At 70.5% G+C, this 55,733-nt stretch carries 54 protein-coding genes and 1 tRNA gene (2 of these 55 only partly in view); 25 read left to right on the top strand and 30 right to left on the bottom strand.

Going from position 1 to position 55,733, the window contains the following annotated elements; translation table 11 throughout:
* Positions 1–1,172 carry the 5' portion of a nitrate/nitrite transporter gene (locus OHU89_RS25670; protein WP_405646134.1) on the bottom strand. Its footprint begins 121 nt before the window's first position, so 1,172 of the gene's 1,293 nt are visible here — the first part of the coding sequence; its start codon is at positions 1,170–1,172; the stop codon falls past the left edge of the window.
* Positions 1,169–1,843 carry a GntR family transcriptional regulator gene (locus tag OHU89_RS25665; protein WP_405646132.1) on the bottom strand — a complete coding sequence of 225 codons (675 nt, stop codon included), beginning with the start codon at positions 1,841–1,843 and terminating at the stop codon, positions 1,169–1,171. Before OHU89_RS25665 ends, OHU89_RS25670 begins: the two co-directional genes overlap by 4 nt.
* Positions 1,844–2,063: 220 nt before the next feature.
* On the opposite strand from OHU89_RS25665, the gene OHU89_RS25660 reads away from it, so the two are divergent.
* A complete protein-coding gene (locus tag OHU89_RS25660) occupies positions 2,064–2,963 on the top strand; it encodes a D-alanyl-D-alanine carboxypeptidase family protein (protein WP_405646130.1) in 900 nt (299 codons plus the stop codon).
* A 64-nt stretch (positions 2,964–3,027) separates the two neighbouring features.
* On the opposite strand, the gene OHU89_RS25655 is transcribed toward OHU89_RS25660, so the two are convergent.
* Positions 3,028–3,489 carry a GNAT family N-acetyltransferase gene (locus tag OHU89_RS25655; RefSeq protein WP_405646129.1) on the bottom strand — a complete coding sequence of 154 codons (462 nt, stop codon included), beginning with the start codon at positions 3,487–3,489 and terminating at the stop codon, positions 3,028–3,030.
* Positions 3,486–4,007 (bottom strand): hypothetical protein, encoded by a 522-nt coding sequence (locus OHU89_RS25650; protein ID WP_405646127.1) that lies wholly within the window; start codon positions 4,005–4,007, stop codon positions 3,486–3,488. The genes OHU89_RS25655 and OHU89_RS25650 overlap by 4 nt, the downstream gene beginning before the upstream one ends.
* Positions 4,008–4,060: 53 nt before the next feature.
* Here OHU89_RS25650 and OHU89_RS25645 point away from each other — a divergent pair, with 53 nt between their 5' ends.
* Both OHU89_RS25645 and OHU89_RS25640 read left to right on the top strand, forming a co-directional pair.
* Positions 4,061–6,277, top strand: a complete 2,217-nt coding sequence (locus tag OHU89_RS25645) for an RNase A-like domain-containing protein (RefSeq protein ID WP_405646126.1) — start codon at positions 4,061–4,063, stop codon at positions 6,275–6,277.
* 212 nt (positions 6,278–6,489) lie between these two features.
* Positions 6,490–6,987 (top strand): contact-dependent growth inhibition system immunity protein, encoded by a 498-nt coding sequence (locus OHU89_RS25640; RefSeq protein ID WP_405646124.1) that lies wholly within the window; start codon positions 6,490–6,492, stop codon positions 6,985–6,987.
* A 51-nt stretch (positions 6,988–7,038) separates the two neighbouring features.
* Here the strand turns inward: OHU89_RS25640 and OHU89_RS25635 are convergent, their stop codons facing one another.
* Together OHU89_RS25635 and OHU89_RS25630 are read right to left on the bottom strand one after the other, a co-directional pair.
* The gene (locus OHU89_RS25635; protein ID WP_405646122.1) at positions 7,039–7,458 is read right to left on the bottom strand and encodes a hypothetical protein; all 420 of its coding nucleotides are present in this window, start codon (positions 7,456–7,458) and stop codon (positions 7,039–7,041) included.
* Between the two features lie 111 nt (positions 7,459–7,569).
* Positions 7,570–9,192, bottom strand: a complete 1,623-nt coding sequence (locus OHU89_RS25630; RefSeq protein ID WP_266889955.1) for a protein kinase domain-containing protein — start codon at positions 9,190–9,192, stop codon at positions 7,570–7,572.
* 336 nt (positions 9,193–9,528) lie between these two features.
* On the opposite strand from OHU89_RS25630, the gene OHU89_RS25625 reads away from it, so the two are divergent.
* On the top strand, positions 9,529–11,094 hold the full coding sequence (locus tag OHU89_RS25625; RefSeq protein ID WP_405646120.1) for a protein kinase domain-containing protein: 1,566 nt from the start codon (positions 9,529–9,531) through the stop codon (positions 11,092–11,094).
* 76 nt (positions 11,095–11,170) lie between these two features.
* Here OHU89_RS25625 and OHU89_RS25620 read toward each other — a convergent pair whose 3' ends face one another.
* The 3 genes from OHU89_RS25620 to OHU89_RS25610 all read right to left on the bottom strand — a co-directional run bounded on the left by OHU89_RS25620 (position 11,171) and on the right by OHU89_RS25610 (position 13,494).
* The gene (locus tag OHU89_RS25620) at positions 11,171–12,232 is read right to left on the bottom strand and encodes a phosphotransferase (protein ID WP_405646118.1); all 1,062 of its coding nucleotides are present in this window, start codon (positions 12,230–12,232) and stop codon (positions 11,171–11,173) included.
* Positions 12,233–12,324: 92 nt separating this feature from the next.
* Positions 12,325–12,747, bottom strand: a complete 423-nt coding sequence (locus OHU89_RS25615) for a pyridoxamine 5'-phosphate oxidase family protein (RefSeq protein ID WP_405646116.1) — start codon at positions 12,745–12,747, stop codon at positions 12,325–12,327.
* A gap of 81 nt (positions 12,748–12,828) precedes the next feature.
* Positions 12,829–13,494, bottom strand: coding sequence for a response regulator (locus OHU89_RS25610; protein ID WP_405646114.1), 666 nt, complete (start codon positions 13,492–13,494; stop codon positions 12,829–12,831).
* A 345-nt stretch (positions 13,495–13,839) separates the two neighbouring features.
* Here OHU89_RS25610 and pdhA (OHU89_RS25605) point away from each other — a divergent pair, with 345 nt between their 5' ends.
* The 3 genes from pdhA (OHU89_RS25605) to OHU89_RS25595 are packed head-to-tail and all read left to right on the top strand — an operon-like array spanning position 13,840 to position 17,417.
* Positions 13,840–15,018, top strand: coding sequence for a pyruvate dehydrogenase (acetyl-transferring) E1 component subunit alpha (gene pdhA / locus OHU89_RS25605; protein ID WP_266889965.1), 1,179 nt, complete (start codon positions 13,840–13,842; stop codon positions 15,016–15,018).
* Position 15,019: 1 nt separating this feature from the next.
* A complete protein-coding gene (locus tag OHU89_RS25600; RefSeq protein ID WP_266889966.1) occupies positions 15,020–16,000 on the top strand; it encodes an alpha-ketoacid dehydrogenase subunit beta in 981 nt (326 codons plus the stop codon).
* A 10-nt stretch (positions 16,001–16,010) separates the two neighbouring features.
* Entirely contained in the window at positions 16,011–17,417 is a 1,407-nt protein-coding gene (locus OHU89_RS25595) for a dihydrolipoamide acetyltransferase family protein (protein WP_405646112.1), read from the top strand.
* Between the two features lie 67 nt (positions 17,418–17,484).
* Here the strand turns inward: OHU89_RS25595 and OHU89_RS25590 are convergent, their stop codons facing one another.
* Together OHU89_RS25590 and OHU89_RS25585 are read right to left on the bottom strand one after the other, a co-directional pair.
* On the bottom strand, positions 17,485–18,021 hold the full coding sequence (locus tag OHU89_RS25590) for a bacterial proteasome activator family protein (RefSeq protein ID WP_405646110.1): 537 nt from the start codon (positions 18,019–18,021) through the stop codon (positions 17,485–17,487).
* Positions 18,022–18,107: 86 nt separating this feature from the next.
* Complete coding sequence (locus OHU89_RS25585; protein WP_266889971.1) at positions 18,108–18,659, bottom strand: PadR family transcriptional regulator; 552 nt, start codon at positions 18,657–18,659, stop codon at positions 18,108–18,110.
* Positions 18,660–18,737: 78 nt separating this feature from the next.
* On the opposite strand from OHU89_RS25585, the gene OHU89_RS25580 reads away from it, so the two are divergent.
* Complete coding sequence (locus tag OHU89_RS25580; protein ID WP_405646108.1) at positions 18,738–19,496, top strand: hypothetical protein; 759 nt, start codon at positions 18,738–18,740, stop codon at positions 19,494–19,496.
* Between the two features lie 32 nt (positions 19,497–19,528).
* Here the strand turns inward: OHU89_RS25580 and OHU89_RS25575 are convergent, their stop codons facing one another.
* Positions 19,529–20,509 carry an NAD(P)H-quinone oxidoreductase gene (locus OHU89_RS25575; RefSeq protein ID WP_405646106.1) on the bottom strand — a complete coding sequence of 327 codons (981 nt, stop codon included), beginning with the start codon at positions 20,507–20,509 and terminating at the stop codon, positions 19,529–19,531.
* Positions 20,510–20,696: 187 nt separating this feature from the next.
* Between OHU89_RS25575 and OHU89_RS25570 the strand changes: the two genes are divergently transcribed.
* The gene (locus OHU89_RS25570; RefSeq protein WP_405646104.1) at positions 20,697–21,719 is read left to right on the top strand and encodes an ATP-binding cassette domain-containing protein; all 1,023 of its coding nucleotides are present in this window, start codon (positions 20,697–20,699) and stop codon (positions 21,717–21,719) included.
* The gene (locus OHU89_RS25565; RefSeq protein ID WP_266889977.1) at positions 21,716–22,564 is read left to right on the top strand and encodes an ABC transporter permease; all 849 of its coding nucleotides are present in this window, start codon (positions 21,716–21,718) and stop codon (positions 22,562–22,564) included. The genes OHU89_RS25570 and OHU89_RS25565 overlap by 4 nt, the downstream gene beginning before the upstream one ends.
* Before the next feature lie 3 nt (positions 22,565–22,567).
* Here OHU89_RS25565 and OHU89_RS25560 read toward each other — a convergent pair whose 3' ends face one another.
* The 6 genes from OHU89_RS25560 to pdhA (OHU89_RS25535) form a co-directional block, all read right to left on the bottom strand.
* Entirely contained in the window at positions 22,568–23,665 is a 1,098-nt protein-coding gene (locus tag OHU89_RS25560) for a potassium channel family protein (RefSeq protein WP_405646102.1), read from the bottom strand.
* Positions 23,662–25,041: a molybdopterin molybdotransferase MoeA gene (locus OHU89_RS25555; protein ID WP_405646100.1), complete on the bottom strand. Its 1,380-nt coding sequence runs from the start codon at positions 25,039–25,041 to the stop codon at positions 23,662–23,664. The genes OHU89_RS25560 and OHU89_RS25555 overlap by 4 nt, the downstream gene beginning before the upstream one ends.
* Complete coding sequence (locus OHU89_RS25550; protein WP_405646099.1) at positions 25,038–25,904, bottom strand: NTP transferase domain-containing protein; 867 nt, start codon at positions 25,902–25,904, stop codon at positions 25,038–25,040. The genes OHU89_RS25555 and OHU89_RS25550 overlap by 4 nt, the downstream gene beginning before the upstream one ends.
* A gap of 78 nt (positions 25,905–25,982) precedes the next feature.
* A complete protein-coding gene (locus tag OHU89_RS25545) occupies positions 25,983–27,299 on the bottom strand; it encodes a dihydrolipoamide acetyltransferase family protein (RefSeq protein ID WP_405646097.1) in 1,317 nt (438 codons plus the stop codon).
* Positions 27,299–28,303, bottom strand: a complete 1,005-nt coding sequence (locus OHU89_RS25540; protein WP_046256571.1) for an alpha-ketoacid dehydrogenase subunit beta — start codon at positions 28,301–28,303, stop codon at positions 27,299–27,301. The genes OHU89_RS25545 and OHU89_RS25540 overlap by 1 nt, the downstream gene beginning before the upstream one ends.
* The gene (gene pdhA / locus OHU89_RS25535; RefSeq protein ID WP_405646095.1) at positions 28,303–29,436 is read right to left on the bottom strand and encodes a pyruvate dehydrogenase (acetyl-transferring) E1 component subunit alpha; all 1,134 of its coding nucleotides are present in this window, start codon (positions 29,434–29,436) and stop codon (positions 28,303–28,305) included. The genes OHU89_RS25540 and pdhA (OHU89_RS25535) overlap by 1 nt, the downstream gene beginning before the upstream one ends.
* Positions 29,437–29,626: 190 nt before the next feature.
* Between pdhA (OHU89_RS25535) and OHU89_RS25530 the strand changes: the two genes are divergently transcribed.
* Positions 29,627–30,112, top strand: coding sequence for an Lrp/AsnC family transcriptional regulator (locus OHU89_RS25530; protein ID WP_405654652.1), 486 nt, complete (start codon positions 29,627–29,629; stop codon positions 30,110–30,112).
* 73 nt (positions 30,113–30,185) lie between these two features.
* On the opposite strand, the gene OHU89_RS25525 is transcribed toward OHU89_RS25530, so the two are convergent.
* Together OHU89_RS25525 and OHU89_RS25520 are read right to left on the bottom strand one after the other, a co-directional pair.
* On the bottom strand, positions 30,186–30,776 hold the full coding sequence (locus tag OHU89_RS25525; protein WP_405646094.1) for a TetR/AcrR family transcriptional regulator: 591 nt from the start codon (positions 30,774–30,776) through the stop codon (positions 30,186–30,188).
* Positions 30,773–32,290, bottom strand: coding sequence for a 3-hydroxyacyl-CoA dehydrogenase (locus tag OHU89_RS25520; RefSeq protein ID WP_266889994.1), 1,518 nt, complete (start codon positions 32,288–32,290; stop codon positions 30,773–30,775). The genes OHU89_RS25525 and OHU89_RS25520 overlap by 4 nt, the downstream gene beginning before the upstream one ends.
* A gap of 159 nt (positions 32,291–32,449) precedes the next feature.
* Between OHU89_RS25520 and paaN the strand changes: the two genes are divergently transcribed.
* The gene (gene paaN / locus OHU89_RS25515) at positions 32,450–34,141 is read left to right on the top strand and encodes a phenylacetic acid degradation protein PaaN (RefSeq protein ID WP_405646093.1); all 1,692 of its coding nucleotides are present in this window, start codon (positions 32,450–32,452) and stop codon (positions 34,139–34,141) included.
* Positions 34,142–34,145: 4 nt separating this feature from the next.
* On the opposite strand, the gene OHU89_RS25510 is transcribed toward paaN, so the two are convergent.
* Genes OHU89_RS25510 through OHU89_RS25500 form a run of 3 tightly spaced genes read right to left on the bottom strand, consistent with a single transcriptional unit; the run spans position 34,146 to position 36,915 of the window.
* Positions 34,146–34,886 (bottom strand): TrmH family RNA methyltransferase, encoded by a 741-nt coding sequence (locus OHU89_RS25510; RefSeq protein ID WP_405646091.1) that lies wholly within the window; start codon positions 34,884–34,886, stop codon positions 34,146–34,148.
* Positions 34,883–36,100, bottom strand: coding sequence for an HTTM domain-containing protein (locus OHU89_RS25505; protein WP_405646089.1), 1,218 nt, complete (start codon positions 36,098–36,100; stop codon positions 34,883–34,885). The genes OHU89_RS25510 and OHU89_RS25505 overlap by 4 nt, the downstream gene beginning before the upstream one ends.
* A complete protein-coding gene (locus OHU89_RS25500; protein ID WP_405646087.1) occupies positions 36,097–36,915 on the bottom strand; it encodes a DUF5819 family protein in 819 nt (272 codons plus the stop codon). Before OHU89_RS25500 ends, OHU89_RS25505 begins: the two co-directional genes overlap by 4 nt.
* Before the next feature lie 247 nt (positions 36,916–37,162).
* Here OHU89_RS25500 and paaA point away from each other — a divergent pair, with 247 nt between their 5' ends.
* From paaA to OHU89_RS25470, 6 genes are all read left to right on the top strand, one after another.
* Positions 37,163–38,146, top strand: coding sequence for a 1,2-phenylacetyl-CoA epoxidase subunit PaaA (paaA, locus tag OHU89_RS25495; protein WP_046256562.1), 984 nt, complete (start codon positions 37,163–37,165; stop codon positions 38,144–38,146).
* Positions 38,143–38,430 (top strand): 1,2-phenylacetyl-CoA epoxidase subunit PaaB, encoded by a 288-nt coding sequence (paaB, locus tag OHU89_RS25490; RefSeq protein WP_046256561.1) that lies wholly within the window; start codon positions 38,143–38,145, stop codon positions 38,428–38,430. Before paaA ends, paaB begins: the two co-directional genes overlap by 4 nt.
* 8 nt (positions 38,431–38,438) lie before the next feature.
* On the top strand, positions 38,439–39,149 hold the full coding sequence (paaC, locus tag OHU89_RS25485) for a 1,2-phenylacetyl-CoA epoxidase subunit PaaC (RefSeq protein WP_405654650.1): 711 nt from the start codon (positions 38,439–38,441) through the stop codon (positions 39,147–39,149).
* Positions 39,143–39,667, top strand: coding sequence for a 1,2-phenylacetyl-CoA epoxidase subunit PaaD (gene paaD / locus OHU89_RS25480; protein ID WP_405646084.1), 525 nt, complete (start codon positions 39,143–39,145; stop codon positions 39,665–39,667). The genes paaC and paaD overlap by 7 nt, the downstream gene beginning before the upstream one ends.
* On the top strand, positions 39,667–40,725 hold the full coding sequence (locus OHU89_RS25475; RefSeq protein WP_266890012.1) for a 2Fe-2S iron-sulfur cluster-binding protein: 1,059 nt from the start codon (positions 39,667–39,669) through the stop codon (positions 40,723–40,725). The genes paaD and OHU89_RS25475 overlap by 1 nt, the downstream gene beginning before the upstream one ends.
* A gap of 112 nt (positions 40,726–40,837) precedes the next feature.
* On the top strand, positions 40,838–41,971 hold the full coding sequence (locus OHU89_RS25470; protein WP_405646083.1) for an acyl-CoA dehydrogenase family protein: 1,134 nt from the start codon (positions 40,838–40,840) through the stop codon (positions 41,969–41,971).
* A gap of 20 nt (positions 41,972–41,991) precedes the next feature.
* Here OHU89_RS25470 and OHU89_RS25465 read toward each other — a convergent pair whose 3' ends face one another.
* From OHU89_RS25465 to OHU89_RS25445, 5 genes are all read right to left on the bottom strand, one after another.
* Complete coding sequence (locus tag OHU89_RS25465) at positions 41,992–42,339, bottom strand: rhodanese-like domain-containing protein (RefSeq protein WP_266890017.1); 348 nt, start codon at positions 42,337–42,339, stop codon at positions 41,992–41,994.
* 102 nt (positions 42,340–42,441) lie between these two features.
* Positions 42,442–43,287 (bottom strand): J domain-containing protein, encoded by an 846-nt coding sequence (locus OHU89_RS25460; RefSeq protein ID WP_266890019.1) that lies wholly within the window; start codon positions 43,285–43,287, stop codon positions 42,442–42,444.
* Positions 43,288–43,333: 46 nt separating this feature from the next.
* Positions 43,334–43,807, bottom strand: a complete 474-nt coding sequence (locus OHU89_RS25455; RefSeq protein ID WP_405646081.1) for a hypothetical protein — start codon at positions 43,805–43,807, stop codon at positions 43,334–43,336.
* A 28-nt stretch (positions 43,808–43,835) separates the two neighbouring features.
* A complete protein-coding gene (locus OHU89_RS25450) occupies positions 43,836–45,269 on the bottom strand; it encodes a DUF2252 domain-containing protein (RefSeq protein WP_405646079.1) in 1,434 nt (477 codons plus the stop codon).
* Positions 45,270–45,426: 157 nt separating this feature from the next.
* Complete coding sequence (locus tag OHU89_RS25445; RefSeq protein WP_266890025.1) at positions 45,427–45,786, bottom strand: helix-turn-helix domain-containing protein; 360 nt, start codon at positions 45,784–45,786, stop codon at positions 45,427–45,429.
* Positions 45,787–45,895: 109 nt separating this feature from the next.
* On the opposite strand from OHU89_RS25445, the gene OHU89_RS25440 reads away from it, so the two are divergent.
* Positions 45,896–46,549: an FMN-dependent NADH-azoreductase gene (locus tag OHU89_RS25440; RefSeq protein WP_405646077.1), complete on the top strand. Its 654-nt coding sequence runs from the start codon at positions 45,896–45,898 to the stop codon at positions 46,547–46,549.
* A 103-nt stretch (positions 46,550–46,652) separates the two neighbouring features.
* Here OHU89_RS25440 and OHU89_RS25435 read toward each other — a convergent pair.
* Positions 46,653–46,736: transfer RNA gene (locus OHU89_RS25435), tRNA-Leu, on the bottom strand.
* A gap of 474 nt (positions 46,737–47,210) precedes the next feature.
* On the opposite strand from OHU89_RS25435, the gene OHU89_RS25430 reads away from it, so the two are divergent.
* The 6 genes from OHU89_RS25430 (at position 47,211) to pknB (ending at position 55,415) form a co-directional block, all read left to right on the top strand.
* Positions 47,211–48,080, top strand: coding sequence for an FhaA domain-containing protein (locus OHU89_RS25430; RefSeq protein WP_405646075.1), 870 nt, complete (start codon positions 47,211–47,213; stop codon positions 48,078–48,080).
* A gap of 10 nt (positions 48,081–48,090) precedes the next feature.
* A complete protein-coding gene (locus tag OHU89_RS25425; RefSeq protein WP_266824712.1) occupies positions 48,091–48,603 on the top strand; it encodes an FHA domain-containing protein in 513 nt (170 codons plus the stop codon).
* A 98-nt stretch (positions 48,604–48,701) separates the two neighbouring features.
* Positions 48,702–50,273: a Stp1/IreP family PP2C-type Ser/Thr phosphatase gene (locus OHU89_RS25420; protein WP_266899478.1), complete on the top strand. Its 1,572-nt coding sequence runs from the start codon at positions 48,702–48,704 to the stop codon at positions 50,271–50,273.
* A 27-nt stretch (positions 50,274–50,300) separates the two neighbouring features.
* Positions 50,301–51,743, top strand: a complete 1,443-nt coding sequence (locus OHU89_RS25415; protein WP_405646073.1) for an FtsW/RodA/SpoVE family cell cycle protein — start codon at positions 50,301–50,303, stop codon at positions 51,741–51,743.
* Positions 51,740–53,215: a peptidoglycan D,D-transpeptidase FtsI family protein gene (locus tag OHU89_RS25410; protein ID WP_405646071.1), complete on the top strand. Its 1,476-nt coding sequence runs from the start codon at positions 51,740–51,742 to the stop codon at positions 53,213–53,215. The genes OHU89_RS25415 and OHU89_RS25410 overlap by 4 nt, the downstream gene beginning before the upstream one ends.
* Before the next feature lie 169 nt (positions 53,216–53,384).
* Entirely contained in the window at positions 53,385–55,415 is a 2,031-nt protein-coding gene (pknB, locus tag OHU89_RS25405; RefSeq protein WP_405646069.1) for a Stk1 family PASTA domain-containing Ser/Thr kinase, read from the top strand.
* A gap of 104 nt (positions 55,416–55,519) precedes the next feature.
* On the opposite strand, the gene OHU89_RS25400 is transcribed toward pknB, so the two are convergent.
* A protein-coding gene (locus tag OHU89_RS25400) for a hypothetical protein (protein WP_405646067.1) crosses the window boundary here: on the bottom strand, positions 55,520–55,733 show its 3' portion. Its footprint extends 80 nt past the window's final position; 214 of the gene's 294 nt are visible here — the last part of the coding sequence; the start codon falls outside the window, past its right edge; it ends in the stop codon at positions 55,520–55,522.

Below are 55,733 nucleotides of genomic sequence, written 5' to 3'. Positions count from 1 at the left end.
GCGGAGAAGGCGATCCGGTAGTTGTCCCCGGTCGCGTCCAGCAGCACCCCGATCGCGAACAGGGTCGTCATCGAGGCGACGAAGCCGCCCATGTTGGTGATGCCGGACGCGGTGCCCTGCCGCTCCGGCGGGTTCGCCGGACGCGCGAAGTCGAAGCCGATCATCGAGGCCGGCCCGCACGCGCCCAGCACCGTGCAGAGCACCACGAGCAGCCACATCGGCGCATGCTCACCCGGGTACGCCAGCGTCACCGCCCACATCAGCCCCGTCGCCCCCACGGTCCCCAGCGCCAGCGGCAGCCGCGCCTCGTGGTGCCGGGCGACGACCTGGCCGTAGACCAGCCCGATCACCATGTTCGACAGCACGACGAGGGTCAGCAGCTCACCGGCGACCGCCCGGGACAGCCCCTGCGCCTCGACCAGGAACGGCATGCCCCACAGCAGCAGGAACACCATCGCCGGGAACTGGGTCGTGAAGTGCACCCACAGGCCGAGCCGCGTGCCCGGCTCCCGCCAGGAGGCGGCGATCTGCCGTCGTACGTAGGCCGCGCCCTGGTGCGGGAAGGGCTCCGGCTCGTGTCCCTCGGGGTGGTCCTTGAGGAAGAGCAGCAGCAGGACCAGCACGACCACACCCGCGACCGCGCTGCCCGCGAAGGCCGCCGTCCAGCCGATGCCGTGCAGCAGCCGGGCCAGCACAAGGGTGGAGACCAGGTTGCCCGCCATGCCGACCAGCCCCGCGAACTGCGCGACCATCGGCCCGCGCCGGGCCGGGAACCAGCGGGTGCCGAGCCGCAGCACGCTGATGAACGTCATCGCGTCACCGCAGCCCAGCAGCGCGCGCGAGGCGAGGGCCATGCCGTACGAGGGGGAGAAGGCGAAGCCGAGCTGTCCGGCCGTGAACAGCACCACCCCGATGGCCAGCACCTTCTTGGTGCCGAGCCGGTCGACGAGCAGGCCGACGGGTATCTGCATGCCCGCGTACACGAGCAGTTGGAGGATGGAGAAGGTCGACAGCGCGGAGGCGTTGACGTGGAAGCGGTCGGCGGCGTCGAGGCCGGCAACCCCCAGCGACGTACGGAAGATGACGGCGACGAAGTAGACGGAGACGCCGATGCCCCAGACGGCCATCGCGCGGCGGCCACCCGGGGGGTCACCCGGCAGAGTGGCGCTCATCGGACCTCGCCCCGCGCCAGGTGGGAGAACCACTCGACGTGCCCGTGGATGAGCCCGACGACCGCCTCCGCGTCGCCGGAGCGCAGCGCGTCGAGGATCTGCTCGTGCTCGGCGAGGGTCTTGGTGATGCGGTCGGGGTGGGCGTGCATCACGGCGACGCCCATCCTCAGCTGCCGGTCGCGGAGCTGGTCGTAGAGCCGGGACAGGATCTCGTTGCCCCCGCTGCGGACGATCTCGGCGTGGAAGCAGCGGTCGGTGACGGCGGCGCCGGCCAGGTCCCCGGCGGCGGCCTGCTCCTTCTGCTGGGCGAGGAGTTCCTCGAGCCGTGCGATGAGCCGCGGCGACGCCGGTAGGGCCTTGCGCGCGGCGTGTTCCTCGACGAGCTGGCGGGTCTCCACCACGTCCGCGATCTCCTGTGCGGAGACGGGCAGGACCAGCGCGCCCTTCTTCGGGTAGAGCTTGATCAGCCCCTCCACCTGGAGCCGCAGCAGCGCCTCGCGCACCGGTGTCCGCGAGACCCCCACGGCCTCGGCGAGCTCGCCCTCGGTCAGCAGGGTGCCGCCCTCGTAGCGACGGTCCAGGACGCCCTGCTTCACGTGGTCGTAGACGCGGTCGGCGGCGGGCGGCTGCTTGGTGTGAGCGGCGGACGGGGCGGGTGGGGCTGAAGGCATGCGCACATCATAGATACAACACGTACGCATGCCAGGGAGTCGTCCATCATGCGGACCCCAAAAGACTCAGAGGCCCCCCCTGGCAGAGAAAGTCGAATCCGCCCCAGCAGCCGCACAACCTTCTGCGCTACTTACGAGTCAGACACGTGCGGCCCCAACAACTTTCAGGACTCAACTCGGCCGCACGCCAGGGGCATTCAACGTATTCGGGGTACCTCACTTGATTACCGGCATTCAGGGCATTCGTATCCGCAGAGCTGTAGCCGTGGCCGTGACCACCGGCTCGCTCTTCGCCACCGGAGCCCTCACCGCGGCGCCGGCGCAGGCCGTCACCGCGCCCACCATCACCGCCAAGAGCGGGTTCATGATGAACAGCGCCACCGGCACGACGCTCTTCAGCAAGTACGGGAGCACGCACCGGCTCACTGCCTCCACCACAAAGATCATGACCGCGAAGGTCGTGCTCGCCCAGTCGAATCTGAACCTGGACGCCAAGGTCACGATCAAGAAGGCGTACAGCGACTACATCGTCTCCAAGGGCGCCTCGTCGGCCCGTCTGATCGTCGGCGACAAGGTCACCGTCCGTCAGCTGCTCTACGGGATGATGCTGCCGTCCGGCTGCGACGCCGCGATGGCGCTGGCCGACAAGTTCGGTACCGGTACGACGGTCGCGGCCCGCACCAAGAACTTCATCGCCAAGATGAACAACAAAGCCGGGCAGCTCGGCATGACGAACACGCACTTCGACTCGTTCGACGGCATCAGCAACGGCTCGAACTACTCATCGGCGAAGGACCTGACGCTCCTCGCCCGCAGCGCGATGAAGAGCTCCACCTTCAAGTCCGTCGTGAAGACCAAGTCGTACACCGCGAAGACGATCACCAGCTCCGGTACGACGCGCACGATGTCGGCTTGGAAGAACACCAATGCCCTGCTCGGCTGGAACGGCACGCTCGGCATCAAGACCGGTTCCGGCACCGAGGCCAAGTACTGCCTCGTCTTCGCCGCCACGTACAACGGCGAGTCGGTGATGGGCGCCGTCCTGACGTCCTCCTCGGCGGACAATCGCACGGCGGACGTGAAGAAGCTGATCAACTATGGCTACGCGAAGATCGCCTGACGCGAAGGCGTGATGGCGTGAAGACGTGAAGGAAGGGGCCTGCGGCGGCGGGCCCCTTCGCCATTCAGCCGACCGGCAGAAAGAACCGCAGCTTCTCCTTCGAGACGGCGCCGATCCGGTCGTAGAACCGAATGGCCCCCTCGTTCCACGCAGGCGTCTGCCACTGCACCTGTCCGAGCCCGAGGGCCCGCGCCTCGTCCCGTACGGCAGTCATGAGCGACTCCCCGATGCCGAGCCCGCGGTGCCCGTCGCGCAGGAACAGACAGTCCATGTGGAGGTACTCGGCGCCGTCCCAGGTGGACACCTCGGCGGAACAGGTGGCGTATCCGACGACGGTCCCGTCCAACTCCGCGACGAGACACCGCAACCGCGGCTCGGGGCTCCCGAACAGCAGGGACCGCAACCGCTCTTCGAGCCCGGGGGCGGGCGGCTCGGCCTTCTCGTACACGGCGTGCTCGGTGATCAGCGCGACGACGTCCGCCAGCTCCTCGGACCGCACCCGCCGCACGACGGGACCGCCGCTCACCGGACCTCCCCCTCCAGCACATCCGCGGACCAGGCGGCGAGCCGTGCACCGATCTCCCCGTCCCCGTCCAGCACATGGCGCACCCAGACATCCCGCTCGTACGCGAACACGGCCGCCTCCCACACACAGGGAGCCAGCCCCTGCCGCCCCGGCCGCAGCCCCTCCGGCTCACCGACGGGCCCGACGAAGACGGCGAGGTCGGACATGTCCCCCTCGATCCACGTGTGCACGAGCACGTAGTCCCCGTCCCCACCGGCGTGCACCAGCAGCACGGCGGCCCCGAGAGAGCCACGCAGACCGGCGGTGGCGAGGTGCGCCCCGGCGATCGCCAGCCCGGCGTCCGCGCCCTTGACCTCCCGTCCGGGCGCCTCGATCGCATACGCCTTCACCAGGTGCCCGGCGACCTCGTGCGTCCCCAACGGCCGCACGGCACGGGCGTGATGAGTGTCGGCGAGCTCCAGCAGCCCGGAGACGTCCACGGCTGCCGGTATGTGCGCGTCTGTTCGAAGATCGGCCATACGGCAATGATCACCTTCACCGTTCCCCCGCGCCACCCCCCGGCCATGCACTGATGCCGCTGAAAGCATGGGTCCGCAAGCAGGCGATGGTTCGGGGGCTCCGCGTGGTGTTCGTCATGGCCGCTGCGGCTGTCTACGGCGTTCTGCAGCTGACTCTGCTGGCTTCGCCGACCAGGTCGCTGAAACTGTCGACCGTGCTGCTGACCGTGGCGGTCGGCGTGTACGGCAGTGGAGTCGTCGCCGCACTCATCGAGTACGCCTACGCGCATGCCCTGGTCTCCCAGCCCGGTCAGTCCCTGCGGGACGCCATGGGCGACGGCACGTACACCGTCGTACCGATCGTCGAGGAACTCGCCAAGCTGGCACCGCTGCTGCTCGCCGGGATCAACCTGAAGATCCGCTCCCAGCTGGGGCTCGCCGACTTCGTCGTGCTCGGTGCGGCGACCGGTGCCGGTCTCGGACTGTTCGAGGTGCTGCTCGGGCACATGCTGGACGCTCAGCGGGCGTTCCCCCTGCCCAGCGGCGACGGCTGGATGCTGTCGGGCGGGTTCAGCCTGACGTCCACCTACATACCCGGTCCGGGGACGGTGCTGGGCACTTGGCTGCCGGCTTCGCTCGGCGTTCTCGACATGAGCTTCACCCAGCCGAGTCTGAGCACGAACCTGCATCTCGCCTGGGGGGCGACGGGCGCGTTCGGCGTCGGCCTGCTGCTGCGCGGACGCGGTCCGCGCCGTGCGCTCGGACTGCTGCCCGTGGCGTACGCGATCGGCCACCACGCCCTGGTCAACTACGGCGGGCAGCGCGGTACTCACACGCAGGACTGGGCCGATTCGCTGCTCAAGGGTGCCGATGGCGCGGTGGGGTGGGCGCCCCTGGTCTGTCTCGTCATCGCCATGGCGGTCGACTGCGCGCACGTACGCCGCGGCAAGCGGGCCATGCCCGCAGTCCTTCTCGAGGCGGAGCGAGCCGGTCGTACGGGGCTGACGGCACTGACCGGGTTCGGCATGTGGTGCGTTCCCTGGACCGCCCTGATCGCCCTGCGGTTCGCCCGGCTGCGCAGGGCCCTTCTGTACGCCGCCGGGCGGGTGCCTCCGGAGCGGATCGACGTGCTGTACAAGGCAGTCACGGACACCGTGAGCCGTATGGACGCGGTCGAGCGGGAGGGAACCCGGGACGCCGCCCGCATCCGGGCCTGGCTCAAGTCGGCCCGGCCACCGCACCCTTGGCGCCGGCGTTGGCCGCTGCTCGTGATCCCGCTGATCCTGATGCTGCCGTCACTGGTCTTTCTCGGGGTCGGCTCCTTCACGGCCACCAAAGACCTGCAGAGGCACTTCACCACCGGCAACGGGCCGCGCGTTCTGCTGTGGTTCGGCGTCGCGGCTGTCGTCTGGACGCTGATCCAGCTGGCATTGCTGCTCCGAGCCTGGCATACGACCAGGAAGCAGTCCCTCGGAGAAGCTCTCGCTCTGGTGCGGTTGCGCCTGTGGGCCGCGACCGGAGCCGCGCTCTTCGGCGGGCTGCTGCTCATCTCCCACTTCCACGGCGATGTCCCGCTCGACGGCCGTCCCACCGACGCCCTCGCGATGCTGCTGGCAGCCCTGGAAAACCTCGAACTGTACGCGGGCATCGCCCTGACGATGCTCTCGCTCGCCGCCCTGATCATGCTGTTCCCGCCGGGGGGCCTCGCCCTTGTCACAGGTGGGGTCCTGGTCGGAGAAGCCGCTTCGGTGGCCGCCGTTCAGGCGGGTGCCCTGGGGGTGGCGGGCCTCGCGCTGATGGGGCAGGGCGCCACCGGGGGACCGCACGGCTCGGGTCAGGACTCGAACGCATGGCCCAGGAGCAAGCGGAAGGGACGGACGAAACCGCAGCATCGTGCCGACGTCAAGGGGGACGAGGGGAAGAACGGATCGCACACCATCGATCGGCACGTGGACAAGACGATCGACGGGATGCGCAATCGCCTGCGGGAGAATCCGCGCCTCAAAGCGGACTCCCGCTACGTCGACGAAGGCGCGGCACAGCATTTCACGGACGAGACCCTGGCTGTCCCCCGGAATCAGCGAAAGATCTCTGACTGGCTGGCCAAGGGAGCGAAGGGAAGGCTGGAACTGGATGCCGAGTTCAGCGATCCGACCGGCCTCCATCTGACGCGGTACAACTTCACTCACGGAGAACCGACAAGCTGGGTGCACAGGACGCAGGTCGTTCTCAAGGGTGATCCGTCATCCCCCTCTGGGTACCGTGTTCTGACCTCTTATCCTCAGCCTTGATGCCTTGATGCCTTGATGCCTTGATGCCTTGATGGGAGCCACTTGTGAATGAATCCTCGCCGCCGGGGCAGCGGTTCTACGAAATCGGCGAACTCCTGGAAGCCTACGCAGACACCGGTTTCGCGTTCACCGACACTCCCGAAGCCCCCGGCCCCGGTCTGGCGTCCTATCTGAGGATCGTGGCCCGCCGTCCCGGGCGCGGTGCGGTGGCCGTGCAGCAGCTTGACGACCTGCTGTCCGTCGGGCTGTTCTCGGAGGAGGTCGCCGAGGACATCGATGGGATGCCGGAGATCCAGCCGCCGACGGGAATGAGCGTGGAGGACTGTCTTCGCATTTCGAGGAATCATATCCACCGGGCTCTTCAGAACCCTTCCCTGGTTCCACGGATGAACCCGCAGAACCGGTGGGAATGGAATGAGCGATTTCCTGCCCTGAGTCAGTTCTTCGGGGCCTATCTCAATCAACGCTGCCTCGATTTCCACGCCTCTCCGGAAGAGGCCGTCGACGACTACCGCGACGAGTCCGATCCGGATGACGTCCGGCAGTCCGTCGGCGAGATCACCGAGCTCCTGACCGTCGTCGCCTCCGACCAGGAACTCGAGCGGGCGACGGATGCCCTGGGTATCGAGGTTCTCCCTCCGCAGGACCTGACACTGCGCCGGTGGCTCGAAGCCGTCCGGACCAGGCTCGGTTCGGGATCCGGCCGGTGAGGAGAACGCGGATCGGGCCGACCCCACGTCAGGGCCGGCCCGCCGGCCGGCTCAGTAGTAGGTGTTGCCGTCCCAGTCCGACTCGTCGCAGCCCAGCTGGTCGTCCTTCTCGTAGACGCAGACCTGGATGCGCATCGCCCAGATGCCACGGGTGTCCGTCAGGGACGTCACCCAGGTGTCGGAGTGCCCGTAGCCGGCGGTGACCGAGCGCCAGGCGTAGCTGGTCACCACGCGCTCCGGGGTGAGGGACTGCGCCCGGATACGGACGTGGTGTCCGTCGGGGGCGGTGTCGGTCACCGTGAGGTAGATCTTGTTGGCGACGGTCTTGCTCGAGTAGTAGAAGTCCCCGGTGCCCTGGGCCCCGGAGATCGACTCGGCGACGCCGCCGGCGGCCGCCGGACTCACGGAGAAGGCGAACGCGCCCAGGGCCGCGGCGCCCACCGCGAGGATTCTGTTGAGGTTCTTCTTCAAGGGTTCCCCCTGTGTCCAAGATCGACTGTCTTGCAGGCGGGATCCTACGAGGGACATGGCCATGCCACCCCCGTGATCGACGTTCCTGTGACGGGGGTAACAGGCCGTCGGCTAGCCGGCCGAGACGCCCGTCGAGACGTCGAACTGCATGTCCGGCGCGTTCTTCGGATCGAAGTCGGTCCCGGCCTTGGGGAACTGGTTCATGATCGTGCCCTGGCCGTACGTGTTCTCGGCGTAGTCGTTGTCGTCGTAGGACCAACCCGCCGCCTGCAGGCAGAGCTTGACCGAGTCCCAGTTCTTGAACGCGAAGTCCGGCATCTGCACCTGGTCGGGGTCGTTGTTCGACTCCTGCGGCTCGGTGCACTCGGTCGTCTCGACCGTCCGGTTCGCGTCGCCGGTCCGGTATCCCGACGGCGTCGACGAGGTGGTCGGCGTGGTGTCGCCGCCGGCGTCGTCATCCGTCCCGCCCCCGTTCAGCGTCAGCGCCGCGATCAGGCCGCCGACCGCCACGACGGACACGATGATCGAGCCGAGGATGACCGGCTTGTTGCTCCTGCGGCCGCCGCCCGAGGGCGGTGCCTGCTGCGGGGTGATGTTGTACGGCGGCGGAGTCGAGGCGTACGCGTTCGGCGCCGGCGTGGGGGTCTGGTACCCGCCCTGCTGCGGATATCCGTACGCCGGGGAAGGAGTCGAGGGCGGCGGGGTGCCGTAGGGGTTCGGCGTCGGCTGGTACGGCGTCTGGACCGGCCCCGTCGGCGCCGGAGTCCCCTGGTCCACCGGCGGGAACACCGCCGAGCCCACGCCCGCCCCGCTCGACGTCTGCGCGCCGGGGACGATGCTCGGCGCGGCCGCCTGGAAGGACGCCGCCACCCGCAGGCACTCGGTGCGCATGGCCTCGGCGCTCGGGAAGCGCTCGTTCGGGTTCTTCTTCAGGGCGCGGGCGATCAGCGCGTCCACCGCGGGCGGCAGCGAGCGGTTGATCTGCGACGCGGCCACCGGCTCTTCCTGCACATGCGCGTACGCGATCGCCAGCGGCGAGTCCGCGTCGAACGGCAGCCGCCCGGTGACCAGTTGGAACAGCATGATGCCGACCGAGTAGAGGTCGGAGCGCGCGTCCACGCCGCGGCCCAGCGCCTGCTCGGGGGAGAGGTACTGGGGGGTGCCAACCACCATGCCGGTCTGCGTCATCGACGTGACACCCGACTGCATGGCGCGCGCGATGCCGAAGTCCATGACCTTGACGACGCCGCGCTTGGTCATCATCACGTTGCCGGGCTTGATGTCGCGGTGGACCAGGCCCATCTCGTGGCTGATCTCCAGCGCCGCCAGCACATCCGCGGTGATCTTGAGCGCCTTGTCGGCGGGCATCGCGCCGTGGTGCCGTACGTCCTCGTCGAGCACCGAGCCGAGCGGCCGGCCCTCGACGTACTCCATGACGATGTACGGCATCGTCATCCCGTCGAGGTTGTCCTCGCCGGTGTCGAAGACCGAGACGATATTGGTGTGCGTGAGCTTGGCCACGGCCTGGGCCTCGCGGCGGAAGCGCTCGCGGAAGGCCTGTTCCCGGCCCAGTTCGGTATGGAGGGTCTTGATGGCGACGGGGCGGTCGAGCACGGTGTCGTGCGCGAGGTGCACCGAGGCCATGCCACCCTCACCGAGCAAGTCGCGCAGCTGATAGCGGTTGTTGGCGATCGCCCGCCCCGCATACCGGCCGTGTGCGCCGTCCTGGCTCATGTTCCGCGTCCCCCATCGGCCATCAGGCGCCGGCCCGACTGTCGTTGATCGAATGGCTCATTCCCGGCCAAGTCTGCCCCACGGCACTGACAGGTCAAGCCGGGTGCCCGTTCCGTGACCGTACGCGAAAGAAGCGTCGCGGAAGCGTTACAGGTGGCGTACCGCCGGTACACAGAATTTGCACGACAGCGCGTGCTACCGCTTTGATGGCCGGTCCGTCTCGGACCGGCCCCCGGGCTCATCCCGGACCGGAGGCTTGCGCGGAGGCTGTAGCGTGGCCGACGGAGACCGTAACAACACCGCGCGCACCGCGGGCAGAAACGACGGCGAGGACCGATGGCACAGCAGCAGCGCGCTCAGGGCCCGTCCGACCCCGAGGCGACTGGCGGCGGGATGTCAGACGCGCCGGAGATGTGGGGCAACGGCGGACTGGTCGGCGACGGCCGATATCGACTGACACACAGACTCGGCCGGGGCGGCATGGCCGAGGTGTTCGCCGCCGAGGACGTACGTCTCGGCCGCACCGTGGCGGTCAAACTGCTGCGCTCCGACCTCGCCGAGGACCCGGTCTCCAAGGCCCGCTTCACCCGCGAGGCCCAGTCGGTGGCCGGCCTCAACCACCACGCGATCGTCGCGGTGTACGACTCCGGCGAGGACTTCGTGAACGGCCATGCCGTTCCGTACATCGTCATGGAGATCGTCGAGGGCCGGACGATCCGGGACCTGTTGATCAACGCCGAGGCCCCGGGGCCCGAGCAGGCGCTGATCATCGTCTCCGGTGTCCTGGAGGCGCTCGCCTACTCGCACCAGCACGGCATCGTGCACCGGGACATCAAGCCGGCCAACGTCATCATCACCCACGGCGGCGCCGTGAAGGTGATGGACTTCGGCATCGCCCGCGCGCTGCACGGCGCCCAGTCGACGATGACGCAGACCGGCATGGTCATGGGCACCCCTCAGTACCTGTCGCCCGAGCAGGCGCTCGGCAAGGCGGTGGACCACCGCTCCGACCTGTACGCGACGGGCTGCCTCCTCTACGAACTCCTCGCGCTGCGGCCGCCGTTCACCGGTGAGACCCCGCTGTCCGTCGTCTACCAGCACGTCCAGGACATCCCGACGCCTCCGTCCGAGGTCTCCGACGCCACGCCTCCGGAGCTCGACGGCCTGGTCATGCGCTCGCTCGCCAAGGAGCCGGACGACCGGTTCCAGACGGCCGAGGAGATGCGCGGACTCATCCAGTACGGGCTGCAGATGCTGTACGAGCAGGGCGGTCACACCGGCACCTGGAACACCGGGCCGGTCGCGATGCACGACGGCCGGCACACCCCCTCGGGCGGCTTCGCCGGCACCACCGTCATGCAGCATCAGGGCGACGCCTCCGGCACCACGCAGATCCCGCAGCCGATCCTGCCCGGCGGCTACGGCGGCGGGGACGACGGTGGCTTCGAGGGACACGGCAACCGGGGCAGCGGACGCGGCAAGCTGTGGATCCTCGCCGTCCTCGCGGTGGTCGCCATAGCGGCAGGTGTCGCGCTGGCGCTGAACGGCGGCGGCGGGAACGGCAGCGGGGACGACACCACCCAGAAGCCGACCACCTCCACGACGCCCTCGGAGACGACCAGCGAGTCCCCGAGCGACGAGCCGACGGACGAGGCGACCGACACACAGACCGACGACGGCTCCGTGAGCACCGGTTCGTCCTGGTCTCCGACTTCGACCCCGTCGTACACGCCCTCGCCGACCCCCACGGAGACGGCCACGGAGCCGACGGGCGAGCCGACGACCGCGGAGCCGACGGACGAGCCGACCGACACCGCACAGCCCACGGACACCGCACAGCCGACCGACACGAGCGGCGGCGACACCGGCGGCGACACCGGTGGCGAAGAGGACGGCACCTGACGGAGCACACCGCCACGCGCGCGTACGGACCGGAAACGGACCGCACGCGCGCGTGGCGTTTTTCCGGACGGGCGACTCAGTCGGCGAAGGCCTCGCACACCGCCTCGTACTCCCGCGTCCACCACACGACCAGCGCCGAAGCCGCCGGGAACTGGGGGTCCGCGCGGGTGTCGCCGCGTTCGTAGTGCCAGCGCAGCATCCAGAAGTCGTTGAGGCGCTCCCACCAGACCCGGTGGACGGCCGCCGTCAGCTCCGAGGGCCTGGCGCCCGCCGTACGCCGGTACGCGCGCGCGTACGCCCGCACCTTCGGCAGGTCGAGCGCCCCCGCGGGCCGTACGAAGAAGATCGCGGCGGCGCGTACGGCCTCCTCCGCGCGGGGCTGCACGCCCAGCCGGTCCCAGTCGACGATCGCGGCCGGGGCGTCCCCCTTGTAGAGCAGGTTGAAGGGGTGGAAGTCCCCGTGCACCCACCCCACGCACCCGCCCCGCGGCGGCCGCCGATCCGCGTGCCGCTCCAGCAGTGCCCGCCGCTCCAGGAGCCGGTGCCGGGCCAGCTCGTCGAAGGAGTCGGCGGGACGGTGCCGGCGTACGCGGGTGAGGAGGTCGTCGATGAGGGCGCAGGTGTCGGCGGGGTCGGCGCTCCCGGCGCGGGGGTCTGCGTCAGGCGCGGGCGTGCGGTCCTGAGGCCCGGCGCACGCCTCACTGCGCACGCCCGGCACTCGCCCCTGCACCGGCATCACCCGCTCCAGACTCGCGTGCACCACCCCGAGCAGCGCCCCCAGCCGTCCGCACTGCTCCGGCGTCAGCTGGCCCCCGTGGCGGTGGCGACCCTCGATCCATGGGTGGAGGGCGTAGGAGTGGCCGCCGACGACCGCGACCGTGCGGCCGTCGCGGTCGGGCAGGGGCGGGGCGACCGGGACGCCCAGAACCGCCAGCCGCTCGGTGGCGCGGTGCTGGCGGGCGATGGCGGCCGGGTCGGCGGTCTCGGGGTCGAAGTGGTGCTTGAGGAAGTAGTGGCCGCGGGTCGTGCGCAGCCGGTAGCCGCGGTTCAGCAGCCCCTGGTCGACGGGTTCGCAGGTGACGGCGGAACCGGCGGCGTACTGGCTGAGGAGGGCCCGCAACGGGGGCGCGTGAGGCATGGGGGGTGGTACACAAGGGCGCGGCACGCGCCAGATGCTAGGGCACGATCCGGGCCTGTGAGCTGGGCGTTGTCACAGACAGTCGCTTTCGGTCACGGTATGTGCGCGAAGTGACTTTCCAGGGCGCCGTCGGTCGAGTGGACCGTGCCGAACTGCGGCTCGACGCGCAGATAGACGGGCTCATAGGGCTCACCGTCCACGAACCGGGGCGCCGGCCCGAACCGCTCGAGCTCCGCGGCCGTCGGCTCGTACGCCGTGCACCCGCCCACGACCTGGACGGACCACAGCCCTTCGCCCGGCTGGGCCGAGCTCAGGTTGTCCGCGCCGTACGCGACGACCCCGCCGACGCACGCCCGGTGGTAGCCGCAGCTCCTGGGCAGCCGCAGCAGGACCCGCCCGTCGTCCACGACGTGCCGGGCGAAGGCGAGGAAGGGCAGGGCGCGCATGCTGGTGGCCACGCGGCCGTAGTCGGTGCGGGCGAGCAGATCGACGGCGAGCTGTTCGTCGGAGGGCATACGACCAATGTCGGCCGTACATGCCTCTCGGGGCAGGGGTCTTTGGTCCCTAATACGCCCGCGACACGCCCGCCGCGGTCCTCAGCGACGCTCCTGCTCGACCTGCATCCGCGCCACGAACGCCGCCGCCTGCGAGCGACGCTCCATACCGAGTTTGGAAAGCAGACTCGATACATAGTTCTTGATCGTCTTCTCGGCCAGGTGCAGCCGCTCGCCGATCGCGCGATTGGTGAGCCCCTCGCCGATCAGGTCGAGGATCCTGCGCTCCTGGTCGGTGAGGTGCGCGAGCCGGTCGTCGCTCTTGGCGCTGCCGCCGTCCCGCAGCCGTTCCAGCACGCGCGCGGTGGCCACCGGATCGAGGAGGGACTTGCCGGCGGCGACATCACGTACGGCCGCCAGGAGTTCGTTGCCCCGGATGGCCTTCAGGACATATCCCGAGGCGCCCGCCATGATCGCGTCGAAGAGGGCCTCGTCGTCGGCGAACGACGTCAGCATCAGGCACTTGATGTTCTCGTCCCCGGACCGGATCTCCCGGCAGACCTCCACCCCGCTGCCGTCCGGGAGCCGTACGTCGAGGACGGCCACGTCGGGCCGGGTGGCCGGGATCCGGACCAGTGCGTCGGCGGCCGTACCGGCCTCGCCGACCACCTCGATGTCGCCCTCCACCGAGAGCGGCTCATGGACACCCCGCCGGACGACCTCGTGGTCGTCGAGGAGAAATACCCGGATTTTTCCTTCTTCGCGCACGAGGTCAGTGTCACACGACCTCTGAGACCTCGCTCCAGGCAGCCTCTTCCCGTGACCTGGGTCACCGGGTTAACGTGCCGTTGTTCCGGCCCCCTGCAAGGCTGTGACCAGGAGTTGTTCCCGACTTTCACGATTTACTTGGAAATCCAAGCAAAATCGCAGGTCAGGAGGGGTTTCACAGAAATGTGAGGCACTGGGTAACGTGCATCGTGCAGGGCGCTCGCCGGGGCACCTGTCACGCCTGTTCCCGACCGGGCCGCACCCACCCCGTGCGTCCGTAGGGCTTCAGGTGAGCCGCACTGGCGCCCGGCGAACCCGGGTAGCCGGACCGACGGAGGAGCACACGTGACCGTGGAGAGCACTGCCGCGCGCACATCGCGACGCAGCGCCAGTACCAAGAGCACGGCCGGCAAGCGCACGACCGCCAAGAAGCAGTCGGGCACCGAGCCCGAGCTCGTGCAGTTGCTGACGCCCGAAGGCAAGCGCGTCAAGGACGCCACGTACGACAAGTACGTCGCCGGTATCACCCCCGAAGAGCTCCGCGGTCTGTACCGCGACATGGTGCTCACCCGCCGCTTCGACGCCGAGGCCACCTCCCTGCAGCGCCAGGGCGAGCTGGGCCTGTGGGCCTCACTGCTCGGCCAGGAGGCCGCCCAGATCGGCTCCGGACGAGCCACCCGCGAGGACGACTACGTCTTCCCGACCTACCGCGAGCACGGCGTCGCCTGGTGCCGCGGGGTCGACCCGACCAACCTGCTGGGCATGTTCCGCGGCGTGAACAACGGCGGCTGGGACCCCAACACCAACAACTTCCAGCTCTACACGATCGTCATCGGCTCCCAGACCCTGCACGCCACCGGCTACGCGATGGGCATCGCCAAGGACGGCGCGGACAGCGCGGTCATCGCCTACTTCGGCGACGGCGCTAGCAGCCAGGGCGACGTGGCCGAGTCCTTCACCTTCTCCGCGGTCTACAACGCCCCGGTCGTGTTCTTCTGCCAGAACAACCAGTGGGCGATCTCCGAGCCCACCGAGAAGCAGACCCGGGTGCCGCTCTACCAGCGCGCCCAGGGCTTCGGCTTCCCGGGCGTGCGCGTGGACGGCAACGACGTGCTGGCCTGCCTCGCGGTCACCAAGTGGGCCCTGGAGCGCGCCCGCAACGGCGAGGGCCCGACGCTGGTCGAGGCGTACACCTACCGGATGGGCGCCCACACCACCTCCGACGACCCGACCAAGTACCGGGCCGACGAGGAGCGCGTGGCCTGGGAGGCGAAGGACCCGATCCTGCGCCTTCGCCGGTACCTGGAGGCCTCAAACCACACGGACGACGGATTCTTCGCGGAACTCGAGGCCGAGAGCGAGGCGTTGGGCAAGCGAGTACGCGAAGCGGTCCGCGCCATGCCGGACCCGGACCACTTCGCCATCTTCGAGCACGCGTACGCGGACGGACACGCGCTCGTCGACGAGGAGCGCGCCCAGTTCGCCGCCTACCAGGCGTCGTTCGCAGAGGAAGAGGGGGTCTGACATGGCAGCCGAAAAGTTGGCTCTGGCGAAGGCGATCAACGAATCGCTGCGCCGCGCCCTGGAGACGGACCCCAAGGTCCTCATCATGGGCGAGGACGTCGGCAAGCTCGGCGGTGTGTTCCGGGTGACGGACGGGCTGCAGAAGGACTTCGGTGAGGAGCGTGTCATCGACACCCCGCTCGCCGAGTCGGGCATCGTCGGCACCGCGATCGGCCTCGCGCTGCGCGGCTACCGCCCGGTGGTGGAGATCCAGTTCGACGGGTTCGTCTTCCCGGCCTACGACCAGATCGTCACGCAGCTCGCGAAGATGCACGCCCGCTCGCTGGGCAAGGTCAAGCTCCCCGTCGTCGTGCGCATTCCCTACGGCGGTGGCATCGGCGCGGTCGAGCACCACTCGGAGTCCCCCGAGGCGCTCTTCGCGCACGTGGCGGGCCTCAAGGTCGTCAGCCCCTCCAACCCGTTCGACGCGTACTGGATGATGCAGCAGGCCATCCAGAGCGACGACCCGGTGATCTTCTTCGAGCCCAAGCGACGCTACTGGGACAAGGGCGAGGTCAACACCGAAGCCATCCCCGGCCCGCTGCACAAGGCACAGGTGGTCCGCGAGGGCACCGACCTCACCCTGGTCGCCTACGGCCCGATGGTGAAGCTCTGCCGGGAGGTCGCCGACGCGGCCGCCGAGGAGGGCAGGAACCTCGAGGTTCTCGACCTGCGCTCGGTGTCCCCGCTGGACTTCGACTCCATCCAGGCCTCGGTCGAGAAGACCCGGCGTCTGATCGTCGTCCACGAGGCACCGGTGTTCTTCGGCTCGGGCGCGGAGATCGCGGCGCGGATCACGGAGCGCTGCTTCTACCACCTGGAGGCCCCGGTGCTCCGGGTCGGCGGCTACCACGCCCCCTACCCGCCGGCCCGCCTGGAAGAGGAGTACCTGCCGGGCCTGGACCGGGTACTCGACGCCGTCGACCGTGCCCTGGCGTACTGAGGAGAGGGTCGTGACGACGATGACGGAAGCGTCCGTACGCGAGTTCAAGATGCCGGACGTGGGCGAGGGCCTCACCGAGGCCGAGATCCTCAAGTGGTACGTCAAGCCCGGTGACGAGGTCACCGACGGCCAGGTGGTGTGCGAGGTCGAGACCGCCAAGGCGGCCGTCGAACTGCCCATCCCCTACGACGGTGTCGTCCGGGAGCTCCACTTCCCCGAGGGCACCACGGTCGACGTGGGCACGTCGATCATCGCGGTGGACGTGTCGGGCGGGACGGCTCCCGTCGAGGCACCGGCACCCGCTGCCGAGCCCGAGTCCGAGCCCGAGAAGAAGCCCGAGGGACGTCAGCCGGTGCTCGTCGGGTACGGCGTCGCCGTGTCCTCGACCAAGCGGCGCCCCCGCAAGGGCCCCCAGGTCCCGGTCCAGGAGCCCGCGCCGGTCCAGGAGACCTCGGTCGTGATCCAGACCGAGCTGAACGGCCATGGGGCACCGGTGGCGGCGCTCAAGGAGCGCCCGCTGGCCAAGCCGCCGGTGCGCAAGCTGGCCAAGGACCTCGGCGTCGACCTGACGACGATCGTCCCGTCCGGCCCCGACGGCATCATCACCCGCGAGGACGTCCACGCGGCGGCGGCCCCGGAGCCGGCGGTCGTCGAGACCCCGGCGCCCACCGCGGCCCCCACCCAGGCGCCCGCGCCCGTACCGACGTACGACACGGCACGGGAGACCCGTATCCCGGTCAAGGGCGTCCGCAAGGCGACAGCTGCGGCGATGGTCGGCTCGGCGTTCACCGCGCCGCATGTCACGGAGTTCGTGACCGTCGACGTGACCCGGACGATGAAGCTGGTCGAGGAGCTCAAACAGGACAAGGAGCTGCAGGGTCTGCGGGTGAACCCGCTGCTGCTGATCGCCAAGGCCCTGCTGGTCGCCATCAAGCGGAACCCGGACGTCAACGCGTCCTGGGACGAGGCGAACCAGGAGATCGTGCAGAAGCACTACGTGAACCTGGGCATCGCCGCGGCCACTCCGCGCGGTCTGATCGTGCCGAACATCAAGGACGCGCACGCCAAGACGCTGCCGCAGCTGGCGCAGGCGCTGGGTGAGCTGGTGGTGACGGCGAAGGACGGGAAAACCTCGCCCGCCGCCATGCAGGGCGGCACCGTCACCATCACCAACGTCGGCGTCTTCGGCGTCGACACCGGTACGCCGATCCTCAACCCCGGCGAGTCCGCGATCCTCGCGGTCGGCTCGATCAAGCTCCAGCCGTGGGTCCACAAGGGCAAGGTGAAGCCGCGTCAGGTGACCACCCTGGCGCTCTCCTTCGACCACCGGCTGGTGGACGGGGAGCTGGGCTCCAAGGTGCTGGCGGACGTGGCGGCCATCCTGGAGCAGCCGAAGCGGCTGATCACCTGGGCGTGAGGCATGAGTGCCGTGAGGCATGAGTGAAGGGGCCGGCGTTCTTCGCCGGCCCCTTCGTTTACGTGGTTTACAGGTAGGGCCCGCCCGAACGGCCGGCCGTGTGGCCGTCCTCGCCGTCGTGGCCGACGCCGGGCGGCAGGGCCCGCCGCATCTGCTCCAACTGCGCCCGCGCGGCCATCTGCTGGGCGAACAGGGTGGTCTGGATCCCGTGGAAGAGACCCTCCAGCCAGCCGACCAACTGGGCCTGCGCGATCCGCAGTTCGGCGTCGCTCGGGGTCGCCCCGTCCGTGAAGGGCAGGGAGAGCCGCTCCAGCTCCTCGACCAGCTCAGGAGCCAGACCGTCCTCCAGCTCCTTCACCGAGCTGCGGTGGATCTCCTTGAGCCGGACCCGGCTCGCCTCGTCCAGGGGAGCCGCTCGCACTTCCTCCAGAAGCTGCTTGATCATGCTGCCGATCCGCATGACCTTGGCGGGCTGCTCCACCATCTCCGTCACCGGAATCTCGCGGGAGTCCTCGTCCCCGGTGCCGCCGAGCGCCATTCCGTCCTGGCCCACGACCAGGATCTGGGGTTGCTCGGGCGACCGTTCGTTCCTCGGCATCTCCATGCCGCCATTCTCTCGCACCGGTTCACCTCATCACTGAGGTGCCCCCCATGGAGGGTGATCCACCGTTTACGGTGCGGAAGTTTCCGTCACTCGCCGCTCTCGCGGGCCTGGGTGAGCCGCAGCAGACGCACCTCACAGTGATCCAGCCAGCGCAGCTCGGCCTCCGTGTGGCAGACGAGCTGCTCCAGCACCAGCAGCCGGGCCACCTCGTCGGGGTGCTCGGGCGCCCGTGCGAGGGCGTCGGCCCGCTGCCGCAGATGACTGTGCAGCGCCCGCGAGACATGCCGCCGCTGGGCCTCGACGACCTCCCGGACATCGGCACCGGCCACACCCACCGCCATCACCAGCTTGATGGCCAGCTCGTCGCGCTGCGGAATCCCCCGCTCCACGGGCCGCGAGAACCAGGCCCGCAGCTCGGCCCGCCCCGCGTCCGTGAGCGCGTACAGCACCCGCCCCGCCTCGTCCACGCCGTCCTGCACGACCAGCCCGTCCCGCTCCAGCCGGCCGAGCGTCGTGTACACCTGCCCGATGTTGAGCGGCCAGGTCCCGCCCGTACGCGCCTCGAACTCGGTCCGCAGCCGCGAACCGTAGCGGGGGCCGCGTGCCAGGAGCGCCAGCAGTCCGTGTCGTATCGACATACCCGGATTGTGCGGCCGTTTCGGCACTTCGGCGGCGCCCAGAATGCCGGAAGCCCGGCCCGGTGTGACGCTGGTCCCGTGACGCGATGGCTGCGCACAGTGCGCACTACGGGACTGGCGATCGCCCTGGGGGCGGGAGTGGTCGCGGTTCCGTGCGGGGCGGTGACGTCGTACGGCGCCGAGACGGTACGCGGGGCGCAGGAGGGCGGGGCCGCGGCGGACCGGCGGGCCGAGTCCCCGGGGTGGGTGCGAGGCGATGCGGCCGGCCCGGAGATGCGAGACGTCCCCTCGGCACCGGCGGTGCCGGGCAGCCAGGCCGTACCCGGCGTGCGAGGCAGCGCGACCGCTTCGGCGCCGCAGGACGGTGCGACCACGTCGGCGGTACCGGACAGCGGGATGGCGCCGAAGGCGGAGGTCGCCCGGTCCGGACCGGCACTGCACGGCGCCCGGCCCGCCCCGCGCGCCAAAGGCACCGCATCCCCCTCGGCCGAGCCTTCCCGGGCCGGGAGCCGGGCGGGTGAGGGGCGGGATCGGCCGGGGCGGCGGGAGGCAGCGGAGACTGCGGAGACCGGCGAGGAGGACGCGGGTGCGGGCGTCGGGAGCGAGAGCGAGGCCGAGCAGCCCGCCGACGGTGACGCCGGCGTCGTACCGGAGCCGTCGCGGGAAGCCGTACCGAACGCCTCCCCGCCACCGCAGCGGCCCGTGCGGGAGGCCGTCACCCGTGCCGAGAGCCCCACCGAGCCCGTACTGCGGATCCTGCCGCTCGGCAGCGGTCTGGTCCTGATCGGGCTCGGTCTGGGACTCGCGTTCGTCGGCCTGCGGGTGCGACGGGGTTGAGGGCCCTGCGGCCCGCCCTGCCCGGCGTACCCCTACTCCACGACCAGCAGCACCTTTCCCACGTGCCCGCTCTCCTCCACCACCCGGTGCGCCGCCGCCGCGTCGCTCATCGGGATCTCGCGGTCCACCACGGGACGGACGTGGCCCCCGTCCAGCAACGGCCAGACGTGTTCCCGTACCGCCGCAACGATCGCCGTCTTCTCGGCCGGCGGACGGGCGCGCAGCGATGTCGCGCTGATGGCGGCGCGCTTGCCCAGGAGCGCCGCGATATTCAGTTCGCCCTTGATGCCGCCCTGCATGCCGATGATCGCGAGGCGCCCGTTGACGGCGAGCGTCTGGACGTTGCGGTCGAGGTACTTCGCCCCCATGTTGTCGAGGATCACGTCGGCTCCGGCACCGCCGGTCGCCTGCTTCACCTCGGCAACGAAGTCCTGCTCCCGGTAGTTGACCAGGATGTCCGCGCCGAGCTCGGCACAGTGGTCCAGCTTCTCCTTCGTGCCCGCCGTGACCGCGACCTTCGCACCGACGGCCTTCGCCAGCTGGATCGCCATCGTGCCGATGCCGCTGGAGCCGCCGTGCACGAGCAGCGTCTCGCCGGGGCGGAGGTGGGAGATCATGAAGACGTTCGACCAGACCGTGCAGGTCACCTCGGGCAGCGCGGCGGCGTGTCGCAGGTCGACGCCCTTGGGCACGGGCAGCAGCTGACCGGCCGGCACGACGACCTTCTCGGCGTAGCCGCCGCCCGACAGCAGCGCGCACACCTCGTCGCCCACCGCCCAGCCGGAGACACCGGGTCCGGTTTCAATGATGCGGCCCGAGCACTCCAGGCCGGGGTGGGGGGAGGCGCCGGGCGGCGGGTCGTAGAAGCCCTGGCGCTGCAGGATGTCGGCCCGGTTGACGGCACTGGCCACCACCTCGACCAGCACCTCGCCCTCGCCGGGCACCGGATCGGGGGCCTCGTCCCACACCAGCGCCTCGGGCCCACCAGGTTCGGGAATCGTGATCGCACGCATGAGGGGGACGCTACTCCTCCGTCCCCGGTCGCAGTCCCCTCGGTCGTCGGACGGAGCGGTCCCCGGTAATTGGGCGGATCCGCTCGGAAATCCCTGTGCGCGACCGATGAGTTTGCGCGACGGTAAAGGTCTCCCCATGCGTAGCCCAAGCATGCGCTAGCCCAAGCACGCGGAAGGACAACCCACCATGAGCCAGCACACCTCCGGCCTGGCCATCGAGACGGCGGGACTGGTGAAGACGTTCGGCGAGACCCGGGCCGTCGACGGAGTCGACCTCTCCGTCCCGGCCGGCACGGTCTACGGCGTCCTCGGCCCGAACGGCGCCGGCAAGACGACCACCGTGAAGATGCTCGCCACCCTCCTGCGCCCCGACGGCGGCCAGGCCCACGTCTTCGGCCACGACGTCGTCCGCGAGGCCGACGCGGTGCGCGGCCGGGTGAGCCTCACCGGTCAGTACGCCTCCGTCGACGAGGACCTCACCGGCGCCGAGAACCTGATCCTGCTCGCCCGTCTCCTCGGCCACCACAAGAAGGCCGCGCGGGTGCGCGCCGGGCAGCTCCTGGAGGCCTTCGGGCTGACGGACGCGGCCGCGAAGCAGGTCAAGCACTACTCGGGCGGCATGCGGCGCCGCATCGACATCGCCGCGTCCATCCTCAACACTCCCGACCTGCTGTTCCTCGACGAGCCGACGACCGGCCTCGACCCGCGCAGCCGCAACCAGGTGTGGGACATCGTGCGCGCGGTAGTCGCCCAGGGCACCACCGTGCTGCTGACCACGCAGTACCTGGACGAGGCCGATCAGCTGGCGTCCCGGATCGCCGTCATCGACCGCGGCAAGGTGATCGCCGAGGGCACGAAGGGCGAGCTGAAGGCGTCCGTGGGCGCCGGATCCGTCCATCTGCGCCTGCGCGACCCGGCCCAGCGGCCCGAGGCGGAACAGGTGCTGCGGCTGGCGCTGGGCACGGACGTACAGCTGGAGCCCGATCCCGTGGCACTGACCGCCCGCCTGGGCGGCACGACCAGCGACAGCGCGGCCGAGCAGGCCTCCCGGGCCCTCGCCGAACTGGCCCGCACCGGCATCACCGTCGACAACTTCTCCCTGGGCCAGCCCAGCCTGGACGAGGTGTTCCTCGCCCTCACCGGACACGACACCCGCGATGACTCGCAGGACGACCCGAAGCACTCCAAGGACGAGGAGGTCGCGGCATGAGTACCGTGACGCAGACCGAGACCAAGGACCTCGCCCCCGTCAGCGCCGAGTCCCTCGCCGCGCTGCTCGTCTCCGGGGAACGGCCGGCGCGGCCCAGCGCCCTGTCCGCCTCGCTGACCTTCGGCTGGCGGGCGATCCTCAAGATCAAGCACGTCCCCGAGCAGCTCTTCGACGTCACCGCGTTCCCGATCATGATGGTGCTGATGTACACGTACCTGTTCGGGGGCGCCCTGGCCGGCTCCCCGAAGGAGTACATCCAGTTCCTGCTGCCCGGCATCATGGTGATGTCGGTCGTGATGATCACGATGTACACGGGTGTCTCGGTGAACACCGACATCGAGAAGGGCGTCTTCGACCGCTTCCGGACGCTGCCCATCTGGCGGCCGTCGACGATGGTCGGCTATCTGCTCGGCGACGCCCTGCGCTACACGATCGCGTCCATCGTGATGCTCACCGTCGGCCTGATCCTCGGCTACCGCCCGGACGGCGGGTTCGGTGGTGTGCTCGCCGGAATCGCGCTGCTGATCGTCTTCTCGTTCGCGTTCTCGTGGATCTGGACGATGTTCGGGCTGCTGCTGCGCACCGAGAAGTCGGTGATGGGCGTCAGCATGATGGTGATGTTCCCGCTGACCTTCCTGTCGAACATCTTCGTCGACCCGAAGACCATGCCGGGCTGGCTGCAGGCCTTCGTCAACAACAGCCCCATCACCCATCTCTCCTCGGCCGTCCGCGAACTGATGGCGGGCGACTGGCCCACCGACGAGATCGCCTGGTCGCTGGGGTGGGCGGGCCTGTTCGTGGCGGTCTTCGGGCCGATCACGATGCGGCTGTACAACAGGAAGTAGGCCTCAGTCCTGGGAAATCGGGCGGACGTCGGGCGCGATCTGCGAGCCCGGCGTCGCCCGCACGATGGTGATCAGCCGGTCCGTCAGCTCCAGCGTCCCGACGGCCACATCGTCGTATCCGAGCACCCGATGCCCGCGTACGATGCTCACCACCAGGTCCTCCGTCTCCCGCGGCTTCTTGCCCACCTCGGCCTTTATGACCGGCCGTTCGACGATGTCGAGCCCGGTGCCCTGCTGGATGAGGTCCTCCATCACCATGCCGGCGGCGGGGCTCAGCACGGAGAGTCCGAGCAGCCGGCCGGCGGCACTGGCGCTGGTGATGACCGCGTCGGCGCCGGACTGCTTCAGCAGCGGCGCGTTCTCCTCCTCGCGTACCGCGGCCACGATCTTGGCGCCCTTGTTGAGCTGCCGGGCCGTCAGCGTCACCAGCACCGCCGTGTCGTCGCGCTGGGTCGCGATGATGATCTTCCGGGCCTTGTGCACTTCGGCCCGCTTCAGCACCTCGCTGCGCGTCGCGTCGCCGACGATCCCCGCGTATCCGTCGGCCGTGGCCGCCTCGATCACCTTGGAGCTGGGGTCGACCACGACGACCTGCTCCTTCTTCAGGCCCGTCGCACAGACGGTCTGGATCGCCGAGCGCCCCTTCGTACCGAACCCGACGACGACGGTGTGGTCGCGCAAGGTGGACCTCCAGCGATTCAGGCGCCATTCCTCCCGGGTGCGTTCGGTGAGGACCTCGAGCGTGGTTCCGACCAGGATGATCAGGAACAGCACACGCATCGGCGTGATGAGGAAGATGTTGGTGAGCCGGGCGGCGTCACTGACCGGGGTGATGTCGCCGTATCCGGTGGTGGAGAGGGAGACGGTCGCGTAGTAGAAGGCGTCGAGGAGGTCGACGGAGCCGTCAGAGTTGTCGCTGTAGCCGCCGCGGTCGGCGTACACGATCAGTGCCGTGCCCACCAGGAGCAGCAAGGCCATGATCACCCGTCTGGCGACCTGCCGGAACGGGTGCTCCACCACTTTCCTCGGGAGTCTCACCCGATAGGTCACGAGATGTTCGTCCGCCTGGCGGGCGATCGCGTCATGGCCCGGAAGTTTCACGTGAAACACACCTCGATTCCGGCGGACGCCCAGGGCAGGTCGAGCAGTTCCAGCTCCTGACCGGGACGGGCACCACCGGGCGGTACGACGGCCAGCGCGTCCGCCGCCGCGATCCCGCGCAGCATGGCCGGCCCGTTGTAGTGCAGCGGGACGGCACTGTCGCCGCGCAGGACGACGGGGATGAGCCGGGTGTCGTACGGGTGCCCGTGCGCTTCCTCCCGCACGGGCAGGGTGTACGGCTCGGGCGCGGGGCGTGCCGCGAGCGTCCGCAGCAGCGGCTCGGCGAGCGTGAGCAGGCCGGAGACGGCGGCGAGGGGGTTGCCGGGCAGGCCGACGAGGTGCTGGTTCTCCTTGGTGCGGGCCAGCAGCATGGGGTGGCCGGGGCGCACCTTGACGCCGTCGACGAGGAGTTCGGCGCCGATCCGCTTCAGTGTGGGGTGGACGTGGTCGACGGGGCCGGAGGCGGTGCCGCCGGTGGTGACGACCAGGTCGGCGTCGGAGGTGGTGATCGCCTTGTACAGGGCTTGGGCGTCGTCCCCGAGCCGGCGTACGGCGATGACCTCGGCGCCGAGTCCGCGCAGCCACGGCGGCAGCATCGGGCCGAGCGCATCACGGATGAGGCCGTCGTGCGGGAGGCCCTCGGTGAGCAACTCGTCGCCGAGGACGAGGACTTCGGCGCGGGGGCGGGGGACAGCGGCGAGGGTGTCGTATCCGGCGGCCGCGGCGAGCCCGAGGACGGCCGGGGTCACGAGGGTGCCGACGGGCAGGAGTTGGTCTCCGCTACGGCATTCCTGGCCCCGCGGGCGGATGTCCTGACCGTGGCGGGTGTCGCGGGTGGCGTGCAGCCGGCCCTGGACATCGGTACGGCCGTGCTCGCTGCGGATGACCGCGGTGGTGTCCAGGGGGATACGGGCGCCGGTGGCGATCCGGACGGCCTCCCCGTCGGTGAGCGGCTGCGGCTCCGCGTGCCCGGCCAGGACACCCTCGTCCCGTACGTCCCAGGGGCCCGGTCCGGCGACCGCCCAGCCGTCCATCGCGGAGGTGTCGAAGGAGGGCAGGTCGGTGAGGGCGGTGAGGGGGGCGGCCAGGGTGAGGCCGAGGGCGGTGTCGAGGGGTACGGAGACGGGGGCGCGGCGGGCGGCCCGGGTTCCCGCTCGGGCGGCGCGTCCGGCGACGGCACGGGCCTCGGGCCAGGAGGTGGCGCGGTGGTGGGTGTCGGGCTTGTGGCCGCCGGTGGGCGACGTGGGCTGCGGCGGGGGCGTCCGGTCTGCGGGGGTGCGGCCGTTGTCGCCGTTCACGAGGGCGAGCACCTCCTCTACGTCCAGATCCTCGGCGTCCTCGGCGTCCTCGGCGTCCGCGCCGGTGCGGGCGGTCATCCGGCGTCCGTGCCGGGCTTGGGCCCGGCATCCGGGGCGTTCTCCTCGGACCAGCCGAGTGCGAGGTCGGCGGCCTTGCGGGCGAGTTCGGCCACCGTCTGCGGGCCTCCCCCGGCCTGTGCGGCCGCGTAGCCGACGAGGAAGGTCGTCAGCGGTGCCGCGGGCCTGGCCACGTTGTGGGCGGCGTCGCGGGCGAGATCGAGCAGGACGCCGGTGTCGACGTCGAGGTCGATGCCCAGCTCGTCCTTGACTGCGGAAATCCATTCATCCAACACGTGCCCATGCTCCCTGATACGTGCCCTGGCGGCGGCGATGTCGTCCCAGGTGTCGCAGTCGAACGACGCGACGGGGTCCGGGACACGAGTGAGGTGGAGGCCTGCGGTGAGGCGACGCAGGGGGAGGCCGGTGAGGCCGTCGTGCTCCTTGTCGAGCGCGACCAGTTCGCGGCGGAGGGCGGCGGCGCGGTACGCGGCCACGAGCGGCTGGTCACGGCCGTCGGCATCGGTGAGCAGCGCGCCTTCGGTGTCCCCCGTCCGCAGGGTGGTCAGCAGGTGCCGGACGGTGTCGGCGGCGAGGAACGGCAGGTCGGCGGAGAGGACGACGACGTCCGGTGCCGTCGTGTGGCTCAGCCCGGCACCGAGCGCGGCGAGCGGGCCCCCGCCGGGCGGGTCCTCGCGGGCCCAGGTCACGGGCCGTGCGGTGGGCCGGGGATCGGCGACGACGACGGTCGTGCGCGCGTCGGCGCAGGCCGCCAGGACCCGGTCGAGCAGCGCCCGGCCGCCCACGCGCACCCCGGGTTTGTCGGCACCGCCGAGCCGCCGGGCGGCACCCCCGGCGAGCACGACGACGTCGTAAGCGGTCACCCCCCGAGTATGCGTGCCGTGGCGATCACAGGGAACGCAGGGGAGGCCGTGCAATCAGTGCATGTGCGGTCCGTGGGATCAGAGGGTGCGCAACAGCACCGCCGGCTGTTCCACGCAGTCCGCCACGTACCGCAGGAAGCCGCCCGCCGTGCCGCCGTCGCAGACGCGGTGGTCGAAGGTGAGCGACAGCTGGACGACCTGCCGCACCGCCAGCTCGCCCTCGTGCACCCACGGCTTGGGGATGATCCGGCCGACGCCGAGCATGGCGGCCTCGGGGTGGTTGATGATCGGTGTGGAGCCGTCGACGCCGAAGACCCCGTAGTTGTTCAACGTGAAGGTCCCGCCGGTGAGTTCCCCGGGCGTGAGGCCTCCGGTCCGGGCCGCCTCGGTCAGCCGGGCGAACTCCGCTGTCAGCGACTCGGCGTCCCGCGTGTGCGCGTCCCGTACGACGGGCACGACGAGCCCGCGCTCGGTCTGCGCCGCGAACCCGATGTGCACATGGTCGAACTGGACGACCTCCCTGGCCGCCATGTCGACGGTCGAGTTGAGCTCGGGGAACCGGGCGAGGGCGGCCGTGCAGATCCGGGCGAGGAGCGCGAGGAGGGAGATCTTCGATCCGCCCGCCGCGTTCATGGCCGTACGCGCACGCATCAGCTCCGTCGCGTCGGCGTCCACCCAGCAGGTGGCGTCGGGGATCTCACGCCGGCTGCGGGAGAGCTTGTCGGCCACGGCACCGCGGATGCCCTTGAGGGGGACGCGGATGCCTCCGGGGGTGGGAGCCGACGTCTGCGGCAGCGCTGTCGGCGTCGCTTCCGCGGCCTTGTCCGGCGCGGCGGCGGACCGCAGTGCGTTCTCCACGTCCGCCCGCAGGATGAGCCCGTCGGGTCCGGAACCGGTCAACTCCCGCAGATCCAGGCCGTTCTCCCGGGCGAGCCTGCGCACCAGGGGCGAGATCACGGGAACCGGACCCTCCACCACCTCGCGCACCGCGGCCTGCCCGTTCGCCGCCTGGGACGCCATGGGCGCCCCCTGCCCCGGCCGCACCCTGCGCCGCCGCGCGGGCGCCTCCGACGTGCCGTACCCCACCAGCACGTTCCCGGAGCCCTCGCTCTTCCCGGCGGAGCCGTCGGTGGAACCGTCGGCGACGGGTGCCCCGACCGCCACCGTGATCAGGGGCGCTCCCACGGGAAGCTCCGTGCCCTCCTCGCCGAATCGGGCCGTGACGACACCGCCGTACGGACACGGCACCTCGACCATCGCCTTGGCCGTCTCGACCTCGACGACCGGCTGGTCCACGGCGACCACATCGCCGACCTCCACCAGCCAGCGCACGATCTCCGCCTCGGTGAGCCCCTCCCCGAGGTCGGGCAGCTTGAACTCCAAGACCTGTGCCATCAGCCCTCGGCCTCCCACTGCAGACGCCCCACGGCGTCCAGGATCCGGTCCACGCCGGGCAGATGGTGGCGCTCCAGCATCGGCGGCGGGTAAGGGATGTCGAATCCGGCCACGCGCAGCACCGGCGCCTCCAGGTGGTGGAAACAGCGCTCCGTGACCCGGGCCGCGATCTCCCCGCCCGGCCCGCCGTACCCACCCGACTCGTGCACGACGACCGCGCGCCCGGTCCGCCGGACCGACGCGCAGACCGTCTCGTCGTCGAACGGCACCAGCGAGCGCAGATCGACGACCTCGAGGTCCCAGCCCTCGGCCTGTGCCGCCTCGGCGGCTTCGAGGCAGACGGGTACGGACGGCCCGTACGTGATGAGCGTGGCGCTCCGCCCCGAGCGCCGCACCGTCGCGCGGCCGATCGGTTCGACGTCGGTCGGATGGTCCGGATTCCAGGAGTCCTTCGACCAGTACAGGCGCTTGGGCTCCAGGAAGACGACCGGGTCGTCGGAGGCGATGGCGGCGCGCAGCAGCCCGTACGCGTCGGCGACGGTGGCGGGCGTGACGACATGGAGCCCCGGAGTCGCCATGTAGTACGCCTCGGAGGAGTCGCTGTGGTGCTCGACGCCGCCGATGCCGCCGCCGTAGGGCACACGGACGGTGATGGGCAGCGGCATCGCGCCGCGCGTGCGGTTGCGCATGCGCGCCACGTGCGAGATCAGCTGCTCGAAGGCGGGGTAGGCGAACGCGTCGAACTGCATCTCCACGACCGGCCTGAGGCCGTACATCGCCATGCCGACCGCGGTGCCGAGAATGCCGGCCTCGGCCAGCGGGGTGTCGGTGCAGCGGTCCTCGCCGAACTCCTTGGCGAGGCCGTCGGTGACCCGGAAGACACCGCCGAGGGTGCCGACGTCCTCACCCATGACGTGCACGGTCGGGTCGGCGGCCATCGCGTCGCGCATCGCGCGCGTGAGGGCCTGCGCCATGGTGGCCGGTTTGAGGGCGACGGTCGTCATCAGTGCGCCCCTTCCTGTTCCGCCGCCAACTCCGCCCGCAACTGCTCCTGCTGCTCGCGCAGTTGCGGGGTCGGCTCGGCGTAGACGTGGGCGAACAGGTCCATCGGGTCGAGCGCCGGGTCCTGGTTCATGCGCTCGCGCAGGTCGGCGGCCATGGTCTCGGCGGCGTCCCGCGCGGCCTGGATGGCGTCGTCGTCGAGGAGACCGCGCGTGGTCAGCTCGTGCTCCAGGAGCGCGATCGGGTCGTGCTGCCGCCAGGTCTCGACCTCCGCGTCGCCGCGGTAGCGGGTCGCGTCGTCGGCGTTGGTGTGGGCCTCCACGCGATAGGTGATCGCCTCGACGAGGGTGGGGCCGCCGCCCTCGCGCGCGTGCCGTACGGCGTCGGCGAGGACCTCGTGCACGGCGGCCGCGTCGTTGCCGTCGACCAGCCGGCCGGGCATGCCGTAGCCGACGGCCTTGTGGGCCAGCGACGGGGCCGCGGTCTGCTTGGCGAGCGGGACGGAGATCGCGAAGCCGTTGTTCTGGACCAGGAAGACGACCGGCGCCTGCCAGACGGCGGCGAAGTTCAGCGCCTCGTGGAAGTCGCCCTCGCTGGAACCGCCGTCGCCGACCATGGCGAGCGCGACCACGTCGTCGCCCTTGAGGCGGGCCGCGTGGGCGAGGCCGACGGCGTGCGGGAGCTGGGTGGCGAGGGGGGTGCACAGGGGGGCGACCCGGTGTTCGCGCGGGTCGTAGCCGGTGTGCCAGTCGCCGCGCAGCAGGGTCAGCGCCTGGACGGGGTCCAGGCCGCGGGCGACGGCGGCGAGGGTGTCGCGGTAGCTGGGGAAGAGCCAGTCACGGTCCTCGAGGACCAGCGCGGCGGCGACCTCGCAGGCCTCCTGGCCGGTGCTGGAGGGGTAGACGGCGAGGCGGCCCTGCTTGGTGAGGGCGGTGGCCTGCGTGTTGTACCGACGGCCGCGCACCAGTTCGGCGTACAGGCGGCGCAGCAGGCCGGGGTCGGCCTTCCCTGCCGCCCCCGTGCCGAGGACGCGGTACGGCTCCGCGTCGGGCAGCAGCGGCGCGGGGTCGGTACGGGGCTGCCAAGCGGGCGGCGGCGATGGCCGGTACGCGCCCCGCTGCTCCATGACCGTCATGACGGCACCTCCTCGTGGGAGCGGCTTCAGACGCGTCACGGCTTGTGATGCGCCTCACCTACCGATTGTTCGGTCGTCGGCACATTTTGGCTACAGGCACCCTCAGGCTGTGGACAAACGGTTCTCCACAGCCTGCAATGAACGCAGTACGTCCATGGTAGGGAGGCGGGGGGACATGGCACCTGAACAAATGGCCGAGAGCCCGGACGGCAGTCGCCCGCTGCCGCCCCCTCGTCCCCTCGACGCCATCGACGAGGACATCCTGAAGATGCTCCAGGCGGACGGCCGCGCGTCGATAAGGTCGGTGGCCGAACGCGTGCACGTCTCGCGCGCGAATGCCTACGCGCGTATCAACCGTCTCGTCGAGGACGGCGTGATCCGCGGTTTCGGCGCCCGTGTCGACCACGAACGCGCCGGTCAGGGCACATCGGCGTACATCACCCTGAAGATCGTCCAGAACTCCTGGCGCACGGTCCGCGCACAGCTCATCCAGCTGCCCGGCGCCTCCCACATCGCCCTGGTCGGCGGCGACTTCGACGTCCTGCTCCTGGTCCACACCCCCGACAACAGGGCCCTGCGCGAACTGGTCCTCACCCGCCTCCAGGCCATCCCGGAGGTCCTCAGCACCCGCACCCTGCTGGTCTTCGAGGACGAGGACCTGGAGCCGCAGGGCTGAACAGGGCTGCGCCGGGCCGGGCAGGGCGAACCCTTTCTGCGGCCCTTGTGCATGCGGCCCTTGTGCGTGCGGCTCAGTGCTCCTTGCGCAGCCCCGAGAACACCAACTGCACGACGGCGTCGGCCGCTTCGCGTTCGCTCACGCCCCGCCCGTCCGGCCGGTACCACTCCACCATCGAGTTGATCATTCCGAAGACCAGCCGGGTCGCGAGCCGCACATCGACATCGCCGCGCACATCGCCGTCGACGGCCGCGGCCCTCAGCAGCTCGGCGACCCGGTGGTCGAAGTCGCGGCGCCGCTCCAGAGCCCAGCGCTCGGTGTCGGTGTTGCCGCGCACGCGCAGCAGCAGCGTCACGTACGGCAGCTCGGTGATCAGCACCTCGACCATGCGCCGCACGACGTACTCCAGGCGCTCGACCGCCCGCCCCACGCGCGCGTGCTCCTCGCCGAGGATCCCGAAGAGGCCGTCCAGCGCGCGGCTGACGGCCCTGCGCAGCAGCTCCTCCTTGCCCGCGACGTGGTGGTAGATCGAGGACTTGGAGATGCCGGCCGCCTTGGAGAGATGCTCCATGGACGTGCCGTCGTAGCCGCGCTCGATGAAGACCTGGACCGCGACGGAGAGCAGCGTCTCCGGGGTGTACGTGTCGCGCTTGGCGGTGGTCACGAGGTGCTGCCCTCCCTCTTGTCGGTGGCGTACGCGTGGCGGTACAGCGCGAGGGACGGTGCGTAGCGGCCGCTCGGATCACGCAGGTGCAGGTCGTCGAGGAGGGCGTAGGCCCAGTTGCGGCCGAGCCTGCGGCTCCACTCGAAGGGGCCCAGCGGGTAGTTGACGCCGAGGCGCATCGCGGTGTCGATGTCCTCCTCGGTGGCCACGCCCTTGGCGACGGCGTCGTGCGCCAGGTCGACGATCCGGGCGACCGTGCGGGCGACGATCATGCCGGGGACGTCACCGATGACGCTGACGTCCTTGCCGAGAGCCTGGAAGAGGCCGATCGCCTCGGCGAGGGTCTGCTGCGCGGTGTCCTGGGAGGCGGACAGGGCGATACGGGTGGCCCGGCGGTAGTCGAGCGCGAGGTCGAAGTAGACGACGTCCCGGAACTCCACCGAGGTCTGCCCGTCGGCGAGCGCCAGCTGACCCCCGCTCGGCAGCACCAGCCGGGTGCCGTGGTCCTCGTCGTCCTCGCGCACCGGGATGCCCGCCTCGCGGATCAGCGCGAGGAGCTCGGACGCGGGGCCCAGGTCGCCCTCGGCGACGACGTACGCGGGCGCCTGCGCCGGTTCCGCGGTGTGCGGATCGGCGGGCTCGGCGTCGGGGCCGTACACGTACCAGCCGTGTCCGCTCTTGCGGCCGAGCCGGCCGGACTCCACCAGCCGCCGCTGCGCGAGCGAGGGCGTGAAGCGGACGTCCTGGAAGAAGGACTTCCAGACCGAGTGCGTGACCGACTCGTTGACGTCCTGCCCGATCAGGTCGGTGAGCTCGAACGCGCCCATCTTGAAGCCGCCCGACTCACGCAGCACCGCGTCGATGGTGGCGGGGTCGGCGCCCTGGGCCTCGTACACCGCGAACGCCTCGGCGTAGTAGGGCCGGGCGATGCGGTTGACGATGAATCCGGGGGTGTCGGCACAGGCGACCGGCGTCTTGCCCCAGACCCGTGCGGTCTCGTACGCGCGCGTGGCCGAGGTGACGTCGGTGGCGAAGCCGGAGACGACCTCGACGAGCGGCAGCAGCGGTGCGGGGTTGAAGAAGTGCAGGCCCACGAAACGGCCCGGGTTGCGCAAGGCACCGCCGATGGCCGTGACCGACAGGGACGAGGTGTTGGTGGCGAGCAGACAGTCCTCACCGACGACGTCCTCCAGCTCCCGGAAGAGCTCCTGCTTGACGTCCAGCCGCTCCAGGGCCGCCTCGACGACCAGGGCGCAGTCCGCGAGGTCGGCGAGGCTGTCGGCGGCCGTGAGACGCGCGCGTGCCGCGTCCCGGTCGGCGCCGGTGAGACGCTCCTTCTCGACGAGCCGGTCGAGCCGCGCGCCGATCGCGTCAGCGGCTTCCTGGGCGCGCCCGGGAGCGGCGTCGTACAGCCGGACGGGATGGCCGGCGACCAACGCGACCTGGGCGATGCCCTGGCCCATGGTGCCGGTGCCGACGACGGCCACGGGGCTGCTGAGGTCGAGTGCTGTCATGTGCGCGATCCTCCCGCACGGGGTTTTCCACAGTTGCGGCGGACCCCCTTGTCCCGACCGATCGTTCGGTTACTCTAACTCTGTCTGGCTGTATCTGCCCAGGTTCTGCCCAGGTCATGAGCTCGACGAAGAGTTCACAAGACGAGGAGTTGGTCCCGCATGGCCGCCGAACTGACCGCCCACGAGCTGATCGCCAAGCACCGGCCCACCCTCGACCAGGCGCTCGAAGCGATCCGCACGCGCGCGTACTGGTCGCCGCATCCCGAACACCCCAAGGCCTACGGTGAGAACGGCAGCCTGGACGCGGCCGCGGGCAAGGCCGCCTTCGACGCGCTGCTGGGCACCCGCGTCGACCTCGGCCAGCCCGGCACGGACGACTGGGTGGGAGGCGAGGTCTCGCCGTACGGCATCGAGCTGGGGGTGAGCTACCCCCACGCGGACATCGACATCCTGCTGCCCGCCATGCGCGAGGGGCAGCGCGCGTGGCGCGAGGCGGGTGCGGAGATCCGCGCGGTGGTCTGCGTGGAGATCCTCAAGCGGATCAGCGACCGGACGCACGAGTTCGCGCACGCGGTCATGCACACCTCCGGCCAGGCCTTCATGATGGCGTTCCAGGCGGGCGGCCCGCACGCGCAGGACCGCGGTCTGGAGGCGGTGGCGTACGCGTACGTGGAGCAGGTCCGCACGCCCGACACCGCGGAGTGGAGCAAGCCGCAGGGCAAGCGCGACCCGCTGGCGCTCACCAAGCAGTTCACGCCGGTCCCGCGCGGCATCGGCCTGGTCATCGGCTGCAACACCTTCCCGACCTGGAACGGCTATCCGGGCCTGTTCGCCTCTCTCGCCACCGGCAACGCGGTCCTGGTCAAGCCCCACCCGCGCGCGGTGCTGCCGCTCGCGCTCACCGTCCAGGTCGCACGTGAGGTCCTGAGCCAGGCCGGCTTCGATCCGAACCTGGTCGCGCTGGCCGCCGAGCGTCCCAGCGAGGGCATCGCCAAGACCCTGGCCGGCCGCCCGGAGATCCGGATCATCGACTACACGGGTTCCACGGCGTTTGGCGACTGGCTGGAGGCCAACGCCCGCCAGGCGCAGGTCTACACGGAGAAGGCCGGCGTCAACACGGTGCTGGTCGACTCGACGAGCAACTACAAGGGCATGCTCTCCAACCTGGCGTTCTCGCTGTCGCTCTACAGCGGCCAGATGTGCACGACTCCGCAGAACTTCCTGATCCCCCGCGACGGCATCCGCACCGACGAGGGCCCCCGCACCTTCGACGAGGTGGTCGCCGACCTCGCCCGCGCCGTGGACGGCCTGCTGGGCGACGACGCGCGGGCGAACGCGCTGCTCGGCGCGATCGTGAACCCCGACGTCAAGGCCCGCCTGGAGGCCGCGACGGGGCTCGGCGAAGTCGCCCTCGCCTCCCGCGAGATCGCCAACCCGGAGTTCCCGGACGCGGTCGTGCGCACCCCCGTCATCGTCAAGCTGGACGGCGCCAAGCCGGACGACGAGGCCGCCTTCATGAGCGAGTGCTTCGGCCCGGTCTCCTTCGCCGTGGCCGTCGACTCCTCGGCCGACGCGGTGGAGCTGCTGCGGCGCACGGTCCGCGAGAAGGGCGCCATGACGGTCGGCGCGTACACCACCGACGAGGACGTCGAGCGGTCCGTGCAGGAGGTCTGCCTGGAGGAGGCGGCCCAGCTGTCGCTGAACCTCACGGGCGGGGTGTACGTCAACCAGACGGCCGCGTTCTCCGACCTCCACGGGTCCGGGGGCAACCCGGCGGCGAACGCCGCGCTGTGCGACGGAGCGTTCGTGGCGAACCGCTTCCGGGTGGTCGAGGTGCGTCGGGAGGCCTGAGCGGTCAGAAGCCGGCCGCGCTCCAGTGGTACAGCGTCATCGCCACGCTGGTGGCCAGGTTGTAGCTGGACACCTGCGGGCGCATCGGCAGGGACAGCAAGTGGTCGGCACGCGCGCGTAGGTCGGCCGACAGGCCGCTGCGCTCCGAGCCGAACGCGAGGACGGCGTCGTCCGGGAGCTTGAGGCCCCGGATGTCGTCGCCCTCCGGGTCCAGAGCGAACAGCGGGCCCGGAGGCAGTTCCTCGACCGTCACCCGTTCCACCGCCGTCGCGAAGTGCAGCCCGGCGCCTGCGCGCACCACCGTCGGGTGCCAGGGGTCGAGCGTGCCGGTGGTGACCACCCCCGTCGCGCCGAAGCCCGCCGCCAGCCGGATCACGGCCCCGGCGTTGCCGAGGTTGCGCGGCTGGTCGAGGACCACCACCGGGGCGGTGCGCGGCATCAGGGCCAGCCGCTCCAGGTTGGCCGCGCGGGACGGTCGTACCGCCAGGGCGGCGACCGCGGTCGGATGCGGGCGCGGCACCAGCGAGGCGTACACCGGCTCCGGGACCTCGGTCAGCAGCGCGTCCAGCGTCCGGCGTACGTCGGGGGCGAGCTCGTCCGCGAGGGCGAGCGTCGCCTCCCGGTCGGTGGTGACCGCGACCGGGACCTCGGCGCCGAAGCGCACCGCGTGCTTGAGGGCGTGGAAGCCGTCGAGCAGGACGGAGGAGTCGGCGAGCCGGTGCCAGAGGCCGGCGGGGTCGGTCATGCCGTGAAGCCTACGTGCGTCTCCTCGGCGCCCTCCTGGGCGCGTGGCTCCGGCACCGGCGCGGGACCGCCGCGTCCCGCCGTCAGCCGTTCACGCGCGCGTGCCACCCGGCCACCCACCCGGCGCAGGAACGGCGTCGGCAGGAACACCGCGTCGGCGGCAATCATCGCCAGCGAGAAGAACGGCAGCCCGAGGACGATCGCGATCACCGCGTGCTCGGTCATCATGGCCGCCAGCAGGACATTCTTGACCCGCCGGTTGAACAGGGTGAACGGGAAGGCCACCTGGACCACGACGGTCCCGTACGTCACGAGCAGCACCATCGTGGCGCTGGACGACAACGCGTCGGCGAGGGCGGGCCAGGGCGAGAAGTAGTCCAGGTGCAGGGGGTAGTAGACGGCGGTGCCGTCCTGCCAGCGCGTGCCCTGGATCTTGTACCAGCCGGCCGTGGCGTAGATCAGACAGGCCTCGGCCATGATCACGAGCAGGGCGCCGTTGTGCACGATGTTGCCGACGACGTCGAGCAGGATCCGCGGCTGATCCGTCCGCGCCAGTCGCCGGACCGTCCACCACACGCCGAGCCCCAGCCACACCGCCCACAGCAGCGCGGGGATGAACAGATCGCCCTCCAGCAGCCGTCCGGCCCCGGTCACCGCGATCAGGATCAGCCCGAGCACGATCCACAGGGCCGGGCCGACCCGGTCCGCGACCCGCTCGCCACGCGCGCGTGCCTCGTTCTCGCGCCGCGCCCTGCGCGCGTCCAGCGACCAGACCTGGCCGCAGCGCGTGAAGACGAGGTAGACGCACATCAGGTGCAGGACGTTGTCGCCGCCGTCGCCCATGAAGATGGAGCGGTTCTGCAGCGACAGCACGCCGACCATGAAGAGCACCGACATGGTGCGGGTGCGCCAGCCCAGCAGCAGCAGGACGCTCGACAGCACGGCGAGGCCGTAGACGCTCTCGAACCAGATCCGGCCGTCCGACCAGATCAGCGCCGTGAAGGCGCCGTTTCCGGCGATCAGCTGCTCGGCGAGGTCCCAGCTCCACGGGCCGTCGGGGCCGTACAGCTCCAGGCGGTGGGGCAGCTCGCGCAGCAGGAAGAGCAGCCAGGTCGCGCTGAAGCCGATGCGGACCACGGCGCTCTGGTACGGGCCGAGCGCCGACTCGGTGATCCGGGCGATGGCGGTGGAGAGCGACAGGGCGAAGCGGTTCATCGCTCACCTCCCGGCAGATCGGCCGGCGTGACCGACCACCAGGGCAGCTCCCGGTACAGGGGCTTCTCGGAGACCTGCTCCTGGCTCCACTTCGGCGGTCGCACACTGGTGGTACGGGAGCGGACCTGTACGCGTTCGACGCTGCCGTCGGACCCGGCCGCGTCGTCCCGGTCCAGGCGCATCACCACGATGCGGCGCAGATACGTCTCGGACAGGGCGCCGCGCAGACCGACGGGGCGGTTGTCGGTGCCGTGCGTGGCGGTGAAGAAGTCCCACGCGCGGCGCAGCTCGTTCTGCTGGGTGTGGCTGGGCAGCAGATTGCCGTCGATGGCCCGGCCGTCCTCGGCGGACAGGTCGTACCAGCCGGTGGTCCGCACCGTGCCGTCCGCGGCGAGGACCTGGGCCCGCACCTGGACCGCGATGTTCTGCTGCAGCGGGTTCGGCGCGAACAGCTTCCAGTTCTGCTCGAACTCCGGGTAGATCCAGTCGTCGATCGCCTTGCCGTGCTGCTTGGTGACCGCGTTCGACGGCGCGACGTGCAGGAACGTCATCCCCAGATGGACGCAGACGGTGACCGCCACGATCGCGAGCGCCAGCGCGGCACCGATCTGGTAGCGGAGCGAGAGGGCGGCCACACCGGTGCGGGGTTCGGCGCCGTGCGGGGGAGGCAGGTCGTACGGTGAGGGCGGGGGAGCCGCGTCCGCGGGATCGCCGGCTGCGGGCAGGGCAACCTGCGGCCAGGCGCCCCCCTCCGGCGCCCCCGGCTCGTCGGCAGGCCCGTTCCGGGCGCCCGAGCCTGTGTCGTACGCGTCCATTCCGCCCCGTCTCCCGATGTCCGCTCCCGTATTCCGGCCGCGAGGCCGCAGGGCGCTCCACCGCCCTTGCGCACCGCTCCACGGCGCTCGCACGGGAACGGTACTCAGGCCCTCCCGCCCGCACAGCCCGTCGGCAGGTTATCCACAGCGGTTGACACCTTACGGCTCCCGGCACACCATGGAATCGACGAACCGAACGATCGGTCGGGAGCCTGCTCCGGGCAGCGCACAGGGTCGAGGGGGCCACATGGCAACAGCAGCACAGGCGTACGACAGGGAGGACGCCGTCGACCAGGACGCGTACGAGCGCGCCTTCGACGCCGCCGTGGCCGCCGACGAGCGCATCGAACCGCGCGACTGGATGCCGGACGCCTACCGCGCGACGCTGGTCCGCCAGATCGCCCAGCATGCCCACTCCGAGATCATCGGCATGCAGCCGGAGGCGAACTGGATCACGCGCGCGCCCTCGCTGCGCCGCAAGGCCATCCTGATGGCCAAGGTCCAGGACGAGGCCGGGCACGGCCTCTACCTCTACAGCGCGGCCGAAACCCTCGGCACGGGCCGCGACGAGCTGCTGGACAAGCTCCACTCCGGCCGCCAGAAGTACTCCTCGATCTTCAACTACCCCACGCTGACCTGGGCGGACGTCGGCGCGATCGGCTGGCTCGTGGACGGCGCCGCGATCACCAACCAGGTCCCCCTGTGCCGCTGCTCCTACGGCCCGTACGCGCGCGCGATGGTCCGCGTCTGCAAGGAGGAGTCCTTCCACCAGCGCCAGGGCTACGAGCTCCTGCTGGCCCTCAGCAAGGGCACCCCCGAGCAGCACGCGATGGCCCAGGACGCGGTGGACCGCTGGTGGTGGCCGTCCCTGATGATGTTCGGCCCGCCCGACGACGAGTCCGCGCACTCCGCGCAGTCGATGGCCTGGAAGATCAAGCGGCACTCCAACGACGAGCTGCGCCGGCGCTTCGTCGACATCTGCGTCCCCCAGGCCGAGTCCCTGGGCCTCACGCTCCCCGACCCGGACCTGAAGTGGAACGAGGAGCTGGGCCGGCACGAATTCGGCCCGATCGACTGGACCGAGTTCAAGAACGTCCTCAAGGGCAACGGCCCCTGCAACGAACAGCGGATCACCCAGCGCAGGCGGGCCCACGACGAGGGCGCCTGGGTCCGCGAGGCCGCCTCGGCCTACGCCGGCAAGCACACCGAGACGGGAGCCACGCGCGCATGACGAACACCGACTGGCCTCTGTGGGAGGTCTTCGTACGCTCCCGCCGCGGCCTCTCGCACACCCACGCCGGCAGCCTGCACGCACCGGACGCGGACCTCGCCCTGCGCAACGCCCGCGACCTGTACACCCGCCGCGGCGAGGGCGTCTCGATCTGGGTCGTCCCGTCCTCCGCGATCACCGCGTCCTCGCCGGACGAGAAGGACCCGTTCTTCGAACCGTCGGCCGACAAGCCCTACCGCCACCCGACGTTCTACGAGATCCCGGACGGGGTGAAGCACCTGTGAGCGTCGACATGACCACGCACGCCGCCGCGCTGGCCCTCGGCGACGACGCCCTGGTGCTCTCCCACCGCCTCGGCGAATGGGCCGGGCACGCCCCCGTCCTGGAGGAGGAGCTCGCCCTCGCCAACATCGCGCTGGACCTCCTGGGCCAGGCCCGAGTCCTGCTCTCGATGGCCGGCGACGAGGACGAACTGGCGTATCTGCGCGAGGAGCGCGCCTTCCGCAACCTCCAGCTGGTGGAGCAGCCGAACGGCGACTTCGCCCACACCATCGCCCGCCAGCTGTACTTCTCCACCTACCAGCACCTGCTCCACGCCGAACTGGCCGCGGGCGAGGGCCCCTTCGCCCCGCTCGCCGCGAAGGCCGTCAAAGAGGTCGCCTACCACCGCGACCACGCCGAGCAGTGGACCCTGCGGCTGGGCGACGGCACGGACGTCAGCCACGAGCGGATGCGGCGGGCGTGCGAGGCGCTGTGGCGGTTCACCGGCGAGATGTTCCAGCCGGTGGAGGGCGTCGACGTCGACTGGGCCGCGTTGGAGACGGCGTGGCTGGCGTCCGTCACGGACGTCCTGGGCCGCGCCACCCTGAGTGTCCCCGATGGACCGCGCACGGGCGCGTGGGCGGCCGGTGCGGGCCGGCAGGGCCTGCACACCGAGCCCTTCGGGCGGATGCTCGCCGAGATGCAGCATCTGCACCGCAGCCACCCGGGGGCGTCATGGTGACCGTGACACCGCTGGAGGCGGAACTCCTCGAGGTGGCTGGGTCGGTGCCAGACCCCGAACTGCCCGTGCTCACCCTGCGGGAACTGGGAGTCGTGCGCGCGGTGCACGTCCGCGGCGAGGACACGGCCGAGGTCGAACTGACCCCGACGTACACCGGCTGCCCGGCGATCGAGGCGATGTCCGTGGACATCGAGCGGGTGCTGCACGCCCACGGCGTCCGCGAGGTCACCGTGCGCACGGTCCTCGCGCCCGCCTGGTCGACGGACGACATCTCGGCCGAAGGCCGCCGAAAGCTGCAGGAGTTCGGCATCGCCCCGCCTCGCACGCAGCGGGCGGCAGGACCGGTGACCGTGTCCCTGGGCCCCACCCGGACGCTCGACACCATCGACCCCGTCCGCTGCCCGCACTGCGGATCCGCCGACACCGAGCTGCTCAGCCGTTTCTCCTCCACGGCCTGCAAGGCGCTGCGGCGCTGTCTGGACTGCCGTGAACCGTTCGACCACTTCAAGGAGTTGTGATGGCCCGCTTCCACGCGCTCCAGGTGGCGGCGGTCGACCGGCTCACCGACGACTCCGTGGCCCTCACCTTCACCGTGCCGCCGGAGCTCGGCGAGGCCTACCGGTACGCACCGGGCCAGCACCTCGCCGTGCGCCGCACGGGGGACGGCGAGGAGATCCGACGCACGTACTCGATCTGCTCCCCGGCGCCGGACGGCGAAGCCCCTCGCCGACTGCGCGTCGGTGTACGGCTGGTGGAAGGCGGAGCCTTCTCGACGTACGCGCTCAAGGAGATCGCCGTCGGCGACGAGCTGGAGGTGATGACTCCCGCGGGGCGCTTCACCCTCGCTCCCGCACCCGGCCTGTACGCGGCGGTCGTCGGCGGCAGCGGCATCACCCCGGTGCTGTCGATCGTGTCGACGCTGCTGGCGCGCGAGCCCGAGGCCCGGTTCTGCCTGATCCGCAGTGACCGTACGGCCGCCTCGACGATGTTCCTGGACGAGGTCGCGGACCTGAAGGACCGCTACCCGGAGCGGCTTCAGCTGGTCACGGTGCTGTCCCGGGAGGAGCAGCAGGCGGGGCTGCCGTCCGGACGGCTCGACCGGGAGCGCCTGACGGGACTGCTGCCGGCGCTGCTGCCGGTGGCGGATGTGGCGGGCTGGTTCCTGTGCGGACCGTTCGGGCTGGTGCAGGGTGCGGAACGAGCCCTGAGGGAGCTCGGCGTCCCCCGGAGCCGCGTCCACGAGGAGATCTTCCACGTCGACGAGGGAGCGGCCCCGGCACCCAGGACCCCCGCGCCCGCGCACAGCACGGTGACCGCCCGTCTCGACGGCCGCGGCGGGACCTGGCCCGTCCAGGACGGCGAGTCCCTGCTCGACGCGGTCCTGCGCAACCGCTCCGACGCGCCCTACGCCTGCAAGGGCGGGGTGTGCGGCACCTGCCGCGCCTTCCTCGTCTCCGGCGAGGTCCGCATGGACCGCAACTTCGCGCTGGAGCCGGAGGAGACGGAGGCCGGGTACGTACTGGCGTGCCAGTCGCATCCGGCGACGGAGACGGTGGAGCTGGACTTCGACAGGTGAGGGCACCCGAGGCGGGCCGCCCCGTTCCCTTCTTCTAGAACCTGTTCTATCTTGACGGTCCGTCAGATCGGCTCACCCGTCGATCGGCTGACGCGTCGGGAGGACAGGGACCGTGGACTTCACCTTCACCGAGGAGCAGCAGGCGGCGGCCGAGGCGGCACGGGGCGTGTTCGCCGGGGTCGCGCCGGACGGGGTGCCGAGCCCCGCGCTCGCCACGGGAGCCGTCGCCGACACGTTCGACACCGAGCTGTGGAGCAGGCTCGCCGACGCGGACCTGCTGAGCCTGCTGCTGAAGGAGGAGTACGGCGGGGCCGGTCTGGACGCGGTCGCGCTGTGTCTGGTGCTGATCGAGTCGGCGAAGGTGCTGGCGCGGGTGCCGCTGCTGGAGAGCAGCGCGGCCGCGGCGGCCGTTCAGGCCCATGGCACCGAGGAGTTGAGGTCCGGCCTGCTCGCCCGGGTGGGCCGCGGCGAGGTCGTGCTGACCGTCGCCGCGAGCGGCCGTACCGGCCACGACCCCGCCGAACTCGCCGTGACCGCACGGCAGGAGGGCGCGGAGTGGATTCTGGACGGCGTGCAGACGGCGGTGCCGTGGGCGTTCGACGCGGACCACATCGTCGTACCCGCGCACACGGCGGCCGGACAGACCGTGCTCGCGCTGGTCGCACCCGCCGGCGAAGGGGTCGCCCTCGCCGAGCAGCTCTCCACCACGGGCGAGCGGCTCGGCGAACTACGGCTGGAGTCGGCGCGGATCGCGGCCCGGGACATCGTCGACGCGGACGGCGCGTGGGAGTCGCTACGGCATCTGCTGACCGTCGGAACGTGTGCGCAGGCACTCGGCCTGGGCTGTCAGGTCCTGCGGATGACCAGTGACTACACCAGCAAGCGGGAGCAGTTCGGCTTCCCGGTCGCCACGTTCCAGGCCGTCGCCGTGCAGGCCGCCGACCGCTACATCGATCTGAAGGCGATGGAGACCACGCTGTGGCAGGCGGCCTGGCGGACCGGCTCCGGGACGCAGGGCGCGCTACCGGTCTCCGGTGAGGTCGCCGTCGCGAAGATCTGGGCCTCCGAGGGCGTACGGCGGGTCGTGCAGACGGCGCAGCATCTGCACGGCGGATTCGGCGCCGACATCGACTACCCGCTGCACCGGTACCACGCCTGGGCCAAGCACCTGGAACTGTCGCTCGGCCCGGCAGCCGCCCACGAGGAGATGCTGGGCGACCTACTGGCGGCGCACCCTCTGGCCTGACGTGCGCCCGGGCACCTGCCCTAGAGGACGAACGCCGGCGAACCGTTGTCCGTGACCATGGGCCGGCCGGCGCCGTCCCAGGCCAGCATGCCGCCGTCGATGTTCACGGCGTCGATGCCCTGCTGGACCAGGTACTGGGTGACCTGCGCGGAGCGACCGCCGACGCGGCACATCACATAGGCCCGCCGACCGTCAGCCACCGCCTCGGTCACCTCGCCGAACCGGGCCACGAAGTCACTCATGGGCACGTGCAGCGCACCCTCGACATGCCCCGCGGCCCACTCGTCGGCCTCACGAACATCCACAACGAGACCGTCGGCCGGAACACCGGCGACGTCGACCGAGGGCAGGGAAGCTCCGAAACTCATGGCCCGAGGCTACCTGAGCGACATGCGGGCCCCACGGCCAAGGCATCCGCGCACACCGTGACGACACCCGACGTCCACAAACCCGCCCGGCACACGGCCCGCCTACTGCCCGAGGAGCTCCGCCAGCTCCCGCTCCCGCTCCGCGAGCTGCGCCAGCAACTGCTCGGCGATCTCCTCCAGAAGCCGGTCGGGATCGTCCGGGGCCAGCCGGAGCATCGCCCCGATCGCGCTCTCCTCCAGCTCCCGCGCGACCACGCTGAGCAGCTCCTTGCGCTGGGCGAGCCACTCGAGGCGGGCGTAGAGCTCCTCGCTCGGCGTCGGCCCCTGCTCCGGCGGCTTCGGCCCGGCGGCCCACTCCTCGGCCAGCTCCCGCAGCAGCGTCTCGTCACCGCGGGCGTAGGCGGCGTTGACCCGGGTGATGAACTCGTCGCGCCGAGCCCGCTCGGTGTCGTCCTGCGCCAGGTCGGGGTGGGCCTTGCGGACCAGCTCGCGGTAGAGCTTGCGGGCCTCGTCGCTGGGCCGCACCCGCTGCGGGGGCCGCACCGGCTGCTCCGTGAGCATCGCCACGGCCTCCGGGAACAGCCCGTCCCCGTCCATCCAGCCGTGGAACAGCTCCTCCACCGCCGGCATCGGCATCACCCGGGCACGGGCCTCGTCCGCCTTGCGCCGGTCCTCGGGGTCACCGGTGCGCTCGGCCGTGGCCTCGGCGATCTGGGCGTCCAGTTCGTCGAGCCGGGTGTACATCGGGCCGAGTCTCTGGTGGTGCAGCCGGGAGAAGTTCTCGACCTCGACCCGGAAGGTCTCCACCGCGATCTCGTACTCGATCAGCGCCTGCTCGGCGGCCCGCACGGCCCGCTCCAGCCGCTCCTCGGGCCGGGGCGCACCTTCCTCGGGCGCCGCCCGCGTCCCGCCGGCGACACCACCCTGCTCAGCTTCCGGGGTCGTCACCCGACCAGCGTAGGCCACGGCCGGGTCGGCCCTCGGACGACCGGTGTCAGCCCCCACGCGCATCCGGGCAATCCGCCGCCACCCACTGCGCCGCGAGGTCCCGGCACGCGACGACCAGCGTCCCCGGCCGGCACACCACCTCATGGGTGCAGCCCCCGTCGTGCGGCAGCACCTCGTCGAGGATCACGTCCCCCAGCGCGGCCACGCCACAGACGTCCAGGACATCCACCTGGAACCGCGAGACCCCCTCGTACCGGACGACCAGGTCCTCGTCGTGCTTCCAGCAGTTGTGGCCGAACCGGATCTCGATCTCCTCGTCCCCCAGGCGCCGCACCCGCTGCGGCTTGAGATCCTTCACACACCGCCTGCCGGAGAACGCGTAGTGCCCCGGGTCGGTGGCGAAGGCACGTGCCCCGGGCGGGAGTCGCTCCGCGAGCTCGGGCAGCTTCGCGAGGTAGGGCCGCGGGTCGACGATTCCCGTGATGTCCCCGTCCCGCCCGTCGAGATCCACGTACCTCACCGAAGACCCCCCACCGGCCGCAAGCCCCTCACACCCCCATCTCCCCCGCGAGCCGCCCCGACCGCACCGCCGCCACCAGCTCCGCGTGATCCGCCTCCGTACGGTCGGCGTACGCCACGGCGAACGCGGCCATCGCCTCGTCCAGTTCCTCGCTCTTGCCGCAGTACCCGGCCACGAGGCGCGGGTCGGCGCTGTGCGAGTGGGCGCGGGCCAGCAGCGCCCCCGTCATACGGCCGTAGTCGTCTATCTGGTCGGCGGCGAGCGCGGCAGGGTCGACGCTGCCCTTGCGGTTGCGGAACTGCCTTACCTGGAACGGCCGTCCCTCCACCGACGTCCAGCCCAGCAGGATGTCGCTGACGACCTGCATCCGCTTCTGCCCGAGGACGACCCGGCGGCCCTCGTGCTCGACGGCGGGCGCCTCGAACCCGGCGGCCACCAGGTGCGGCAGCAGTGCCGAGGGTCGGGCCTCCTTCACCTGGAGCACCAGCGGCTCACCGCGATGGTCGAGGAGCAGCACGACGTACGACCGTGTACCGACGCTGCCCGTACCGACGACCCGGAACGCGACGTCGTGCACCGAGTGCCGGGACATCAGCGGAAGACGGTCCTCGGAGAGCGACTCCAGGTACTCCTCCAGGGACCCGGCCACCGCCGCGGCCTCCGCGTCCGGCACGCGCCGCAGCACCGGCGGGGCGTCGACGAAGCGGCGCCCGCCGTCGTCGGTCTGCTCGGTCGACTTCGCCGCGAACCGTCCGCTGGTGTTGGCCCGCGCCTTCTCGGAGACCCGCTGCAGCGTGCCGACGAGATCGTGGGCGTCGGTGTGGGAGACCAGTTCCTCGTCCGCGATCGCGTTCCACGCGTCCAGCACCGGGAGCTTGGCCAGCAGCCGCATGGTGCGGCGGTAGGCGCCCACCGCGCCGTGCGCCGCACTGCGGCAGGTGTCCTCGTCCGCGCCCGCCTCCCGGCCGGCGAGCACCAGCGAGGCCGCGAGCCGCTTGAGGTCCCACTCCCAGGGGCCCTGGACCGTCTCGTCGAAGTCGTTGAGATCGATGACCAGATCGCCGCGCGCGTCCCCGTACAGACCGAAGTTGGCCGCGTGGGCGTCGCCGCAGATCTGGGCGCGGATCCGGGTCATGGGGGTGCGCGCCAGGTCGTAGGCCATGAGGCCCGCCGAGCCGCGCAGGAAGGCGAAGGGCGTGGCCGCCATCCGCCCGACGCGCAGCGCCGTGAGTCCGGGGATGCGGTCGCGGCTGGACTCCTCGACCGCGCTCACCGCGTCGGGCCGCGAACCGTCCAGGTCGAGCGCGGTGTGCGCACCACGCGGGACCCGCTTGCGCAGCGCCTTGCCCTCCTGCTTGGGCGACCCCTGCACCGGCCACTCGGCGAAGCCCCGCGCCCGCGGCAGCCTGCGCGCCACGCCCACGGAATCCTCGGCAGAAGCCTCCACCCCGACCTCGGTCATTGCGACCGCCTCCCCGACCATGCACGCGCCCGAACATCAACTCGTGCAGACCGTACAGCCGGTGGCCGAAACTCGTCAGACCCTGTGGACAACCCCATGGCTGTGAAAACCGGCCCCGCGGCCGCCCTCCTCGGCACCTACCCCGCGCCGGAGTTCCTCAGCACCCGCCCCCGGGCCCCTCCGGCAGGTGCCGCTGCGCCCACCGCTTCAGCTCCGCGAACGCCGGCTCCAACGCCGCCCCGGCCGCCGTCAGCCGGTACGACACCCGCAGCGGCGGCCCCTCGGCGACCTCGCGCAGCACGAGCCCCGCGGAGGCGAGCTCGGTGAGACGGTCGGACAGCATCCGCTCGCTGATGCCGGGAATCGCCCGGCGCAGGTCGACGAAGTACGCCGGCCCAGGGGTCAGGACGGCCACGATCGGCCCGGTCCAGCGCTTCCCCAGCAACTGGAAGACACGGGTGATCCCGTCGTCCACCTGCTTGCACGCCTCCGTGCCGTGACTCTCCTCGACCGTCATGCCCTTCAGGGTACTGCGCTCCCGTATGGGGGTGAAAAAAAGTAAGTCCCTGTGTTATCAATAGCCGTGTACGAACTATTAGCCACGCACCGCTCCTCAGGAGATCCCCATGGCCACCCTGCTGCACATCGACTCCTCCGTGTTCCCCCACGGCGCCTCCTCGTCCCGCTCCGTCACGGACGCCTTCCGCAGGACCTGGGAGGAGCAGCACCCCGAGGGCACGGTGATCTACCGCGACCTCGCCACGAACCCCGTGCCGCACATCACCGCCGACGCCCACATCGCCGGCTTCTCCGATCCCGCGACGCACACCCCCGAGCAGGCCGCCGCCTTCCACGCGCGCGTGCAGCTGATCGAGGAGCTCGAGGGGGCGGACGCCGTGCTGATCGGCGCCCCGATGTACAACTTCGCGATCCCCTCGACCCTCAAGGCCTGGCTGGACAACGTGATGCTGGTGGGCCGCACCTTCCTGACCGAGGACTCGAAGATCACCGGCACCCCGGTCACCGTCGTCGCCAGCCGTGGCGGCTCCTACGCGCCGGGCACTCCGCGCGAGGGCTTCGAGTACGTGCAGAACTACCTGCAGGCGGTACTCGGCGACTCACTCGCCCTGGACGTCGACTTCATCGTCCCGGAGCTGACCATGGCCCCGCAGAACCCGGCGATGACCGAACTGGTCCCCCTCTACGAGGCCTCCCGCGCGCGTGCCCACCAGGACGCGGAGACCAGGGCGAAGCACCTCGCCCAGCGCGTGGCCGCGTAGGCCTCGGGCCGCGACCCCACCGTGTGATTGTCCTCACGGCAGACAGCGCCCGGAGGGCAACGCAAAAGCCCCGTAGGTCTCAGACCTACGGGGCTTTCAGCTGTGCGCGAGGGGGGAGTTGAACCCCCACGCCCTTGCGGGCACTGGAACCTGAATCCAGCGCGTCTGCCTATTCCGCCACCCGCGCATTGGGTGTGTCTTCGGGCTTTTCCCCCTTGGGGCTGGCGCCTTCCGACACCCAGAACATTAGCACGCGGGCAGGGGTGGGTTCACATCCCTTATCGAGGGGCAGCCGCTCACCAGGGCCGTAGACATCCCGCACCAACCCACCGTCCTTCCGGCTACGTATCAACACGTGTCTGTTCACGTATCAACCTCGTACCGGTACCGCCCGTCTCCCCAGGAGCCGGTCGGGGTCCACAGCCAGGTGCGGGACACTTGTCTGCGGCCACCTCTACGATCCTTGACAGGAGGAGTCGGCCGAGGGAGTTCGAAGAGGAGCTCCACAGGGAACTTCGGAGGCGTCGACACCTGTCGACGAGGCCGACAGGGGGAACCAGCCGATTGACCGGCGCGTGGATACGATCAGTAAGCAGTACCAGGTAAGGCAGTACCCGCTCTGCGGGGTGCAGGACGGCAGCAGCTACGGAGGAGGTGCCCCATGGGAGTCCTGAAGAAGTTCGAGCAGCGCCTCGAAGGTCTGGTCAACGGCACCTTCGCCAAGGTGTTCAAGTCCGAGGTACAGCCCGTGGAGATCGCGGGAGCACTCCAGCGCGAGTGCGACAACAACGCGACCATCTGGAACCGCGACCGCACGGTCGTCCCCAACGACTTCATCGTGGAGTTGAGCACACCGGACTTCGAGCGCCTGAGCCCGTACTCCGGCCAGCTCGGCGACGAGCTCGCCGGCATGGTGCGCGACTACGCCAAGCAGCAGCGCTACACCTTCATGGGCCCCATCAAGGTCCACCTGGAGAAGGCCGACGATCTCGACACCGGCCTGTACCGGGTGCGCAGCCGCACGCTCGCCTCCTCCACCGACCAGCAGGCCCCCGGCGCGGCCGCCCCGGCGGGCCGGCCCGCGGCCCCTGGCGGCTACGGCTCCGCGGCTCCCGCCGGAGCCCCGGGCGCCCCGCCCATGCCGGCCGCGCCACCACCCGGCGGCCGCCCCGGCGGCTACGGATACCCGCAGCCCGCGAGCGGACAGCGGCCCCCTGTCGCACCCGCTCCCGCAGCCGCGGCAGGCGGACGCACCCGCCACTGGATCGAGATCAACGGCGCCCGCCATCAGATCTCCCGCGCGACGCTGGTGCTGGGCCGCAGCACCGAGGCCGACGTGCGGATCGACGACCCCGGCGTCTCCCGCCGGCACTGTGAGATCCGGACCGGAACGCCCTCGACCGTCCAGGATCTCGGATCCACCAACGGCATCGTGGTGGACGGGCAGCACACCACCCGCGCTACGCTCCGCGACGGCTCGCGGATCGTCGTGGGCAACACCACCATCATTTACCGGCAAGCCGAAGGGTGAAGCGGGGGCAATGTCAGAGCTGACCCTGACGGTCATGCGGCTGGGTTTCCTAGCCGTACTGTGGCTGTTCGTGATCGTGGCCGTACAGGTCATCCGCAGCGACCTGTTCGGTACGCGTGTCACCCAGCGCGGGGCCAGGCGAGAGGCCGCCCGGCCGCAGCAGGCCCAGCGCCAACAGGCGCCCCCGCAACAGCGCCAGCAGCCCGCTGCCGGCCGCCGCGGCCGTAACGCCCCCAGCAAGCTGGTCGTCAGCGAGGGCACCCTCACCGGCACCACCGTCGCGCTCCAGGGCCAGACCATCACGCTGGGCCGGGCGCACGACAGCACCATCGTGCTGGACGACGACTACGCCTCCAGCAGGCACGCCAGGATCTACCCGGACCGGGACGGCCAGTGGATCGTCGAGGACCTGGGGTCCACCAACGGCACCTATCTGGACCGGAGTCGGCTGACGACCCCCACACCGATTCCGCTGGGCGCGCCGATCCGCATCGGCAAGACCGTCATCGAGCTGCGGAAGTAGTGCTACATCATGAATAGGCGCGAGCGGAGCGAGCACGCGGAGTGGGCCCCCACCCCGGGCCCCGGCGCGCTCCCGACCGGAGGGTGGGCACCGTGCGGATGTATCCGGAGCCGACGGGCGAGGTGCGCATGAGTCTGTCACTGCGCTTCGCCGCCGGATCGCACAAAGGCATGATCCGGGAGGGCAACGAGGACTCCGGATACGCCGGTCCGCGCCTGCTCGCCATCGCCGACGGGATGGGCGGCGCCGCCGCCGGTGAGGTCGCCTCCTCCGAGGCCATCTCCACCATCGTCGCGCTCGACGACGACGTACCCGGCTCCGACGTCCTCACCTCCCTCGGCACGGCCGTCCAGCGTGCCAACGACCAACTGCGCTCCCTGGTCGAGGAGGACCCCCAGCTCGAGGGCATGGGCACCACGCTGACCGCCCTGTTGTGGACCGGCCAGCGCCTCGGCCTCGTCCATGTCGGCGACTCGCGCGCGTACCTGCTCCGCGACGGCGTCCTCACCCAGATCACACAGGACCACACCTGGGTGCAGCGCCTGGTCGACGAGGGCCGCATCACCGAGGAAGAGGCCACCACCCACCCGCAGCGCTCCCTGCTGATGCGCGCGCTGGGCAGCGGCGAGCACGTCGAGCCCGACCTCTCCATCCGCGAGGTCCGCGCCGGCGACCGCTACCTGATCTGCTCCGACGGACTGTCCGGGGTCGTCTCCCACCAGACCCTCGAGGACACCCTCGCCAGCTACCAGGGCCCGCAGGAGACCGTGCAGGAGCTGATCCAGCTCGCGCTGCGCGGCGGCGGCCCCGACAACATCACGGTCATCGTCGCCGACGTACTGGACCTGGACACCGGGGACACCCTCGCCGGGCAGCTCTCCGACACCCCGGTCGTCGTCGGCGCGGTCGCCGAGAACCAGCAGCACCAACTGCACGACAACGGCATCATGCAGACCCCCGCGGGCCGCGCCTCCGGGCTCGGCCGCCAGGTGCCCGGACAGGGCGGGGGCGGACAGTTCGGCCCGCCCGGCTCCGGCGACGTCACCGGCTTCATCCCCACCGACGGCTTCGGCGACTACAGCGACGAGGACTTCGTCAAGCCCCGCAAGGGCCGCAAGTGGCTGAAGAGATCCTTCTACATCGCCCTCACGCTCGCCGTCGTCGGCGGCGGCCTCTACGGCGGCTGGCGCTGGACCCAGACCCAGTACTACGTGGCCACCAACGACGAGCACGTGGCGCTGTACCGGGGCATCAGCCAGGACCTTGCCTGGGTGTCGTTGTCGAAGGTGGAGAAGGACCACCCCGAGATCGAACTCAAGTACCTGCCGCCGTACCAGCAGAAGCTCGTCGAGGGCACCATCGCCGAAGGCGACCTCAAGACCGCCCAGAAGAAGATCGACGAACTCTCCCTGCAGGCCTCCGCGTGCAAGAAGCGCGCCGAACAGCAGGCCGCCGAGAGCGAGCAGAACTCCAAGACCGGCGAGGGCGAGGCCGGAGGCACCACGGGAACCACCAAGACCTCCCTCACGTCCAAGGCCTCACCGACCCCGTCCACCTCGACCTCACCGTCCCCGAACGCTTCCGCCTCCCCGACCGCGCCCACTCCCACCCCCGGCCCCACCCTCTCGGACGAAGAGAAGCAGGTCGTCGGGCAGTGCGGTACGCAGTAGGCAAGCCGTGAGAGGCCCTGTCACACGATGAGCAGTACTTCCAACACGTCGACGCACCACACGTCCACGATCGGCTCGATCGGCACACCGAGCCGACGCAACACCGAGCTCGCGCTGCTGGTGTTCGCCGTGGTCATCCCGGTGTTCGCCTACGCCAACGTAGGCCTCGCCATCAACGACGAGCTGCCTGCCGGCCTGCTGGGCTACGGCCTGGGCCTAGCCCTGCTCGCAGGCGTCGGCCATCTCGTCGTACGGAAATTCGCGCCGTACGCGGACCCGCTGATGCTGCCGCTGGCCACCTTGCTGAACGGGCTCGGTCTGGTCGTCATCTGGCGTCTGGACCAGTCGAAGCGGCTCCAGCAGAGCCCCCTCTACGTCGAGGCCGCGCCGCGCCAGCTGCTCTACTCCGCGCTGGGCGTCGCCCTGCTGGTGGCCGTGCTCGTCTTCCTGAAGGACCATCGCGTCCTGCAGCGCTACACCTACATCTCCATGGCCGGCGCGCTGTTCCTGCTCGTCCTGCCGCTCGTTCCGGGACTCGGCGCAAACATCTACGGCGCCAAGATCTGGATCAAGATTCCGGGCCTCGGCACGGTCCAGCCCGGTGAGTTCGCGAAAATCGCCCTAGCGGTGTTCTTCGCCGGCTATCTCATGGTCAAGAGAGACGCCCTGGCGCTGGCCAGCCGCCGCTTCATGGGCCTGTACCTGCCCCGCGGCCGCGACCTCGGCCCGATCATCGTCGTCTGGATGATCTCGATCCTCATCCTGGTCTTCGAGACCGACCTCGGTACATCCCTGCTGTTCTTCGGGATGTTCATCATCATGCTGTACGTCGCCACCGAGCGGACCAGCTGGATCGTCTTCGGTCTGCTGATGTCCGCGGCCGGTGCGGTCGGCGTGGCCAGCTTCGAACCGCACGTCCAGCAGCGCGTCCAGGCCTGGCTCGACCCGATGAAGGAATACACGCTCTCCCGTCAGGGCGTCGGGGGCCACACCGAACAGTCCATGCAGGCCCTGTGGGCCTTCGGCTCCGGCGGCACCCTCGGCACCGGTCTCGGGCAGGGCAACTCCGACCTCATCGGCTTCGCCGCCAACTCCGACTTCATCCTCGCCACGTTCGGCGAGGAGCTGGGCCTGGCAGGCGTCATGGCGATCCTGCTGCTCTACGGGCTGATCGTCGAGCGCGGTGTGCGTACTGCCCTCGCGGCCCGCGACCCGTTCGGCAAGCTGCTGGCCGTCGGTCTGTCCGGCGCCTTCGCCCTCCAGGTCTTCGTCGTGGCCGGCGGTGTCATGGGCCTCATCCCGCTGACCGGTATGACGCTGCCGTTCGTGGCCTACGGCGGTTCGTCCGTCATCGCCAACTGGGCCCTGATCGGCATCCTGCTGCGCATCAGCGACACCGCACGCCGTCCGGCGCCCGCTCCCGCCCCCAGCCCCGACGCCGAGATGACCCAGGTGGTCCGCCCGTCATGAACAAGCCCCTGCGCCGGATCGCGATCTTCTGCGGCCTCCTCGTCATGGCCCTGCTCATCCGTGACAACTGGCTCCAGTACGTCAAGGCCGACGACCTGAGGACCGACGGCGACAACCGCCGGGTCGCCATCGAGCGGTACGCCACCCCGCGCGGCGACATAATCGTCGACGGCAAGGCCATCACCGGCTACACCGAGACCACCAGCGGCGACTTCAAGTTCAAGCGCACCTACAAGGACGGCGCCATGTGGGCGCCCGTCACGGGCTTCGTCTCGCAGGCCTACGGCGCCAACCAGCTGGAGAGCATCGAGGACGGCATCCTCACCGGCAACGACGACCGGCTCTTCTTCCGCAACACCCTCGACATGATCACGGGCAAGGCGAAGGAGGGCGGCAACGTCGTCACCACCCTCAACGCCGCCGCCCAGAAGGCCGCGTACGAGGGCCTCGCCAAGCGCGGCAAGGGCGCGGTCGTCGCCCTCGAACCGTCCACCGGCAAGATCCTGGCGATGGCCTCCTACCCGTCGTACGACCCCGGGACGATCGCCGGTGGCGGCGACTCGGACGCGGCGGCCTGGAAGAAGCTCGACAAGAAGAACAACCCCGCCGACCCGATGCTCAACCGGGCCCTGCGCGAGGTCTACCCGCCCGGGTCCACCTTCAAGGTCGTCACCGCGGCCGCCGCGCTGGAGAGCGGCCTGTACGACGACCCCGACGAGAAGACGGACTCTCCGCTGCCCTGGGTCATGACGGGCACCAAGACCGAGCTGAAGAACGAGGGCAACATCCCCTGCAAGAACGCCACGCTCCGCGAGGCGCTGCGGGTTTCCTGCAACACCGTCTTCGGCAAGATCGGCGCTGACCTCAAGAACGAGAAGATGCTGGAAGAGGCCAAGAAGTTCGGCTTCACCGAGGAGCAGTTCACGCCGGTCCGCTCCAGCGCCTCCGTCTTCTCCGACGACATGGAACCCTCGCAGGTCGCCCTGTCCTCCATCGGCCAGTTCAACACCGCCGCCACCCCGCTGCAGATGGCCATGGTCGCCTCCGCGGTCGCCAACGACGGCACCCTCATGAAGCCGTACATGGTCGACGAACTCCAGGCCAGCAATGTCGACGTCATCGAGAAGACCGACCCGGAGAAGTACAGCCAGCCGCTGTCGGCGAAGAACGCGCAGATCCTGCAGTCGATGATGGAGACGGTCGTCGAGAAGGGCACCGGTACGACGGCCCAGATCGGCGGCGACGTCACGGTCGGCGGCAAGACGGGTACCGCCCAGCACGGCGAGAACAACAGCAAGAACCCTTACGCCTGGTTCATCTCGTACGCCAAGCTCGGCGACGGCAGCAAGCCGGTCGCCGTGGCCGTGGTCGTCGAGGACGAGAACGCGGTCCGCGAGAACATCTCCGGCAGCGGCCTCGCGGCGCCGATCGCGAAGAGCGTGATGGAGGCGGTCATCAACTCCAACAAGTGACCCCGCTCACGTCCCCTTCACATCGGTGCACGTTGCGATACCGGTCCTGTATCGGGTGACGGGCTTGGCCAGGTCACACAAAGCCAGCCGGGTACGGTAGGCCCGGACGGCAGCCTCCGACCGCACACCAGTGCCGGTCGGGACCGACGGAGAGGGCTGGTAGGTAGCTATGGAAGAGCCGCGTCGCCTCGGCGGCCGGTACGAGCTGGGCCAGGTGCTCGGCCGTGGTGGCATGGCGGAGGTATACCTCGCGCATGACACCCGGCTCGGCCGCACCGTGGCGGTGAAGACGCTGCGCGCGGATCTCGCACGCGACCCGTCCTTCCAGGCCCGGTTCCGCCGGGAGGCCCAGTCGGCCGCCTCGCTCAACCATCCCGCGATCGTCGCGGTCTACGACACGGGTGAGGACTACATCGACGGGGTCTCGATCCCGTACATCGTGATGGAGTACGTCGACGGCTCCACGCTCCGTGAGCTGCTGCACTCCGGCCGCAGGCTGCTGCCGGAGCGCACGCTGGAGATGACGATCGGCATCCTCCAGGCCCTGGAGTACTCCCACCGGGCCGGCATCGTCCACCGCGACATCAAGCCGGCCAACGTCATGCTCACGCGCAACGGCCAGGTCAAGGTCATGGACTTCGGCATCGCCCGTGCCATGGGCGACTCCGGCATGACGATGACCCAGACGTCGGCGGTCATCGGCACGGCCCAGTACCTCTCGCCGGAACAGGCGAAGGGCGAGCAGGTCGACCAGCGTTCGGACCTGTACTCGACGGGCTGTCTCCTCTACGAGCTCCTGACGGTACGTCCGCCCTTCGTGGGCGACTCCCCCGTGGCCGTGGCCTACCAGCACGTCCGCGAGGAGCCGCAGCCCCCGTCGGTCTTCGACCCCGAGCTCACGCCCGAGATGGACGCCATCGTCCTCAAGGCCCTGGTCAAGGACCCGAACTACCGCTACCAGTCCGCCGACGAGATGCGCATCGACATCGAGGCGTGCCTCGACGGCCAGCCGGTGGCGGCCACCGCGGCGATGGGCTCGGTCGGCTACGGCGCCTACCCGGACGACCAGCCGACGACCGCCCTGCGCTCCACGGACGCCGGCGCCACGTCGATGCTCCCGCCCATGAACCCCGACGACGGCGGCTACAGCGGCTACGACGACCGCCCCGACCGCCGCCGCCAGCAAAAGAAGAACAACACCTCGACGATCCTGCTGGTCGTCGCGGCGGTGCTGGTCCTGATCGGCGCGATCCTGATCGGGAAGTGGGCGTTCAGCGGGAACAACAGCGCGGACGACAAGGTGCAGGTGCCGACCTTCATCGGCGAGAGGCAGGAAAACGCCGAGAAGATGGCGACCAACAGCGATCTGAAGGTGTCAGTCACCAAGAAGGAGTGCGAGAACCAGCCCCAGGGCAACGTCTGCACGCAGGACCCCAAGCCAGGCACTGAGGTCGAGAAGCAGTCCACTGTCAACCTCGTGGTCTCGACGGGCGCCCCGAAGGTCGTCGTCCCCAGCGTCATCGGCGACCAGTTCGACGACGCCAAGGCCAAGCTGGAGGGCGACGACTACGGTCTCAAGGTCGAGAAGAAGGAAAAGGAGTCTCCCGAAGAGACAGGCTCCGTCCTCGACCAGACCCCCGTCTTCAACAAGGAAGTCGAAAAGGGCTCGACGATCACCCTCACCGTCGCCACCGAGATCCAGAAGTCGACCGTCCCGGACGTCAACGGCCTGAGCTGCGACGACGCCAAGGCACGGATGCAAGAGAGCAACCTCACCGGCAACTGTGTCACCGACACGGAAACCGAGGACGACAACCTGGTCGACAAGGTCGTCAGCACCGACCCGGCGATCGGCAACTCGGTCGACAAGAACTCGACGGTGACGATCCACCTCGGCAAGAAGACCGAGAAGGCCAAGGTCAAGGTCCCGAACGTCGTCCAGAAGACGGTGGGAGAGGCCAAGCAGATCCTGCGGGCCCAGGGCTTCACCAACATCCAGTTCGCCAACGGCAGCGATCAGAGCGACACCGCGTTCGTCGTCGACCAGGACCCGGACGCGGACAACGAGGTCGACGACCCGGCAGGCACGACGATCACCCTGACGACCGTCGGTGTCGGCGGCAACAACAACGGCGGAAACAACGGCGGAGGCACCTTCTTCGGCGGCACGACCGGAACGGCGGCCCGCACGGAGGACTGACCCGCCCGCGCTGAACGAAAGTCCCGGAACTCAAGTAGTTCCGGGACTTTCGTTCAGGATCGAGGCAGGGGCTCAAGGACCGCCGCCTCGATCCGGCTGGGCGGTCAGGTCCAGTCGGTGCAGGAGTTGAGCTTGGTGTCGCCTTCGAATCGCGCCACCTCGACCCCAGTTTCATAAATGCCGTACGAGCTCCCGGCGGTGGTACTGACCGTGTACGTGTCGCCCGAGCCCGAGGTGAGGGAGTGCCACTTCCACGTAAAAATTTGCTGGCTCCCGACCGGCTTGGTGAGGAGGCGAACCCTTACATGGTGACCATCG

Origin of the sequence: Streptomyces sp. NBC_00019 (genome assembly GCF_045041015.1) — a bacterium.
Taxonomy (GTDB): Bacteria; Actinomycetota; Actinomycetes; order Streptomycetales; family Streptomycetaceae; genus Streptomyces.
Note: the sequence above shows the minus strand (reverse complement) of the source record. Positions and strands in the feature narration are given on the sequence as shown.

Bases quoted from the DNA above. Each gene is read 5' to 3' on its own strand.
- OHU89_RS25645 (WP_405646126.1), top strand. From the start codon at position 4,061: ATGCCGCTGAAAGCATGGGTCCGCAAGCAGGCGATGGTTCGGGGGCTC.
- OHU89_RS25475 (WP_266890012.1), top strand. From the start codon at position 39,667: ATGGCCCGCTTCCACGCGCTCCAGGTGGCGGCGGTCGACCGGCTCACC.
- OHU89_RS25565 (WP_266889977.1), top strand. From the start codon at position 21,716: ATGAGTACCGTGACGCAGACCGAGACCAAGGACCTCGCCCCCGTCAGC.
- OHU89_RS25590 (WP_405646110.1), bottom strand. From the start codon at position 18,021: ATGGAGATGCCGAGGAACGAACGGTCGCCCGAGCAACCCCAGATCCTG.
- OHU89_RS25445 (WP_266890025.1), bottom strand. From the start codon at position 45,786: ATGACGGTCGAGGAGAGTCACGGCACGGAGGCGTGCAAGCAGGTGGAC.
- OHU89_RS25575 (WP_405646106.1), bottom strand. From the start codon at position 20,509: ATGCGTGCGATCACGATTCCCGAACCTGGTGGGCCCGAGGCGCTGGTG.
- OHU89_RS25615 (WP_405646116.1), bottom strand. From the start codon at position 12,747: ATGCCCTCCGACGAACAGCTCGCCGTCGATCTGCTCGCCCGCACCGAC.
- OHU89_RS25665 (WP_405646132.1), bottom strand. From the start codon at position 1,843: ATGCCTTCAGCCCCACCCGCCCCGTCCGCCGCTCACACCAAGCAGCCG.
- OHU89_RS25650 (WP_405646127.1), bottom strand. From the start codon at position 4,007: ATGGCCGATCTTCGAACAGACGCGCACATACCGGCAGCCGTGGACGTC.
- paaC (WP_405654650.1), top strand. From the start codon at position 38,439: ATGACCACGCACGCCGCCGCGCTGGCCCTCGGCGACGACGCCCTGGTG.
- paaB (WP_046256561.1), top strand. From the start codon at position 38,143: ATGACGAACACCGACTGGCCTCTGTGGGAGGTCTTCGTACGCTCCCGC.
- pknB (WP_405646069.1), top strand. From the start codon at position 53,385: ATGGAAGAGCCGCGTCGCCTCGGCGGCCGGTACGAGCTGGGCCAGGTG.
- OHU89_RS25600 (WP_266889966.1), top strand. From the start codon at position 15,020: ATGGCAGCCGAAAAGTTGGCTCTGGCGAAGGCGATCAACGAATCGCTG.
- OHU89_RS25540 (WP_046256571.1), bottom strand. From the start codon at position 28,303: ATGACGACCGTCGCCCTCAAACCGGCCACCATGGCGCAGGCCCTCACG.
- OHU89_RS25530 (WP_405654652.1), top strand. From the start codon at position 29,627: ATGGCCGAGAGCCCGGACGGCAGTCGCCCGCTGCCGCCCCCTCGTCCC.
- OHU89_RS25505 (WP_405646089.1), bottom strand. From the start codon at position 36,100: ATGAACCGCTTCGCCCTGTCGCTCTCCACCGCCATCGCCCGGATCACC.
- OHU89_RS25450 (WP_405646079.1), bottom strand. From the start codon at position 45,269: ATGACCGAGGTCGGGGTGGAGGCTTCTGCCGAGGATTCCGTGGGCGTG.
- OHU89_RS25520 (WP_266889994.1), bottom strand. From the start codon at position 32,290: ATGACAGCACTCGACCTCAGCAGCCCCGTGGCCGTCGTCGGCACCGGC.
- pdhA (WP_405646095.1), bottom strand. From the start codon at position 29,436: ATGACGGTCATGGAGCAGCGGGGCGCGTACCGGCCATCGCCGCCGCCC.
- OHU89_RS25410 (WP_405646071.1), top strand. From the start codon at position 51,740: ATGAACAAGCCCCTGCGCCGGATCGCGATCTTCTGCGGCCTCCTCGTC.
- OHU89_RS25415 (WP_405646073.1), top strand. From the start codon at position 50,301: ATGAGCAGTACTTCCAACACGTCGACGCACCACACGTCCACGATCGGC.
- OHU89_RS25625 (WP_405646120.1), top strand. From the start codon at position 9,529: ATGGCACAGCAGCAGCGCGCTCAGGGCCCGTCCGACCCCGAGGCGACT.
- OHU89_RS25425 (WP_266824712.1), top strand. From the start codon at position 48,091: ATGTCAGAGCTGACCCTGACGGTCATGCGGCTGGGTTTCCTAGCCGTA.
- OHU89_RS25570 (WP_405646104.1), top strand. From the start codon at position 20,697: ATGAGCCAGCACACCTCCGGCCTGGCCATCGAGACGGCGGGACTGGTG.
- OHU89_RS25555 (WP_405646100.1), bottom strand. From the start codon at position 25,041: ATGACCGCCCGCACCGGCGCGGACGCCGAGGACGCCGAGGACGCCGAG.
- OHU89_RS25465 (WP_266890017.1), bottom strand. From the start codon at position 42,339: ATGAGTTTCGGAGCTTCCCTGCCCTCGGTCGACGTCGCCGGTGTTCCG.
- OHU89_RS25430 (WP_405646075.1), top strand. From the start codon at position 47,211: ATGGGAGTCCTGAAGAAGTTCGAGCAGCGCCTCGAAGGTCTGGTCAAC.
- paaA (WP_046256562.1), top strand. From the start codon at position 37,163: ATGGCAACAGCAGCACAGGCGTACGACAGGGAGGACGCCGTCGACCAG.
- OHU89_RS25500 (WP_405646087.1), bottom strand. From the start codon at position 36,915: ATGGACGCGTACGACACAGGCTCGGGCGCCCGGAACGGGCCTGCCGAC.
- OHU89_RS25630 (WP_266889955.1), bottom strand. From the start codon at position 9,192: ATGAGCCAGGACGGCGCACACGGCCGGTATGCGGGGCGGGCGATCGCC.
- OHU89_RS25545 (WP_405646097.1), bottom strand. From the start codon at position 27,299: ATGGCACAGGTCTTGGAGTTCAAGCTGCCCGACCTCGGGGAGGGGCTC.
- paaN (WP_405646093.1), top strand. From the start codon at position 32,450: ATGGCCGCCGAACTGACCGCCCACGAGCTGATCGCCAAGCACCGGCCC.
- OHU89_RS25510 (WP_405646091.1), bottom strand. From the start codon at position 34,886: ATGACCGACCCCGCCGGCCTCTGGCACCGGCTCGCCGACTCCTCCGTC.
- OHU89_RS25440 (WP_405646077.1), top strand. From the start codon at position 45,896: ATGGCCACCCTGCTGCACATCGACTCCTCCGTGTTCCCCCACGGCGCC.
- OHU89_RS25420 (WP_266899478.1), top strand. From the start codon at position 48,702: ATGTATCCGGAGCCGACGGGCGAGGTGCGCATGAGTCTGTCACTGCGC.
- paaD (WP_405646084.1), top strand. From the start codon at position 39,143: ATGGTGACCGTGACACCGCTGGAGGCGGAACTCCTCGAGGTGGCTGGG.
- OHU89_RS25620 (WP_405646118.1), bottom strand. From the start codon at position 12,232: ATGCCTCACGCGCCCCCGTTGCGGGCCCTCCTCAGCCAGTACGCCGCC.
- OHU89_RS25585 (WP_266889971.1), bottom strand. From the start codon at position 18,659: ATGTCGATACGACACGGACTGCTGGCGCTCCTGGCACGCGGCCCCCGC.